General features: G+C 31.4%; 44 protein-coding genes and 1 tRNA gene (1 of these 45 running past the window's edge). 29 read left to right on the plus strand and 16 right to left on the minus strand.

The window, feature by feature from the left end; translation table 11 throughout:
- Positions 1 to 190 precede the first annotated feature (190 nt).
- Positions 191 to 826 carry a leucyl/phenylalanyl-tRNA--protein transferase gene (aat, locus tag O9267_RS08725; protein ID WP_298178234.1) on the plus strand — a complete coding sequence of 212 codons (636 nt, stop codon included), beginning with the start codon at positions 191 to 193 and terminating at the stop codon, positions 824 to 826.
- Here the strand turns inward: aat and O9267_RS08730 are convergent.
- The 4 genes from O9267_RS08730 to O9267_RS08745 all read right to left on the minus strand — a co-directional run bounded on the left by O9267_RS08730 (position 823) and on the right by O9267_RS08745 (position 2,988).
- The gene (locus O9267_RS08730) at positions 823 to 1,557 is read right to left on the minus strand and encodes a YoaK family protein (RefSeq protein WP_298178235.1); all 735 of its coding nucleotides are present in this window, start codon (positions 1,555 to 1,557) and stop codon (positions 823 to 825) included. The genes aat and O9267_RS08730 overlap by 4 nt on opposite strands.
- 63 nt (positions 1,558 to 1,620) lie before the next feature.
- Positions 1,621 to 2,181 carry a DNA-3-methyladenine glycosylase I gene (locus O9267_RS08735; RefSeq protein ID WP_298178236.1) on the minus strand — a complete coding sequence of 187 codons (561 nt, stop codon included), beginning with the start codon at positions 2,179 to 2,181 and terminating at the stop codon, positions 1,621 to 1,623.
- The gene (locus tag O9267_RS08740; protein ID WP_298178237.1) at positions 2,171 to 2,821 is read right to left on the minus strand and encodes a queuosine precursor transporter; all 651 of its coding nucleotides are present in this window, start codon (positions 2,819 to 2,821) and stop codon (positions 2,171 to 2,173) included. Before O9267_RS08740 ends, O9267_RS08735 begins: the two co-directional genes overlap by 11 nt.
- A 93-nt stretch (positions 2,822 to 2,914) precedes the next feature.
- Positions 2,915 to 2,988 (minus strand) — tRNA-Ala (locus tag O9267_RS08745).
- Between the two features lie 189 nt (positions 2,989 to 3,177).
- On the opposite strand from O9267_RS08745, the gene O9267_RS08750 reads away from it, so the two are divergent.
- Entirely contained in the window at positions 3,178 to 4,611 is a 1,434-nt protein-coding gene (locus O9267_RS08750) for a T9SS type A sorting domain-containing protein (protein WP_298178238.1), read from the plus strand.
- Positions 4,612 to 4,682: 71 nt separating this feature from the next.
- Complete coding sequence (locus O9267_RS08755; protein WP_298178240.1) at positions 4,683 to 5,408, plus strand: T9SS type A sorting domain-containing protein; 726 nt, start codon at positions 4,683 to 4,685, stop codon at positions 5,406 to 5,408.
- A 91-nt stretch (positions 5,409 to 5,499) separates the two neighbouring features.
- Here the strand turns inward: O9267_RS08755 and O9267_RS08760 are convergent, their stop codons facing one another.
- Both O9267_RS08760 and O9267_RS08765 read right to left on the minus strand, forming a co-directional pair.
- Entirely contained in the window at positions 5,500 to 7,179 is a 1,680-nt protein-coding gene (locus tag O9267_RS08760) for a DUF6029 family protein (RefSeq protein ID WP_298178242.1), read from the minus strand.
- Between the two features lies 1 nt (position 7,180).
- Positions 7,181 to 7,657: a TlpA disulfide reductase family protein gene (locus O9267_RS08765; protein WP_298178245.1), complete on the minus strand. Its 477-nt coding sequence runs from the start codon at positions 7,655 to 7,657 to the stop codon at positions 7,181 to 7,183.
- A gap of 106 nt (positions 7,658 to 7,763) precedes the next feature.
- Between O9267_RS08765 and O9267_RS08770 the strand changes: the two genes are divergently transcribed.
- From O9267_RS08770 to O9267_RS08785, 4 genes are all read left to right on the plus strand, one after another.
- Entirely contained in the window at positions 7,764 to 8,870 is a 1,107-nt protein-coding gene (locus O9267_RS08770; RefSeq protein WP_298178246.1) for an Omp28-related outer membrane protein, read from the plus strand.
- A gap of 81 nt (positions 8,871 to 8,951) precedes the next feature.
- Complete coding sequence (locus O9267_RS08775) at positions 8,952 to 9,128, plus strand: hypothetical protein (RefSeq protein ID WP_298178248.1); 177 nt, start codon at positions 8,952 to 8,954, stop codon at positions 9,126 to 9,128.
- A 35-nt stretch (positions 9,129 to 9,163) separates the two neighbouring features.
- Positions 9,164 to 9,616 (plus strand): 6-carboxytetrahydropterin synthase, encoded by a 453-nt coding sequence (locus O9267_RS08780; RefSeq protein ID WP_298178249.1) that lies wholly within the window; start codon positions 9,164 to 9,166, stop codon positions 9,614 to 9,616.
- Positions 9,617 to 9,627: 11 nt separating this feature from the next.
- Positions 9,628 to 10,377 carry a UDP-2,3-diacylglucosamine diphosphatase gene (locus tag O9267_RS08785; RefSeq protein ID WP_298178251.1) on the plus strand — a complete coding sequence of 250 codons (750 nt, stop codon included), beginning with the start codon at positions 9,628 to 9,630 and terminating at the stop codon, positions 10,375 to 10,377.
- Here the strand turns inward: O9267_RS08785 and O9267_RS08790 are convergent.
- The 5 genes from O9267_RS08790 to O9267_RS08810 form a co-directional block, all read right to left on the minus strand.
- Positions 10,374 to 11,642, minus strand: coding sequence for an MFS transporter (locus tag O9267_RS08790; RefSeq protein ID WP_298178252.1), 1,269 nt, complete (start codon positions 11,640 to 11,642; stop codon positions 10,374 to 10,376). The genes O9267_RS08785 and O9267_RS08790 overlap by 4 nt on opposite strands.
- 5 nt (positions 11,643 to 11,647) lie before the next feature.
- On the minus strand, positions 11,648 to 13,339 hold the full coding sequence (gene recJ, locus O9267_RS08795; protein ID WP_298178254.1) for a single-stranded-DNA-specific exonuclease RecJ: 1,692 nt from the start codon (positions 13,337 to 13,339) through the stop codon (positions 11,648 to 11,650).
- Positions 13,340 to 13,444: 105 nt separating this feature from the next.
- Positions 13,445 to 15,355 (minus strand): AAA family ATPase, encoded by a 1,911-nt coding sequence (locus O9267_RS08800; RefSeq protein WP_298178255.1) that lies wholly within the window; start codon positions 15,353 to 15,355, stop codon positions 13,445 to 13,447.
- Positions 15,356 to 15,363: 8 nt separating this feature from the next.
- Entirely contained in the window at positions 15,364 to 16,041 is a 678-nt protein-coding gene (gene rsmI, locus O9267_RS08805; RefSeq protein WP_298178256.1) for a 16S rRNA (cytidine(1402)-2'-O)-methyltransferase, read from the minus strand.
- Positions 16,042 to 17,142 (minus strand): hypothetical protein, encoded by a 1,101-nt coding sequence (locus O9267_RS08810; RefSeq protein ID WP_298178258.1) that lies wholly within the window; start codon positions 17,140 to 17,142, stop codon positions 16,042 to 16,044.
- Between the two features lie 150 nt (positions 17,143 to 17,292).
- Between O9267_RS08810 and O9267_RS08815 the strand changes: the two genes are divergently transcribed.
- From O9267_RS08815 to O9267_RS08880, 14 genes are all read left to right on the plus strand, one after another.
- Complete coding sequence (locus tag O9267_RS08815) at positions 17,293 to 17,922, plus strand: thymidine kinase (protein WP_298178260.1); 630 nt, start codon at positions 17,293 to 17,295, stop codon at positions 17,920 to 17,922.
- A gap of 63 nt (positions 17,923 to 17,985) precedes the next feature.
- The gene (locus tag O9267_RS08820) at positions 17,986 to 18,249 is read left to right on the plus strand and encodes a DUF6364 family protein (RefSeq protein WP_298178262.1); all 264 of its coding nucleotides are present in this window, start codon (positions 17,986 to 17,988) and stop codon (positions 18,247 to 18,249) included.
- Positions 18,249 to 18,671 (plus strand): PIN domain-containing protein, encoded by a 423-nt coding sequence (locus tag O9267_RS08825; protein WP_298178264.1) that lies wholly within the window; start codon positions 18,249 to 18,251, stop codon positions 18,669 to 18,671. The genes O9267_RS08820 and O9267_RS08825 overlap by 1 nt, the downstream gene beginning before the upstream one ends.
- Positions 18,668 to 21,112: a bifunctional UDP-N-acetylmuramoyl-tripeptide:D-alanyl-D-alanine ligase/alanine racemase gene (locus O9267_RS08830; RefSeq protein WP_298178266.1), complete on the plus strand. Its 2,445-nt coding sequence runs from the start codon at positions 18,668 to 18,670 to the stop codon at positions 21,110 to 21,112. Before O9267_RS08825 ends, O9267_RS08830 begins: the two co-directional genes overlap by 4 nt.
- Positions 21,113 to 21,255: 143 nt before the next feature.
- Positions 21,256 to 24,030, plus strand: coding sequence for a leucine-rich repeat domain-containing protein (locus O9267_RS08835; protein WP_298178268.1), 2,775 nt, complete (start codon positions 21,256 to 21,258; stop codon positions 24,028 to 24,030).
- Positions 24,031 to 24,077: 47 nt separating this feature from the next.
- A complete protein-coding gene (locus O9267_RS08840) occupies positions 24,078 to 25,535 on the plus strand; it encodes a T9SS type A sorting domain-containing protein (protein WP_298178270.1) in 1,458 nt (485 codons plus the stop codon).
- A gap of 45 nt (positions 25,536 to 25,580) precedes the next feature.
- Positions 25,581 to 27,812 (plus strand): T9SS type A sorting domain-containing protein, encoded by a 2,232-nt coding sequence (locus O9267_RS08845; RefSeq protein ID WP_298178272.1) that lies wholly within the window; start codon positions 25,581 to 25,583, stop codon positions 27,810 to 27,812.
- Positions 27,813 to 27,857: 45 nt separating this feature from the next.
- Positions 27,858 to 29,189, plus strand: coding sequence for a T9SS type A sorting domain-containing protein (locus O9267_RS08850; protein ID WP_298178274.1), 1,332 nt, complete (start codon positions 27,858 to 27,860; stop codon positions 29,187 to 29,189).
- A 45-nt stretch (positions 29,190 to 29,234) separates the two neighbouring features.
- Complete coding sequence (locus tag O9267_RS08855) at positions 29,235 to 31,853, plus strand: leucine-rich repeat domain-containing protein (RefSeq protein WP_298178276.1); 2,619 nt, start codon at positions 29,235 to 29,237, stop codon at positions 31,851 to 31,853.
- 91 nt (positions 31,854 to 31,944) lie between these two features.
- The gene (gene mscL, locus O9267_RS08860; RefSeq protein ID WP_298178278.1) at positions 31,945 to 32,346 is read left to right on the plus strand and encodes a large conductance mechanosensitive channel protein MscL; all 402 of its coding nucleotides are present in this window, start codon (positions 31,945 to 31,947) and stop codon (positions 32,344 to 32,346) included.
- 138 nt (positions 32,347 to 32,484) lie between these two features.
- Positions 32,485 to 33,474 carry an aspartate-semialdehyde dehydrogenase gene (locus O9267_RS08865; RefSeq protein ID WP_298178280.1) on the plus strand — a complete coding sequence of 330 codons (990 nt, stop codon included), beginning with the start codon at positions 32,485 to 32,487 and terminating at the stop codon, positions 33,472 to 33,474.
- Positions 33,475 to 33,525: 51 nt separating this feature from the next.
- Complete coding sequence (locus O9267_RS08870) at positions 33,526 to 35,628, plus strand: prolyl oligopeptidase family serine peptidase (RefSeq protein WP_298178561.1); 2,103 nt, start codon at positions 33,526 to 33,528, stop codon at positions 35,626 to 35,628.
- 83 nt (positions 35,629 to 35,711) lie between these two features.
- On the plus strand, positions 35,712 to 36,065 hold the full coding sequence (locus tag O9267_RS08875; RefSeq protein WP_298178282.1) for a hypothetical protein: 354 nt from the start codon (positions 35,712 to 35,714) through the stop codon (positions 36,063 to 36,065).
- Between the two features lie 68 nt (positions 36,066 to 36,133).
- Positions 36,134 to 38,341, plus strand: a complete 2,208-nt coding sequence (locus tag O9267_RS08880; RefSeq protein ID WP_298178284.1) for a TonB-dependent receptor — start codon at positions 36,134 to 36,136, stop codon at positions 38,339 to 38,341.
- 49 nt (positions 38,342 to 38,390) lie between these two features.
- Here the strand turns inward: O9267_RS08880 and mtgA are convergent, their stop codons facing one another.
- From mtgA to O9267_RS08895, 3 genes are read right to left on the minus strand one after another with little or no spacing between them, the layout of a single operon-like run.
- Positions 38,391 to 39,068, minus strand: coding sequence for a monofunctional biosynthetic peptidoglycan transglycosylase (gene mtgA, locus O9267_RS08885; protein WP_298178286.1), 678 nt, complete (start codon positions 39,066 to 39,068; stop codon positions 38,391 to 38,393).
- A gap of 15 nt (positions 39,069 to 39,083) precedes the next feature.
- A complete protein-coding gene (locus O9267_RS08890; protein WP_298178287.1) occupies positions 39,084 to 43,772 on the minus strand; it encodes a choice-of-anchor J domain-containing protein in 4,689 nt (1,562 codons plus the stop codon).
- 10 nt (positions 43,773 to 43,782) lie between these two features.
- The gene (locus tag O9267_RS08895; protein ID WP_298178289.1) at positions 43,783 to 44,895 is read right to left on the minus strand and encodes an FAD-dependent oxidoreductase; all 1,113 of its coding nucleotides are present in this window, start codon (positions 44,893 to 44,895) and stop codon (positions 43,783 to 43,785) included.
- Between the two features lie 219 nt (positions 44,896 to 45,114).
- Here O9267_RS08895 and O9267_RS08900 point away from each other — a divergent pair, with 219 nt between their 5' ends.
- The 3 genes from O9267_RS08900 (at position 45,115) to O9267_RS08910 (ending at position 51,215) form a co-directional block, all read left to right on the plus strand.
- Positions 45,115 to 48,321, plus strand: coding sequence for a reprolysin-like metallopeptidase (locus O9267_RS08900; protein WP_298178291.1), 3,207 nt, complete (start codon positions 45,115 to 45,117; stop codon positions 48,319 to 48,321).
- Between the two features lie 87 nt (positions 48,322 to 48,408).
- Positions 48,409 to 50,310 (plus strand): S9 family peptidase, encoded by a 1,902-nt coding sequence (locus O9267_RS08905; RefSeq protein WP_298178293.1) that lies wholly within the window; start codon positions 48,409 to 48,411, stop codon positions 50,308 to 50,310.
- Positions 50,311 to 50,330: 20 nt separating this feature from the next.
- Positions 50,331 to 51,215 (plus strand): restriction endonuclease, encoded by an 885-nt coding sequence (locus tag O9267_RS08910; protein ID WP_298178296.1) that lies wholly within the window; start codon positions 50,331 to 50,333, stop codon positions 51,213 to 51,215.
- 72 nt (positions 51,216 to 51,287) lie between these two features.
- Here the strand turns inward: O9267_RS08910 and rpmA are convergent, their stop codons facing one another.
- On the minus strand, positions 51,288 to 51,548 hold the full coding sequence (gene rpmA, locus O9267_RS08915) for a 50S ribosomal protein L27 (RefSeq protein ID WP_298178297.1): 261 nt from the start codon (positions 51,546 to 51,548) through the stop codon (positions 51,288 to 51,290).
- A 29-nt stretch (positions 51,549 to 51,577) separates the two neighbouring features.
- On the minus strand, positions 51,578 to 52,291 hold the full coding sequence (gene rplU, locus O9267_RS08920; RefSeq protein WP_298178298.1) for a 50S ribosomal protein L21: 714 nt from the start codon (positions 52,289 to 52,291) through the stop codon (positions 51,578 to 51,580).
- Positions 52,292 to 52,641: 350 nt separating this feature from the next.
- On the opposite strand from rplU, the gene O9267_RS08925 reads away from it, so the two are divergent.
- The 5 genes from O9267_RS08925 to rpsB all read left to right on the plus strand — a co-directional run.
- Entirely contained in the window at positions 52,642 to 53,967 is a 1,326-nt protein-coding gene (locus tag O9267_RS08925) for a pitrilysin family protein (protein WP_298178300.1), read from the plus strand.
- Positions 53,968 to 53,979: 12 nt separating this feature from the next.
- A complete protein-coding gene (locus O9267_RS08930; protein WP_298178301.1) occupies positions 53,980 to 56,028 on the plus strand; it encodes a pitrilysin family protein in 2,049 nt (682 codons plus the stop codon).
- Between the two features lie 214 nt (positions 56,029 to 56,242).
- Positions 56,243 to 56,698, plus strand: a complete 456-nt coding sequence (rplM, locus tag O9267_RS08935; RefSeq protein WP_298178302.1) for a 50S ribosomal protein L13 — start codon at positions 56,243 to 56,245, stop codon at positions 56,696 to 56,698.
- Positions 56,698 to 57,084 (plus strand): 30S ribosomal protein S9, encoded by a 387-nt coding sequence (gene rpsI / locus O9267_RS08940; RefSeq protein WP_298178303.1) that lies wholly within the window; start codon positions 56,698 to 56,700, stop codon positions 57,082 to 57,084. Before rplM ends, rpsI begins: the two co-directional genes overlap by 1 nt.
- A gap of 197 nt (positions 57,085 to 57,281) precedes the next feature.
- Positions 57,282 to 57,671, plus strand: partial view of a 30S ribosomal protein S2 gene (gene rpsB, locus O9267_RS08945; protein ID WP_298178304.1) — the 5' end (the start) only. It continues 405 nt past the right edge of the window; the window shows 390 of its 795 coding nt (coding positions 1–390); its start codon is at positions 57,282 to 57,284; its stop codon lies beyond the right edge, outside the window.

A 57,671-nucleotide genomic window follows, 5' to 3' on the forward strand; every position in this document is an offset into this window, starting at 1 on the left:
TCAACAAATGCCTCCTATGCCAGCAGCAGAAGCATTTGCACCAGCAACAGACTTTAAAGAAGAAGAACACGACGATTTACCTTTTTAATAAGTTAGAAGTCAGAAGATGGAAGTCAGAAGTTTAAGTAATACTTGAATTTCTGACTTTTTCATTGAAATTGAAATTGATTTTTGAAATTGTTATTGTAAAATGTATTTTGTAACAAAAGAACTTTATTTTCCTCCAGTTGAAGAAGCTTCTTACGAAGGAATTTTGGCTATTGGCGGTGATTTATCTGTAAAAAGATTATTGCTAGCTTACGAAAATGGAATTTTTCCTTGGTATAATGAAAATGAACCTATTTTGTGGTGGTCGCCAAGCGAAAGAATGGTCGTTAATCCTCACGATTATAAGGTTTCAAAAAGTTTACGCAATATCATTAACAGAAATATTTTTGAAGTAACCATCAATAAAGATTTTGAAGCAGTAATCAAGAATTGCCAAAAAATTGACAGAAAAGAACAAGATGGCACTTGGATTTCTCAGGATATTATAAAATCATACACTAAGTTACATCAACTTGGAAAAGCAATATCGTTTGAAGTTTGGCAAAATGGCGAGCTAGTCGGCGGTTTATATGGTGTTGATTTAGGACATGTTTTCTGTGGCGAAAGTATGTTTTCTAAAGTTTCAAATGCCAGTAAAGTAGCTTTTGCAAAATTAATTGATTATTTAAAACAAAATAATTACAAACTACTCGACTGTCAAGTTCATAATGATCATTTAGAAAAGTTAGGTGCATTTGAAATCTCCAGAGCAACTTTTATGAAAATATTGAAATCTTAATTAGATTCTTCTTCATGAAAACTTGATTTTATCATTCTTTTTGTCAAATGATAATAGATAATAATGTTATCAAATAGAAGTGCAATAGTCAAGGATAAAGCGGCAAAAAGCAATATTTTCAATTTATATTCTTCGTAAAAAAAGCCACCGAGAACGCATCCTAGAAAGAAAAAGAAAATAATGGAAAGTCGTAGAAAAATACTTCTTTTCAATCGAGATTTTTCAGTAGGTTTACGGTAGAAAAATAGTTGTGAAATTTCAATTCCCAAGTCTGTAAACAATCCTGTAAGATGCGTAGTTCTTACAACAGATTGCGAAATTTGGGTAACTAATGCATTTTGAATTCCCATAGCAAACAGCAATAGATAAGCGATGTATTCTTGCTGATTTACATATCCCAATCCAATAATTATCAAGACAATAATTTCTATAAGCATTGGGAAAGCGTGCGCTATTCTTGGTTTTACTAACGATGTGATTTCTATTAAAGTATTACATACAAAAGCACCGATTAGAAAAAAGAGAATAAAAAGAAGAAAAGTAATGGCTTTTGAATAATTTTTCAACGAAACTTCTTCAGCAAAATAGGCAAAATGTCCCGTTACATTTGTTGTTAATGTCGCGACAGAAAGAACACCCGCAATATTTACAATTCCTGCAATAAATGAAAGATTAGAGGCAAGTCGTAGATTGTGTAAAAAAGTTCTTCTGCTTCCTTTGTGACGAAACATGATAAGTTATTTTAAACAAAGGTATCATTTAAAAAAGGCATTAAGTGAAAACAGTACGTTATTTTAACTTCTTGTCCAGCAATCTTCAACGTGATCGTTTACCATTCCAGTAGCTTGCATGTGAGCATACACAACAGTTGAACCCACAAATTTGAATCCGCGTTTTTTCAAATCTCTACTAATTTTGTCTGAAAGTGGCGTTGTAGCTTGTGCTTGTGACAAATCTCGAAGTTTATTGTCAATAGGTTTTCCATCAACAAAATCCCAAATATATTTTGAGAAACTTCCAAATTCGTTTTGAATTTTCATGAAATTTTGTGCATTTGTTATCGCTGAATACACTTTGAGTTTGTTACGAATAATTCCAGCATCAAGCAATAATTCTTGAATTTTTGAATCCTCATATTGAGCAATTTTTTTATAATCAAAGTTATCAAAAGCCTTTCTAAAATTTTCTCGTTTGTTCAAAATGGTAATCCAACTCAAACCTGTCTGAAATGTTTCTAACAACAAAAATTCGAATAACGTTGGGTCATCATATACTGGTTTTCCCCATTCTTCGTCATGGTATTTCTTGTACAAATCAGAAGACAAACACCATTTACATCTTATTTTATTTTCCATCTTTTTCTAAATATTTTTCTATTGCATAATGACCTAAATAAATCATTGGCGTCATAATAATTGCTATAATTAGTTTTACAAAATAACCTGTTAAACCAGATTTTATATATTGTTCGGTTGTCATAATTCCGGTTGCCCAAAAAGCAATTCCCAAAACGATAAAACTATCAAATAATTGTGAAATCACGGTTGATCCTGTGCTTCTTAACCAAATTAACTTGTTTCCAGTTCTGTTTTTTACAAAATGGAAAATGGTAACATCAATCAATTGAGAAACCAAAAAAGCAATAATACTTCCCGCAATAATCCATAAACTTTGACCAAATACAGCCTGAAATTGTTCGCTAGAAACCGAACTTATACCAGCAGCAGGGATTTGAATAGCAAAATACAATACAAAAAAAGCATACGTTATCAAACTCGCTGTAATCATTGACAATCTTTTTACGCCTTTTTCGCCAAAATATTCATTGATTAAATCGGTTGTTACAAAAACAATTGGCCAAGGCAAAATACCAATACTCATCGGAATTCCGAAAACATCAATAAGTTTTCCGCCAATCATTTCGGCCACAACTGCATTGGTTATAAAAATTCCTGCTAAGACTACATAAACGGTATCTTTTTTTGATTGAAACATACTATATTAATTAGTGTTTGTTCAAAAGTAAATCTAAATATATTTTAAACAAAAAAAGTCACCAACAATAACACTTGTTGAATGACTTGATTGTGGAGAATACCGGAATCGAACCGGTTACCTCTACGCTGCCAGCGTAGCGCTCTAGCCAAGTGAGCTAATCCCCCATTATTTTGTAAAAATAATATTTTTATTTAAAAAATCAACGAACAAATAAAAAAAGGATGGAAAAGAACTTGAAAACTTGCACAATTGTTAATTATCAACATTTTACAACTAAAATTATTAATAGTTTAATAATTATTTCTTATTATTGCATTCACAAAGAAAAAATTAACTATTTAACAACCGAAAACATGAAAAAAATTACTTTATTTTTCGCATTAGTGTTTGCTAGTTTGGCTAGTAATGCACAAATAGCACCAGGAAGTGTTGCTCCCAACTTTACAGTAACAGATATATATGGTGTTACTCACACTTTATATGATTATACAGCAGCAGGTAAAACTGTCATTATGGATATTTCAGCTACATGGTGTGGTCCATGTTGGAATTATCACAACGGTCATGCTCTAGAAGACATGTATAGTGCATATGGTCCAGATGGTTCAGATGAAATTGTCGTTCTGTTTGTAGAAGGAGATGGCTCTACGCCTGTCTCAGCTCTTTCTGGAACAGGAAATACGCAAGGCAACTGGGTAGCTGGAACTCCCTACCCAATTATTGATAGTGCAACTATTGCAAACCAATATCAAATCACTTATTTCCCAACAGTATTTAGAATTTGCCCTAATAATATTGTGACTGAAGTAGGTTCTTTAAGCGCTGTAAACTTGAGAAATAATCTTAACACAAATTGTGTTCCTTTGGCAGGTGTAGTTGGTTCAGTTGCAGTTAACGACAATGTTACAAACCTTACATGTGCTTCAAGTACTGCATCACCAACTGTTAAAGTTAAAAATTATGGTAAAAATGTTACTGGTGTTACAACTATAGCTACAGTTGATTTAAAAGAAAATGGAACTGTTATTTCAACAAAATCAACAACTGGTACTTTTGCACAATTTGCAACTAAAACGTTAACTTTTGATCCTGTAACTTTTGATCCTTCTGCTGTTTACACTTATGAAGTTAACAATGTAAATAGTCAACCTAATTTTAATCCTGATTTATCTACTGCAAGTTTAGATGTAAATTTTCCTGCTAGTTCTGAATTGGATATAATTGTAAACGTCTTCACTGATAATTACCCTACAGAAATGTCATGGAGAATTAAAAATAGTACAGGAACAGTTGTTGCAACTGGCGGTCCTTATGTAGGCAATGCAAATGGTGGAGGTGCTGACGCAAATACAACTAAAGTTCACAATGTAACTTTACCAAGTTTGAACGAATGCTACAGTGTTGAACTAGTTGATTCTTACGGAGATGGTTGGACAACTGGAGGTATGGAAATTTTTAATGGTAATACTTCAATATGGAGTATTTCTCCAAGTTTCACAACTTTATTAGTTAACACCGATGTTTTAAGAACTGGTACACTTGCTACAGACGGTTTCTCTAAATCATCTGTAAGTGTATATCCAAATCCTTCAACAGGAAGATTACAAATTAAAGCAGATAGCGCAGTTTCTGTAGAATTAGTTGACGTTTTAGGAAAAGTAGTTTTTACTTCTAAAAATGTAAACAATGATACAGTTCTTGATTTGTCTTCTTTAAACAAAGGAATATATTTAGCTAAAATAACTGGTGAAAATATTAACTATACTGAAAAAGTAATTTTAAATTAATACAAAATTAAATGAAACGCCCTAACAACTATTTTTAGGGTGTTTATTTAAAATTAAAAAATAATAAACAAATGAAATTTATATTAGCTACAGTATTTAGTCTTTTCTCTTTAGTGGCATTTTCTCAATTAACACTAAAAAAACTTGATGGTACGGTTATAAATGATGGCGATGTTTTAGTCTATAATCAGATTACAGATCCTGCAAATTATTTAGGATTAAAAATTTATAACAGCTTAAGCGAAGATGTAACTGTAAAGATTAAAGTTGTTTCTTTCCCTGCAGGACAAGGTTCAAATCTTCAATTATGTATTGACCCAATTTGTGTTAATAATTTAATTGCTGGTAACTCATATCCAAGTTTTGGTTCTACAATTCCTGCTAACGGAGAAAATGGAAATGCTGATCATTTTTTAAATTCAAATGCTGGTGACGGTATTAACAGTTTAGACTATGTATTAAAACTTTTTAGAGTTGACGAAAATAATGTTGAAGTTGGTAATAGTGTTACATTTACATATCGCTATACACCAAACTTGAGTAATGCAGATTTTAATCAATTGGCTAGTTTAGGAATTCAACTTAAATCTACAGTAATTAAAAATAGTATTGATTTACAAGTTACTAATCAATCTCAAGCCGCCATTTATGACTTAAACGGTAAACTACTTGTTGCACAAAGTCTTGTTGCTGGAGATAATTCAATAGAAGCATCAAAACTAGCTTCTGGTGTTTATTTAGTTAATTTAACAACTATTGAAGGTAAAAAAGCAACTGTAAAGATTATTAAAGAATAATTTTAGAAGTTAATACAATAAAAAATTCCCAAGTAAATCATTTTTTACTTGGGAATTTTTATTTCAAAACAATTCAGTTATAATAAATTTCTTAAAAAGAAGTATTAAGCGATAAAGATACTCCTGTACTTTCTGGTACAATTCTACATACACCGCCGACACAAACTAAGCCGCCTCTTTGTCTTCCATAATTTAGTGCAATTCTTGAAGAACCTCTTCGGTAAGAACCGCCAACATTATAGTAATGCGTTCTACTTTTCTTTTCATCATTACCATAATTGTATAAATCAGAAACATAAAAAGACATTTTTGAATTTACATTATACTCTAATGTAGCACTTGCCCAATTTTTTCTGTCTGCATCAGCCCACATATGTTCTATAACACCCCGAATTGATCGAGCTTTTGTAAAATTATAAGTAGTTTCAGCGCCTAATATATTTGTATTGACGATATACTTATAACCAGCAATAAATCTCCCATCATAATACTGATTGACATATGTAAAACCAGAAATTACCTTTGGAGAAAATCTTTTGGTAATTTCTAAATTGTAATCAACATAATACTTATCACTACCTGACAATAATTTTGTTTCATAGTTAGAAGGTGATAAAATATAATTCCCATCTAAATTGAACCATCTTGCAGAATTAAAAGAAAATTTTGTTCCATATTTTCCGCCAAGAATTGTTCCTTTTTTTGCATCATAAAAAACATCTATCTGCCCACCAATTTCACCAGCCTTCATTATTTCATCACTTGTAAAATCAACTCTGTTTTGTGCTTGGTAAACATAGATATTAGCAGTATTTAAATGCTGTTGTTTGGTCAGGGCAGGTGTAAAATTCATTAATCTATCGTTAAAATCTAAACTTGTACCATTTGCAAAACGTTCTGGAACTCTTTCAGAAAAGAAAGACATGTTTTGAATTCTTCTAAAAGTACCATCTACACCTAATCCTTTTTTTGTATATCCCATATTTAACAAAAATGCATTACCCGTTTTAACAAGTCTTGAACTCAAATCAATATTACTATTAGATAAAATACCATCTCTTGATTTTGTATCTAATTCAGACGAAATATAAAACGAATTGTGAGAAAAATTGAGACGGTATGAAATAGCATTTGTCATATTATCGAAATCAGGATTCTCAATATTAATTCTTTCATCTCTTCCAACAAAGCTTAACCCACCAGATAGCTGAGAAGTTTCAAATTTGAATAAATTAGCAAAATCAACTTCAGTATTAAAACCATGAATTTTCGAATCAGTAACATCAAATCCTGTTCTTTGCTGACCAAATAAGGTAGTAAAAGTTAGATAATCTGTTGGTTTAATAATTGCTCTTACACCTCTAAGCGCATTATTAATACCTAAAGCTCTATCTTCCCATGATCGTAAAATCAATCCACTACCAAATTGCTCATAAAAATATCCTGCTGTCAAATCAAATGTTTTATCCTTATAATTTACAAAATAGGTTGCAACATCTGTTCCTTTATATTTTGGATTATAATTAAGTAAGGCATTCTTTTCATACGATTCAATCTGAAGACCTGCCGACCATTTGTTTAAATTATAATTTAAAAATAAATAATTGTTAGAACGTAGTGGATCTTCAGGATGTTCTGTACCTTGCCCTTTATCGTTCAAATACCATTGAGAATTAGATTCAAATCCTCCAAATATTTTTCCAAATTTATTTTCTTGTGCGAATACAGAAATGCTAGTAGATAATAAAAATAAATATAAACTTTTCTTCATTTTACAAAGATTTTAGCACTTCGTGTAATTCTTCTTCCGATCCTTGTGTATAACCATTGAGAATCTTTACAATTTTCTGATTTTTCACAACAATTGAATACGGAACATTAACTATTGACAAAGCTCTTTTCAAATCTTGGTTTGAATCTAAAAGAATGGTATAAGTCCAATCTTTTCCATTAAGCAGTGGTTTTACTCTTTTTTGAGTTCTTGCATCATCAATAGAAACGGCAATTAACTCAATATTTAGTTCTTTTTTCCAATCTTCATAATGCTCACTTATTGCTTCAAGTTCAGCAATACATGGCGTACACCAGGTTGCCCAAAAAGAATAAATATAAATTTTATCTTGCTCGTTAAAATCTGTTTTAACATTTACAGATTTATTATCAAGCGTAGTAATAGAAACACTTGGAAGCTCCTTCTGAGAAAAAACAGAAAAAGAAATAAACAGTAAAAATAAGGTTAGTTTTTTCATAATAATTTTATAGTTTGTTGCACAAATGAAATAAAAATTAACCAATAATTATGCCTTTTTTGAAAAATAATTTATAATATTGCTTAACAAACTATTTTTACAACAAATGAAAGCAACCAAACTACTTCTTTTTTGCATTATTATCATAAATTCATTCAGTTCGTGCTACCAAGATACTGGCGATTTTTTTAGAAATGATAGCATATCAATATTTGCAGACATTGCAAAAAGAAAACCTAATGAAATTATTATATTAACAATTACAACTGATGCAGGAACAGATGTTACAAAAGATGCAGATATTTATATTAGAGAAAAAAACACAACTAATGAACAAAAATTAGCAGATGATGTAACCACAATTACATCTGCAACCGAAATAACATATATAGTTTATGCCAAATATAAATTATATAAAAATAGTGAAAGCTTTAGAGAATATAAAAGTGAAGAAATAGAGATAAAATTTGATGAAAATGCTCAAAGTTTTGCAAAACGAGTGCTAATAGAAGATTACACTGGTGCTTGGTGTGTAAACTGTCCAACAGTTAGTTACGCAATTGATTTATTAAAAAATAGTGGTGTACGAGCTGTTCCTGTAGCGATACATCGTGGAGCAAATTCAGCAAGTTATGATCCCTATCATTTTGCAGGTGCAGATCCTTTAGAAGAATTAGTTGGTGTTGCGAATCAATATCCAACGGCAAAACTTAACAGATTAACAAACTGGAATTACCCACAACACACTGCTACAAATCAAAACAAAGCAAAACAATTAACAGAAGGCGAATTAGCAGAAATTGGTCTTGCTATGAACTCAACAATAGTTGGAAACAATATAAATTTAGATGTTAAAGTAAAGTTTTTTAATGATTATAGCAATCTTAAATTAGTTGTGTACGCATTAGAAAACAATTTGATTTATCCGCAAAAAAACAGCACATCTTTTTATGGAGGTTTATCAGTTATTACAGATTTTAAACATGACCACGTAGTAAGAGCAACATTTACAGATATATTAGGTGATGCAATTCCTTCAAGTGAAACATCCTATGGAAAAACATATTCAAGAAACTTCTCAGTAGCTGTTCCTTCTAACATTTCAAATACAGCAAACATGGAGTTTGTAGCTTTTGTAATAGGTAGCGATAATAAATCCATCAATGTAAGAAGTGCTGCTATTGGTGTTAATCAAGAGTTTGAAGAAAATTAATTTGATTTAAAAGTAATATTATTTAAGGTCGCTTTTTGGCGGCCTTTTTTGTAAATTTGTTTGTTCTTAAAAAGAAATAATATGTCACTTAATTTGCTTATAAAACTTCAAGTAAGCGTTGAAGAAAAAATAAAAACTGCTCCTGATAATGCTTATATAATAGGTGTTTGGATAGGGAATATCTTGCCATTTGTCATTTTAGTTGGTTTAGCCTATTGGATGTTTTCTAAAGCAAAAAATAGAAAACTCGATGAGTAATTTATTTACTAAATTTGTAACCTAAAATTAATACAATGAGTAAAATCAGAATTACCAAACAATTTTCTTTTGAAACCGGTCATGCTTTATATGGCTATGATGGAAAATGTAAAAATGTTCATGGACATAGTTATAAGCTTTCTGTAACAGTTATAGGAACTCCTATAACAGATAATACAAACGTGAAATACGGAATGGTAATTGACTTTACAGATTTAAAAAAAATAGTTCGAGAAGAAATAGTTGATTTGTTTGACCATGCAACAGTTTTTAACAAAAACACACCTCATATTGAATTGGCAAATGAATTAAAAAATCGTGGACATCATGTCATTTTAGTTGAATATCAGCCTACAAGTGAAAATATGGTAGTTGATTTTGCTAAAAAAATAAAAGACAGATTGCCTAACGATATCGAACTACATTCACTTAAACTGCAAGAAACTGAAAGCTCATTTGCCGAATGGTACGCTTCCGATAATTTGTAAATTGCTTCTAAATGCTAAACAAAAAAATCTATTTTGCATCCGACCAACATTTTGGCGCTCCAACTCCTGAAGCAAGTTTTCCGCGTGAGCAAAAGTTTGTAGCTTGGTTAGATGAAGTAAAGCAAGATGCAGAAGCCATTTTTTTATTAGGAGATTTATTCGATTTTTGGTTCGAATACAAAACTGTTGTTCCAAAAGGATTTGTTCGTGTTTTAGGCAAATTAGCTGAAATAAGAGATAGTGGCATTCCAATCTATTTTTTTGTTGGAAATCACGATTTGTGGATGAATGATTATTTCGAAAAGGAATTAAATATTCCAGTTTATCACGATAATAAAGAATTTACATTCAATAACAAATCATTTCTAATCGGTCATGGTGATGGAAAAGGCCCAGGAGACAAAGGATACAAACGAATGAAAAAAGTATTTGTACACCCGTTTTCAAAATGGCTTTACAGATGGCTACATCCTGATATTGGAATGAAATTAGCACAATATCTTTCAGTCAAAAACAAGTTGATTTCTGGTGTCGAAGATGTAAAATTTCTAGGTCAAAACAACGAGTGGTTAATTTTATATTCCAAAAAGAAACTAGAAACAAAACACTATAATTACCTAGTTTTTGGCCATCGCCACTTGCCAATGATTTTGAATGTTGGTGAAAACTCTGAGTATGTGAATCTAGGTGATTGGATAGGCTATTTTACTTACGGCGTTTTTGATGGTGAAAATTTTGAATTGAAAAAATTTGAAAATTAGTCACCATTTTCAAGTGCATCAACATCCTTTTTTAAATCTAATTTTCTAAAAGAAGGCAATAAAAGTGCTGTTGTTATAACAGTGACTAATGTTAAAGTACCTCCAAAAACTACAGCGGTTACAGTTCCCATTAATTTTGCGGTTATACCACTTTCAAATGCTCCTAACTCGTTTGAAGATCCAACAAAAATTGAATTTACTGATGCTACTCTGCCTCGCATATGATCTGGTGTATGCAATTGTAAAATAGTATTTCTTATTACAACAGAAACGCCATCAGCAATACCACTTAAAAATAGAGCAAAAACAGAAACCCAGAATAGTTTAGACAACCCAAAAACGATAATGCATAATCCAAAAATAAAAATGGCGGTTAGTAATTTTATACCAGCCTTTTTGTTCAGAGAAATGTAGGCTGAAAAAACCATTGTAATTACAGCGCCAACTGCTGGAGCAGCTCTTAAAACACCAAACCCTTCTGAACCAACCTTTAAGATGTCTTGAGCAAAAATAGGTAACAATGCCATCGCGCCACCAAATAAGACAGCAAACATATCCAGAGAAATAGCACCTAAAATTGTTTTGTTTTTAAAAACAAATTTCACGCCTTCTTTTAAACTATCAAAAACAGGTTCGCCAATTTTTGGATTTAGTATTGGTTTTTCACTGATCTGTGAAAGTGAAATTATAGCAATTATCGAAAACAAAAAAACCAAACACATCGACCAATGTACTCCAATTATTCCTATCGAAAAACCAGCTATTGCAGGTCCAAACATAGAACCCATTTGCCAAACTGAACTACTCCAAGTTGAGGCGTTTGGATAAATCTTTTTAGGAACAATTAATGATAACAACGAAAAAATGGTTGGACCAATAAAGGAACGTACAATGCCACCAAGAAATACTAAAACATAAACTGTGTATAAGATTGTTGAAAGACCAATTTTCGATTTTATGAATGGTAAAGTCACTAAAAAAAGTCCTAAACTGACTATGCTAAATCCGATTATGCATTTCAATAACAAGCCTTTTTTCTCTTTTTGATCCACTATATGACCAGCAAATAATGCCATAGAAATGGCGGGAATAATCTCCATTAAACCAATAATCCCTAGTGATAATGGGTTTTTGGTTAAGCTGTAAACTTCCCATTCTATAATTACAAATTGCATTGACCAAGCAAAAACCATTGCAAATCGCATGAATAAAAAAATATTGAATTCTCTGAAGCGCAACGCTGCATATGGATCGTTCTTTTTCATAATCTTTATTCTTTCAAATCTTTCATTCGTAATTGGACTGTTACGGTGCCATTATATTCATTTTCATCAATGCAATAAACGGCTTCAAATGGTTTTTGATTTTTAGTTAGTTCAATTTTGTTTCCTAATCCAAAACCGATTGCACCAAAACCTTCTGAATTATTTTGTTTTACAAAAAGTTTCAAATGTTCATCATTTTGCCCTAGTGGTTTGGCGTAGCCAGTATCTTTTATGTTTTTGGTCATAAAAACTGGCGTCATATTTTGTGGACCAAAAGGTTCAAATTGACTCAATAATCGAATTAACTTCGGATTTATATCTGAAAAATTAATTTCGGCATCCACTGAAATTTCTGGAATTAGCAAATCGGGATGAATGGTTTCTTGTACCGTTTTTTCAAATGCTTCTTTGAAAGCTAAATAGTTTTCTTCTTTCAAAGTCATTCCTGCTGCATACATGTGTCCGCCAAATTGTTCCAAATGTTCTGCACAAGCTTCTAAAGCATTGTAAACATCAAAATCTTTTACCGAACGAGCGGAAGCTGCCAATTTATCGCCACTTTTGGTAAAAACAATTGTCGGACGATAATGAGTTTCTATCAATCTTGATGCTACAATTCCGATTACGCCTTTGTGCCAATCTTCTTGGTAAACAACGGTTGTAAATTTTTCTTTTTCGCCGTTAGTTTCAATTTGTGAAAGCGCTTCAACTGTTATTTTTTTATCTAAATCCTTTCTATCGGAATTATGTTGTTCAATTTCGGAAGCAAAAATTTCGGCTTGTTCTAAATCATATTCGGTCAAAAGTGCAACAGCTTCATTTCCGTGTTTTATTCTTCCGGCTGCATTGATTCTTGGTGCGATTATAAAAACAACATCAGTTATTGTCAAGATTTTTTTCTTCACATTTTGAACCAAAGCTTTTATGCCTGGTCGCGGATCGGAATTTATCACTTCCAAACCAAATTTTGCCAAAACTCGATTTTCACCTGTAATTGGAACAATATCAGCTGCAATGGCTGTGGCAACCAAATCTAAATAGGGAATTAAATCTTCAATAGTTTGGTTTCTGTTTTGTGCTAATGCTTGAATGAGTTTAAAGCCAACACCACAACCGCAAAGTTCATCATAAGGATAAGAACAATCTTCACGTTTTGGGTCTAAAACCGCAACAGCATTAGGCAATTCGTCGCCTGGTCGGTGATGGTCGCAAATAATGAAATCAATATTTTTTGCATTGGCATAAGCAATATGATCAATAGATTTTATGCCGCAATCTAGCGCAATTATTAACGAAATTCCGTTGTCATCGGCGTAATCAATTCCTTTGTACGATATGCCGTAACCTTCGTCGTAACGGTCTGGAATATAAGTCGCAATATTAGGATAATAACTTTTTAGATAAGAAGAAACTAGCGAAACGGCTGTTGTTCCATCTACATCATAATCGCCAAAAATCAGAATATTTTCTTCATTTTCAATAGCTTTTTCAATACGAGAAACCGCTTTGTCCATATCTTTCATAAGATACGGATTGTGCAAATCGTCTAAAGTCGGTCTGAAAAATGTTTTGGCTTGGTCGTAGGTTTCAACACCACGTTGAATTAGTAATGTAGCAATGATTTCGTCTACTTGAAGTTCATTTTGTAGTTTTTGAACTTTCTCTTTTTCTGGCTTCGATTTTAATGTCCAACGCATAAGAATATTAGATATTAATTTTTAAAAAATTTGATTTTGGCGTGTAATTGTTTGACAAATGTATAAAAATTCATTTGAAAGTCAAGTTGTTGAATTAAAAAACTATTATTTTGGTTTTATGAAGTTATATAGATTAACAACAATATCATCAAGTTGTTTATTCTCAAAAATTAAGTCTTCATATGTGTAATTTCCATTAACAACTAAGTCACATAGTTGATGTTTGTATTGAGTTGATAATGTTTCACCTGTTGATGATTTTATTTTTTTTGTACAATTTATATTGTTGTCTTTAAGTAATTGTAAAATGAATTCACCTAAACCAATTTTTACATATTCAGCTCTTTTAAATGTTAAATGTTCAATTTTTTCAATTTCAGACGCATTGACCAAAGTTTTTATAAAATCAATTAATATTTTAAATGGTAAAAGGTTCTCAATTTCTTTGTAAATTGTGTTTTGATATTTGAATGTATTGTTATTACTTAATTCTTCTAACTCTTTTCTTCTTTTTCCTTTTTTTGATCTATTATCTACGTTATCATTATCTGCTAATAAGTAAATTTTGTTTGAAATTGAGAATGAATATATTTTATCTTTTACTAATTCAAGAGAATTACTATCAAAATCTTCTTCAAAAAGATAATGTGCAATTAAGTTACCACCATATTCTAGAAAAGCAAAATCAATGTTCTCTCTTAAATGTTTTGATTTATTTTTACAATATAATTTTAAAAACGTAGAAATATATTTTCTATCAGTTGGTCCTTCAACCCAAATAGAGGAGTTTGCTAGGAAAACGGATGAATTATTAACTCCTAATAAGTCTAAGGTTTCTTTGCTGTGACGAGTTTCTTTAATAGAAAAAATTTCATTATTAATTTTTTCAAATTGTAAAATTGAAATTTCTTTAGAATCTATTGATAAATCAAGAAAATGATTTGAATGAGTTGTAAAAAAGTATTTTAAATTTTTTGCTCTTAAATATTCATCGTTAATAAGAGTTTCAATAAATAGTTTTTGTAAACCAGGATGCAAATGAGTTTCTGGTTCTTCAATTAAAATCCATGTATTTTCATCAGAAGTATAAATTGGAAATAATAATAATATAATCTGTTGAATTCCATCTCCAATATCTTGTATTTTTCTTTCGTCACCATTAACAAAAAACACAAGTTGCTTTTGTTCTAAATCCGCTATAATTTCAACTGTTTGATTATTGAAGAAATTTCTTTCTAAAAATTTTTCAAATTTTTCAAAACCTTTCCTTTTGTCCTTTAATGAATTTCTAACTTTTAATACTTCCGTATATAAATTTTGACCGGTATAGATTTTTTCTTTATCAAGGTCATATAACTTTTTTATTGTTCTTTCAAATACTGTTTCATCATAAATTTCACTTTTAATACTACTTCTCAAAGTTGAAATGTAGAAACAATCTTTAACGGAGTTAACTTTAAAATAGTCAACTTTCTTTTTTGCTTCTAATATTTTTTCAACGATAGTTAAAGTGTTTTTGATTTCAGTTCTATTAATATGTCTAGAATTTCTTAATTCCTCATGAAGTTTACTAAAACCATTTAAAGAATCATTAAAAAGGGATTCATTTAAAAATAAATTTTCAACAGTTAATTCATTTCTAGATACTCGATTCCGAAAAGTTTCAATTTGATTATGAAATAAACTTATATCAGAAATTAATCTATTATTAATACAGAAGCCATAATCTCTATACCAATCAAGGGTTTTAATCTCATCGAAATACTTGTCAATTTTTGAATTGTTTTCAAGTAATTGTATATTATTTGGACCTTTGTTGATTTTCAAAAGACTTCTCAAAAATCTACTTTTTCCAGAATTATTTGAACCAACTAAAAAATTAATAAGTTCAATTTTTAAAAAGAAGTTTCCATTTTTAGTTTCAATATTAACATCATTTTCAGATAAATTTAAATGATATTTAGATTCTATTAACTCTTTGGGTAAATTTCCATTATTTGAAAAATGTAAATACATAAATATATTTATTTTAAAGATTTCCCGCCAACAACAGCGACAATTTCACCTTTTGGTGCTTTGGCTTCAAAGTGTTTTAATACTTCTTCGGCTGTTCCGCGAATGGTTTCTTCATGTAGTTTTGATAATTCTCTTGAAATTGAAACTGGGCGTTCGGCTCCAAAATAGTGCACAAATTCGGCTAAAGTTTTTACCAATTTATGCGGAGAAACATAGAAAATCATGGTTCTTGTTTCTTCTGCTAAAGCTAAATATCTTGTTTGTCTTCCTTTTTTTTCTGGTAAAAAGCCTTCAAATATAAATCTATCGTTGGGTAAACCACTATTTACTAATGCTGGTACAAAAGCGGTTGCGCCTGGCAAACAATCAACTTCAATATTATTTTCAACGCAAGCGCGTGTCAATAAAAATCCTGGATCGGAAATGGCTGGTGTTCCGGCATCGGAAATCAAGGCAATGGTTTCGCCACTTTTAAGACGAGCAATCAAATTTTCAACGGTTTTGTGTTCGTTGTGCATGTGATGGCTGTGCATGTGTGTAGAAATCTCGAAATGTTTTAGCAATTTTCCGCTTGTTCGCGTGTCTTCTGCCAAAATCAAATCGGCTTCTTTGAGCACTTTTATAGCTCTAAAAGTCATATCTTCAAGATTGCCAATTGGCGTGGGAACGATGTATAATTTTCCCATTTAGGAGAATTTTTTCTCAATAATTTCCATAAAACGCTCGGCATATTCTTCTTTGCCTTTCCAATCGTTATAGTCGGGTTTGACAAAATTATCTAAGAAATCTCGAGCTTCTTGCAACGAATCAAAAGTGATTAATTGTGACAAAACACGGTTGTAATCTTCGCTGTTGTCATCAAAAAGATGTTTCATAAAAGCTACACGATCGTTCAAACCAATGGTAAGTCCGCGCGAAATTTTATCGTTAAGATTTGGTTTATTTATATATTCAGAAAGTTTGGAAGTTGCTTCTTTTTCTTTTCTTTCAGCTTCTAATTCTTCTGGTTTAACAAAAACTGGTTCGGCGTAGTTGGTTCCAAGAAAATCATCAAAAAGAACTTGCGCAGGTTTTTCAGTTTTTTCAACTTTAATATCTGCAGGTTCTTCGTTAATTTTAGAATCAAATGTTAATTCAAATTCGGGTTTAGTATCAGCTACTTTTTCTTCTTTAGTAGTTGAAAGCATTTCTAGTAATTCGTTTAATGGCTCAATTTTAGTATCAACTTCTGATTTTGCAGTTTCAATAATTTCTTCATTTGTAACTTCTTCTTCTGGACTAGCTTCTTCAATAGTTTCTGCTACAACTTCTTCTTTTTCTTCTGCAATTGGTTCTTCAATAATAGTTTCTTCTTCAATTGGCTCTTCTTCTGCAACGATTTCTTCAACTGTAGTTTCTTCGGCAAGAACTTCTTCTTCAGCGACAATTTCTTCTTCAACAAGAACTTCTTCAGGAATTTCTATTTCAACTTCAATTTTTTCTTCGGCAATTGGTTCTTCTATCGGTTCTTCAACCACTTTTTTAGATTTCTTTTCTGCTTTAACTTCTGTTGGAATTTCGGCTGCAACCTCTTTTTCTTCTAATGCAATGGCCAATTTTTCGGTGATATCTTCTTCTGAAATTTCGGCTTTTACTTGCTCGTAATTGTCGCCGTAAAATTTCAAAACAGTCAATGCTTCATATAATTTTCGAGTTTCAAGATACAATTGATCTACTTCTGATTTGTTTTTCAGTTTCAAAACTCTATGTGCAATACTGATTAAATCGGCTTCCAATCTTTTTTTCATAACTTTCTTAAATTATAGTAACTTGCTTATCTTAGTTGTACTAAATATTTTCTACATTTGAATCGATGTAAATGTAAAAAATATTTACGTCGTTTTGTTTCGATAACAAAGAAAAAAAACGAATCCTAATTAAAGGTATAAAAGTACAAAATGTTTCTTGAAAATACAGTAAATCACGAAGAGCAATTTGGTTGGATAGAAGTTATCTGTGGTTCGATGTTTTCGGGCAAAACAGAAGAACTTATCAGACGACTAAAAAGAGCACAGTTTGCCAAACAAAAAGTTGAAATTTTCAAACCAGCCATAGATACTCGCTATGACGAGGAAATGGTAGTTTCTCATAATAAAAATGAAATTCGCTCGACACCAGTTCCAGCAGCAGCTAATATTTCTATTTTAGCTCAAGGTTGCGATGTTGTTGGTATTGACGAAGCGCAGTTTTTTGATGATGAAATTGTGAAAATTTGTAACGATTTGGCCAATTCTGGAATTCGAGTAATCGTAGCTGGTTTAGATATGGATTTTAAAGGAAATCCTTTTGGGCCAATGCCAGCGCTCATGGCAACTGCCGAATATGTTACCAAAGTGCATGCTGTTTGTACCCGAACAGGAAATTTAGCACATTACAGTTTTAGAAAAGCCGACAATGATAACTTGGTGCTTCTAGGTGAAACCGAAGAATATGAGCCGTTAAGTCGTGCCGCTTATTACAAGGCAATGCGTGAAAATATTGAAGTAAAAAACGTTGAAATTCTAAGCAAACAGAAAGAAAATAAGTAAAAAATGTTGTTGTACGGCAACTTTTTGTAATTTTGTACGTATAACAATAAATTTAAAGTTATTATGGACACTAAACTCACTTTAAAATTAGATAAAGATGTAATTGAAAAAGCTAAGGAATATGCTGCCAAGCAAAAAATTAGCTTGTCTTGGATGTTTGAAAATTATTTAAGAGCAATAGTATCTAGAGAAAACAAAAAAGAAAATTTTGAGGAAATTGAAATTTCAGATTTTGTAAAAAGTATTTCGCTTAAAAACGGCGGTATTCCTGCAGATTTTGATTATAAAAAAGAATATCAAGAGCATTTACTTGAAAAGTATAAATAATGAAAGTTTTTTTAGATACAAATGTAATGCTAGATTTTCTCGGAGAACGTGAACCTTTTTTTGAAATAGCTGAATCTATTATAAATAAAGCGGACAAAGGAAAATTAACGATTTTTGTTTCTGCTTTATCTTTTGCAACTTGTAATTATTTTTTATCTAAAAAATTTGGTGATTCAATATCAAAAGGGAAAATCATAAAATTTAAAATTTTATCAGAAATTGTCGCGCTTGATGAAATGATTATTGATAAAAGTATTCTATCTACTTTTTCAGATTTTGAAGACGGACTACAGTATTTTAGTGCGTTAAAAGCTAATTGTCAATATATTGTAACAAGAAATGAAAAAGATTTCAAAAACGCCGAAATTCCCGTTTTTAGTCCAAGTGATTTTTTAGAATTTTATTTGAATAATAAGCCTTGACCATTTCACTCCAAAATATAATTTCTCTATTAAACTCTCAAGTAATTGGAGAGATTACTAATGAAGTTATTGAAACCATTTCTATCGATAGTCGTTCTTTACAAAATGATGGCGAAACACTTTTTTTTGCATTAGTTGGTCCTAATCACGACGGACATATTTATATTGAAGAATTGATAAACAAAGGCGTAAAAGCTTTTGTGGTACATTATATTCCTGAAAATGTAAAAGGCAAAGCTGTTTTTTTAAAAGTTGAAAATACACTCGAGTCACTTCAAAAAATTGCGGCCTATTATCGCAGTTTATTTAATTTTCCAATTATAGGAATTACAGGTAGCAACGGAAAAACCATCATCAAAGAATGGTTAAACTTCTTGTTAAGTCCTGATTATAATATTATTAGAAGTCCTAAAAGTTACAATTCGCAAGTTGGTGTGCCGCTTTCGGTTTTGGGAATAAACGAAAAGCATAATTTTGGCATTTTTGAAGCCGGAATTTCGACCAAAAACGAAATGCAAAAACTGCAAGCAATTATCCAACCAACTATAGGGATTTTGTCTAATATTGGTTCGGCGCACGATGAAGGTTTTGCAAATATTGGTGAAAAAATTAAAGAAAAACTAAAGCTTTTTTCAGATGTTTCCGTTCTAATTTATAACAAAAATAAAACGATTGACGCTTTTATAAAACCCGAAATAAAAACTTTTTCTTGGAGTTTTAAAGAAGCAAATGCCGATGTTTTTATCTCAAAAAAATCGATTCTGGACAAAACAATTCTGGAAGTTAAAACAGCAACGACAAAGTTTGAAATCAAAATTCCGTTTCAGGATGATGCTTCTATCGAAAATACGATTCAGTGTTTGATGGTTTTACTTTATTTTGGCTATGATTACAAAATAATTGAAGACCGAATGCAACTGCTTTATCCAGTAGAAATGCGTTTGAAACTAAAGAATGGCATCAACAATTCAACCTTGATAGATGATAGTTATAGCTCTGATTTTCAGTCGTTAAAAATAGCATTAGATTTTTTGGAGAATCAGAAACAGTTCAAAAAGAAAACACTTATTTTATCAGATATTTTTCAGAGTGGCTTGTCTAACGAAGAATTGTATTCGAATGTTTCTCAGTTGATTATTTCTAACAAAATCAACCGAATTATTGGCATTGGCGAAACGATTTCTAGTTTTAAAAACAAATTTCTGAATGCCATAACATATAAAAACACAGACGAATTTATAAAAGATTTTGATAGTCTAACTTTTGGCAACGAAACCATTTTGATAAAAGGCGCGCGAACATTTGAATTTGAAAAAATCGTGTCGCTTCTCGAAGAAAAAACACATGAAACCGTTCTCGAAATCAATCTGAACGCCATAAGTCATAACCTGAATTTCTTCAAATCCAAATTGAAACCCGAAACCAAAATGATGGTAATGGTTAAAGCGTTTGGTTATGGAAATGGTGGTTTTGAAATTGCCAAATTGCTCGAACATCACAAAGTAGATTATTTGGGCGTGGCTTTTGCCGACGAAGGAATTTCGCTAAAAAATGCTGGAATTAAATTGCCGATTATGGTTTTAAACCCAGAAACGACGAGTTTTTCGGCTATTATTCAGCATCAATTAGAACCCGAAATTTATTCGATAAAAGGATTGAATGCTTTTTTACAAATTGCCAAACAACGCGGTTTGAAAAATTTTCCAATTCATATAAAATTAGATACCGGAATGCATCGATTGGGTTTTCAAGAAGCCGATTTACCCGAATTGATCGCTAAACTCAAAGAAACGAAAGTAGTAGAAGTTAAATCGGTTTTGTCGCATTTGGCAACTAGCGATGATTTGACGCACAACGAGTTTGCGCTTTCGCAAATTAGTTTATTTGAAAAATTGTCTTCAACCTTACTGAAAGAATTGAAAATCAATCCAATTCGACATATTTTGAATACTTCGGGAATTTCCAACTATCCGCAAGCGCAATACGATATGGTGCGATTAGGAATAGGACTTTACGGAATTTCTAACGATGAAGAAGAGCAAAAATACCTTGAAAATGTAGGAACTTTAAAATCGGTTATTTCCCAAATACGAACCATCCAAAAAGGCGAAAGTGTTGGCTACGGAAGACGCTTTATGGCAGACAAAACCACCAAAATTGCGACAATCCCAATAGGTTACGCCGACGGAATTTCGCGACATTTGGGTAATGGCGTTGGTTATGTGATGATTAACAACCAAAAAGCACCTATTGTAGGAAGCGTTTGTATGGATATGCTAATGGTTGATATAACCAAAATTGATTGCAAAGAAGGAAACGAAGTCATCATTTTTGGTGAAAACCCAACAGTAATAGTGATTGCAAAACTTTTAGAAACAATTCCTTACGAAGTCTTGACCAGTATTTCGCAACGTGTGAAAAGGGTTTTTTATAGAGAATAGTTTTCAAGCGTCAGTTCGAGTTTTTTTGTGCAGTGTAACGAAGAAAAAAATATCGAGAACCATACAATTTATAATAAATTTAAAAAAGTAATATTTTTCATAAGAAAAAATAATTACCTTTGATTTTTAAACACTTACATTTTATGAAAAAATTCTACTTTACTTTAGTAACATTTCTTTTTTTAGCAGTTGTCAATGCGCAGATTGTGAATATTCCTGATCCAGTATTTAAGGCGAAGTTGTTGGCAGCGAGTCCATTTTCTTTTGGTAATCAGATTGCTTCTTCCCAAACACCCGTTTATAATTCTTCTACTGACTCTTGGACAGTTTCTTCATATATTAAAATAGACACAAATAATGATGGGGAAATTCAGGTTAGTGAAGCACAAACAATAAAATTTTTGAGAGTAGGTGGCAATGGTTTAGGCAATTTAGGTAATATAACCAATTTAGAAGGAATAGCTAGTTTTACTAATGTTATTTATTTATATTGTAGTAGTAATGCACTTACTTCGTTAAATGTTCAAGGATTAACAAATCTTCAAACATTAAATTGTACGGATAATCAACTTACATCCTTAAATGTTCAAGGATTAACAAATCTTAAAGATTTACGTTGTGGAGGTAATCAACTTACTTCGTTAAATGTGCAAGGATTAACAAATCTTCAAAGGTTATATTGTAGTGATAATCAACTTACTTCGTTAAATATTCAAGGATTAACAAATCTTCGAACATTAGATTGTAACTATAATCAACTTACATCCTTAAATGTTCAAGGATTAACAAATTTTCAAACATTAAATTGTATGTATAATCAACTTACATCCTTAAATGTTCAAGGATTATCAAATCTCCAATCATTAGATTGTAAACATAATCAACTTACATCCTTAAATGTTCAAGGATTAACTAATCTTCAAACTTTGAACTGTATATATAATGGCCTTACATCCTTAAATGTTCAAGGATTATCAAATCTTCAAACATTAGATTGTTATTTTAATCAACTTACTTCGTTAAATGTGCAAGGATTAACAAATCTTTATTATTTAGATTGTTATTATAATCAACTACCTTCCTTAGATGTGCAAGGATTAACAAATCTTCAAACATTAAATTGTATATATAATGACCTTACATCCTTAAATGTGCAAGGATTAACAAATCTTCAATCTTTGAACTGTAAAAGTAACCAATTATCATCCTTAAATGTTCAAGGATTAACAAATCTTCAATCTTTGAACTGTAACAGTAACCAATTAACTTCGTTAAATGTTCAAGGATTAACAAATCTTCAAACTTTAGATTGTAGTTTTAATCAACTTCCATCCTTAAATGTTCAAGGATTAACAAATCTTAATTATTTAGTTTGTAATGATAATCAACTAACTTCCCTTTTTATTAAGAATGGTAATCCTCAAGGTTGGGTTCAGCTATGGTTTCATAATAATAATAATTTAGCTTATATCTGTGCTGACGAGGAAGATTTAACGTATGTTCAAAATTTAATTCCAAACTTTTTAGCATCCTGTCAAGTAAACAGCTATTGCAGTTTTAATCCAGGTGGTACTTTTTACACCATTCAAGGCAACAACAATTTTGACGGCAACAACAACGGATGTGATACTAATGATTCAGTTTATCCAAATTTAAAATTTAATATAACCGATGGTACAAATACAGGAAGTTTGATTTCAAATTCAACTGGAAATTATTCTATTCCAGTTTCATCAGGAACTCACACCATCACACCGCAAATTGAAAACCCAACTTATTTTACATTATCACCAAATAATGCGATTGTAACGTTTCCAACAGTAACTAGTCCAGCGATTCGAAATTTTTGTATTGTTCCCAATGGTACTCATCATGATTTAGAAGTGGTTGTTATTCCCTTAGGCGTCGCTCGTCCAGGATTTGATGCTAAATATAAAATAAAATATAAAAACAAAGGGACTACTTCAGAAAATGCAACTGTAATATTCAATTATAACGACGCTATTTTGGATTTTGTTTCTTCGATTGTTGCTCCAACTTCGCAAGCAACAGGAACTTTAACTTGGAATATTGGTGCAATTTCACCATTTCAATCAGGTGAAATTTTGGTTACTTTAAATTTGAATTCTCCAACAGAAGCACCGCCAGTTAATGCTGGAACTATTTTAAATTACACAGCAACAGTTAATGGAATAAATACTGATGAAACAACAATCGACAATACTTTTGCATTAAATCAAACAGTAGTAAATTCGTTCGATCCAAATGATAAAAAATGTTTAGAAGGAGTAACTATTAGTTCAAGCAAGATAGGAGAATATGTGCATTATCAAATCCGTTTTGAAAACTCGGGAACTTATCCTGCTCAAAATATTGTAGTTAAAGATATAATTAACACAACAAAATTTGATGTTTCAACATTACAAATGACCGATGCTTCACATAGTTGCGTAACCAGAATTACCAATCCAAATAAAGTAGAATTCATTTTTGAAAACATCAATCTTCCTTTTGATGATGCCAATAATGATGGTTATGTGGTTTTTAAAATCAAAACAAAACCAACGTTGGTTGTTGGAAATACAATTAGTAATTCGGCCAATATTTATTTTGATTATAATTTTCCAATAGTTACCAATACGGCAACTTCTACGTTTTCAGTTTTACAAAATGATACTTTTGAGTTTGATAATTACTTCACCATCTATCCAAATCCAGTAGATGAAGTGCTAAATCTAACTACAAAACAAGCAACAGAAATTTATAGTTTAACAATATATAATCTTCTAGGGCAACAAGTGCAAACAACCACCAACCCAACCAATACAATTGATGTTTCAAGTCTAAAAACCGGAAATTATATTGTAAAAGTGGTTACAGACAAAGGTGTTTCGAGCAGTAAGTTTGTGAAAGAGTAGCCAAATAGACAAACACACTTTTTTGATTTTTAAAACAATAAGAGTACATGAAAAAATTCTATATTACTTTAGTAACATTTCTTTTTTTAGCAGTTGCCAATGCGCAGATTGTAAATATTCCTGACTCAGCTTTTAAAGCGAAGTTGTTGGCGGCTAGTCCTAGTAATCAGATTGCTTCTTCCCAAACACCAATTTATGATTCTTCTAATGACACTTGGACAATTTTTTCATACAATAAAATAGACACAAATAATGATGGAGAAATACAAGTTAGTGAAGCGCAAACAATAAAATGTTTGAACGTAAATAGTAGCGGTATCACAAATTTAGAAGGAATAGCAAGTTTTACTAATATTATCTATTTAAATTGTAGTGTTAATCAACTTTTTTTATTAAATATTCAAGGATTAACTAATCTTCAATTTTTAAATTGTGGTTCTAATCATCTTCTTTCCTTAAATGTACAAGGATTAACAAATCTTAAAAATTTAAATTGTTATTATAATCAACTATCTTCCTTAAATGTGCAAGGATCAGCAAATCTTCAAACTTTATATTGTTATAATAATCTACTCCAATCGTTAAATGTTCAAGGATTAACAAATCTTCAAATTTTACATTGTTCTAGTAATTCGCTTCCTTCTTTAAATCTTCAAGGATTAACAAATCTTCAAGCTTTACATTGTTCGGTTAATTCCCTTCCTTCCATAAATGTTCAAGGATTGACAAATCTTCAAAGTTTATATTGTTATCAAAATCAACTTGCATCCTTAAATGTTCAAGGATTAACAAATCTTCAAAATTTGTATTGTAATAATAATCAACTTGCATCCTTAAATGTTCAAGGATTGACAAATCTTCAAATTTTAAATTGTTATAATAATCAACTTACGTCATTAAATGTTGAAGGATTAACAAATCTTATATCTTTATCTTGTTATTATAATGGAATTTCTTCCATAAATGTCCAAGGATTGACAAATCTTCAAGCTTTATATTGTTATCTTAATCTACTTACTTCCATAAATATTCAAGGATTAACAAATCTTCAAGTTTTAGATTGTAGTAATAATCAGTTAACATCACTTTTTATTAAGAATGGTAATCCTCAATTTTGGAGTCTGTTAGATTTTAGCAGTAATTATAATTTAGCTTATATCTGCGCTGATGAGGAAGATGTTGCTTTCGTTCAAACTAAAATTACTGAGTACGTATACACAAATTGCACAGTCGACAGCAACTGCAACTTATCAGTTGATACAAACTTATATGATGATAACTACTTCACCATTTATCCAAATCCAGTAGATGAAGTACTAAATTTAAACACAAAACAAACCACAAAGGTTTACAGTTTAACAATTTACAATCTTTTGGGGCAACAAGTGCAAACAACCACCAATCCAACCAATACAGTTGATGTTTCAAGTCTAAAAACAGGAAATTATATTGTAAAAGTGGTTACAGACAAAGGTGTTTCGAGCAGTAAGTTTGTAAAAGAGTAACAAAATAGATAAACACCCATTTTTGATTTTTAAAGACATACATTTATGAAAAAATTCTACTTTACTTTAGTAACTTTTCTTTTTTTAGCAGTTGCCAATGCACAGATTGTGAATATTCCTGATGCAAATTTTAAGGCGAAGTTGTTGGCACTTGGAGTAGATACAAATGGAGATACAAATATTGATACTTTTGAGGCAATTGAAGTAACAAATCTAGAACTTAGCAACTCTTCTATTTCATCATTGTCCGGTATTGAAAGCTTTACAAGCTTAATCAGTTTAGGTTGTTCAAACAATCAAATAGCTAGCTTGTATTTAACTGGGTTGAACAATTTACAAGTTCTTGCTTGTAATGATAATCAAATGTTAAGTTTAGAATTGAGTAATTTAAACAATCTTGCTACATTATATTGTCATAACAATCAATTAGGTACTTTAAATGTCAGTGGATTAAATAATTTAGTTACGTTTCTTTGTTACAATAATCAGTTAACGAGTATAAATGTTAGTGGTTTGTTAAATTTAAAATATTTATTATGTAGTAATAATTTATTAAGTTCAATTGATTTAAATGGTTTAGTTAGCTTATCAAGTTTGTATTGTGAAAATAATCAATTTTTAAATCTTAATTTAAATGGACTATTTAATTTAAATATTTTGAAATGTGAGAATAATCAATTAACTATATTAGATATTAGTGAGTTGTATAATTTAGAACACTTAGAATGTTTTGGAAATCAATTAATTTCACTTAATATTAAAAATGGTAATATTGAAAATTGGTATTTGTTAAGTTTTTTTTATAATCCTAATTTATTACATATTTGCGCCGATGAATCTGATATAAATTTGGTTCAAAGTAAAATAAATCAATATGGTTATTCCGCAACCTGCCAAGTAAATAGTTATTGTAGTTTTACACCTGGCGGAACGTTTTATACTATTCAAGGAAATCAAAGAATTGATAGCAATAATAATGGTTGTAATACCTCAGACCCTATTTTTCCTAATCTAAAATTCAATATTACGAACGGAACAATTACGGGAAGTTTGATTTCTAACACTTCAGGTAATTTTTCTATTCCTGTTCAAGCAGGCACACACACTATAACCCCACAATTTGAAAACCCAACGTATTTCACCGCAAATCCAACTAGTGCAACTGTAACATTTCCAACGACAACAAGTCCGTTTATTCAAGATTTTTGTATTGCACCAAATGGTATACATCACGATTTAGAAGTTGTTGTTATTCCTATGGATGATGCTCGACCTGGTTTTGATGCCAATTATAAAATCAAATATAAAAACAAAGGAAATCAAACAGAAAACACAATTATCAATTTCAATTATAACGATGCGATTTTAGATTTTGTTTCTTCAAGTGTTGCCCCAACTACACAAGCAACTGGAACACTTTCTTGGAATGTTGGTACAATTTCACCTTTTCAATCAGGTGAGATATTAGTAACTTTAAATGTAAATTCTCCAATGGAAACTCCTGCTGTAAATGGTGGCGATGTTTTAAGTTATACCGCAACTGCTAATGGTTTAAATACTGATGAAACGCCAGATGATAACACTTTTACATTAAATCAAGTGGTTGTAAATTCTTTTGATCCAAATGATAAAACGTGTTTAGAAGGTGCAATAATTAACCCAAGTAATATTGGTAAATATGTGCATTATAAAATACGTTTTGAAAACACAGGTACATTTGCCGCTCAAAATATTGTGGTAAAAGATATGATTGATACCACAAAATTTGATATTACAACACTACAAATTACAGATGCTTCACATAGTTGCATAACTAGAATTACCAATCCAAACAAAGTAGAATTCATCTTTGAAAACATCAATCTTCCTTTTGATGATGCCAATAATGATGGTTATGTGGTTTTCAAAATCAAAACAAAACCAACTTTAGTTGTTGGAAACACAATTAGTAACTCTGCCAATATTTATTTTGATTATAATTTTCCAATAGTTACCAATACGGCAACTTCTACGTTTTCTGTTTTACAAAACGATACTTTTGAGTTCGATAACTACTTCACCATCTACCCAAATCCAATTGATGAAGTGCTAAATCTAAACACAAAACAATACACAGAAGTTTACAGTTTAACAATTTACAATCTTTTAGGACAACAAGTGCAAACAACCACCAACCCAACCAATACAGTTGATGTTTCAAGCCTAAAAACCGGAAACTATATTGTAAAAGTGGTCACAGGCGAAGGTGTTTCGAGCAGTAAGTTTGTGAAAGAGTAACCAAATAGACAAACACCCATTTTTGATTTTTAATGACATACATTTATGAAAAAATTCTACTTTACCTTAGTAACATTTCTTTTTTTAGCAGTTGCCAATGCGCAGATTGTAAATATTCCTGATGCTAATTTTAAGGCGAAGTTGTTGGCTGCTAGTCCGAGTAACACAATTGCTTCGACAGCAACACCTGTTTATAATTTTCCTAATGACACTTGGACAGTTTCTTCCTATCATAAAATAGACACCAATAATGATGGAGAGATTCAAGTTAGTGAAGCGCAAACAATAAAATTTTTAAACGTAAATTTTAGCAGTATTACAAATATAGCAGGAATAGCAAGTTTTACTAATCTTATCTATTTAGATTGTGGCGATAATCAAATTACTATATTAAATGAGCAAGGTTTAACAAGTCTTAAAGCTTTAAATTGTAGATTTAATCAACTTTCTTCTTTAAATGTTCAAGGTTTAACCAATCTTCAATCTTTAAATTGTAGTGATAATCAACTTTCTTCTTTAAATGTTCAAGCATTAACAAATCTTCATACTTTGAGTTGTATATTTAACCAACTTCCATCGTTAAATGTTCAAGGATTAACAAACCTTAAACGTTTAAATTCTATAGGTAATCAACTTCCATCGTTAAATGTTCAAGGATTGACAAATCTTCAATCTTTAGATTGTAGTTATAATCAACTTCCATCATTAAATGTTCAAGGATTAACAAATCTTCAATCTTTAAATTGTGGTTATAATCAACTACCATCATTAAATGTTCAAGGATTAACAAGTCTTAAATATTTGCATTGTAATTCTAATCAACTACCATCATTAAATGTTCAAGGATTAACAAATCTTAACAATTTGGTTTGTACTTCTAATCAACTTACTTCGTTAAATGTTCAAGGATTAACAAATCTTATCTATTTAGATTGTTCTAATAATCAATTAACTTCACTTTTTATTAAAAATGGTAATCTTCAAGTTTGGAGTCCGCTAAGATTTTATAGTAATCCTAATCTAGCCTATATCTGTGCTGATGAGGAAGATGTTGCTTTGGTTCAAACTAAAATTACTGAGTACGGCTACACAAATTGCACAGTCGATAGCAACTGCAACTTATCAGTTGATACAAACTTATATGATGATAATTACTTCACCATCTACCCAAATCCAGTTAATGAAGTGCTAAATCTAAATACAAAACAAGACACAGAAATTTACAGTTTAACAATTTACAATCTTTTAGGACAACAAGTACAAACAACCACCAATCCAACCGATACAGTTGATGTTTCAAGCCTAAAAGCTGGAAATTATATTGTAAAAGTGGTGACAGACAAAGGTGTTTCGAGCAGTAAGTTTGTGAAAGAGTAGCAAAATAGATAAACAAACATTTTTGATTTTTAAAGACATACATTTATGAAAAAATTCTACTTTACTTTAGTAACTTTTCTTTTTTTAGCAGTTGGTAATGCACAAATTGTGAATATTCCGGATGCAAATTTTAAAGCAAGATTATTGAGTGCTAGTTCTAGTAATACTGTAGCTTCAACACAACTTCCTGATAGTAATGGTTACGCAACCTCATATAGTTCAATAGATACTAATAATGATGGGCAAATTCAAGTTAGTGAAGCAAATGAAATAAAGTGTTTAAATATTACTAATGGAGTAAATAGTATATTAAATATTGTTGGGGTTGAAAATTTTACAAATCTAATTTCTTTAAAAATATATGATATATATGAATTAACTAATATAAATATTAATTCTTTATCAAATTTAAATTTTTTGGTTTGCTCTGAAACTTCAATATCTAATATTGATATAAGTGGTTTAACAAATTTGCAAATATTGGATTGTTCTTCAAATCAATATTTGACAAGTTTATTTGTTAATAATTTAATAAATTTGAGAGTTCTAGATTTTAGTGGCAATCAAATATCAAGTATTAATTTAAGTAATTTAATAAATCTGACAACTTTAGATTGTAGTTACAATCAATTGACAAATTTGGATGTCAGTGGTTTGGTAAATTTGACAACTTTCAATTGTAGAAATAATCAATTAGCAAGTTTAGATATTAGTGATTTAATAAATTTGCCAGAAATTATTTGTAGTTACAATCAATTAACAAGTTTAAATGTGAGTGGTCTAACAAATTTAAAAGCTATTTTCTGTTCAAATAGTCAGTTAACTAATTTGGATGTAAGTGGTTTAACAAGTATAGAATTTATAGATGTTTCAAACAATCAATTAATAAATCTTAACATAAACAATTTGGATAATTTAGATTATTTGTCTTGTGAGGATAATCAATTAGATGAATTAGTACTTACTAATCTACCTAATTTGGAATATGTTCATAGTCAAAACAATCTATTAACAAGTATTGATTTAATTGGACTACCTAAATTATATTTTTTGAATTGCAGTTATAATCAATTAGCAAGTATTGATGTTACTGAATTACCTAATTTAAATACATTAAATTGTCAATATAACCAATTAACTACATTGTTTGCTAAAAATGGAAAACTTGGGAATTATATAAGCTTCAATCATAATCCAAATTTAACTTATATATGTATTGATGAAGAGAATTTGATACAAGTTCAAAATAAAGTGAATCAATATGGCTACTCTGCGACATGTCAAGTAAACAGTTATTGTAGCTTTAATCCAGGAGGGATCTATTATACCATGCAAGGAAATCAAAAATTTGATGGTGATAATAACGGATGTGATGCTAATGATTTAGCTTATCCAAATTTAAAATTCAATATTACTAACGGAACTGTTTCTGGAAGTTTGATTTCAAGTTCTTCCGGAAATTATTCCATTCCAGTTCAAGCTGGCACGCACACTATAACCCCACAACTTGAAAATCTAACCTATTTTACAACTTCTCCAACTAGTGCAACCGTAACATTTCCTACAACAACAAGTCCATTTACTCAAGATTTTTGCATTGTCCCAAATGGTATCCATCATGATTTAGAAATTGCAGTTATTCCTATTGATGTTGCTCGTCCAGGATTTGATGCCAATTATAAAATTAGATACAAAAACAAAGGAAACTTAAATGAAAACGCAATCATCAATTTCAATTACAACGATGCTATTTTAGACTTGGTTTCTTTAAGTGTTGCACCAACTTCACAAACAACTGGAACACTTTCTTGGAATGTTGGTACAATTGCTCCATTTCAATCGGGTGAAATTTTGGTTACTTTAAATGTAAATTCTCCAATGGAAACGCCAGCTGTAAATGGTGGTGATGTTTTAAGTTATACTGCAATAGCCAATGGTTTAAATACCGATGAAACGCCAGATGATAATACTTTTACATTAAGTCAAGTAGTGGTAAACTCTTTTGATCCAAATGATAAAACATGTTTAGAAGGAACAATAATTAACCCAAGTAATATTGGTAAGTATGTGCATTATAAAATTCGTTTTGAAAATACTGGAACATTTGCGGCACAAAATATTGTGGTTAAAGATATGATTAACACTGCAAAATTTGATATTGCATCATTACAAATGACAGATGCATCGCATAGTTGCGTAACCAGAATTACCAATCCAAACAAAGTAGAATTCATCTTTGAAAACATCAATCTTCCTTTTGATGATGCCAATAATGATGGTTATGTGGTTTTCAAAATCAAAACAAAACCAACGTTGGTTGTTGGAAATACAATTAGTAACTCAGCCAATATTTATTTTGATTATAATTTTCCAATAGTTACCAATACAGCAACTTCTACGTTTTCAGTTTTGCAAAACGATACTTTTGAGTTCGATAATTACTTCACCATCTACCCAAATCCAGTAAATGAAGTGCTAAATCTAACCACAAAACAAACAACAGAAGTTTACAGTTTAACAATTTACAATCTTTTAGGACAACAAGTGCAAACAACCACCAACCCAACCAATACAGTTGATGTTTCAAGTCTAAAAACTGGGAATTATATTGTAAAAATAGTTACAGACAAAGGAGTTTCGAGCAGTAAGTTTGTGAAAGAGTAGCATATTTTTTTATAAAAAATAAATGATATGTTAAAATTTTCTATATATTTGGCCCCAATAAACTAAATACTAACTAAAAATCTAATTTATTATGTTAAAAGAATTCAAAAATTTTATTATGACAGGAAACGTTATTGAGTTTGCTGTTGGTGTAATCATGGCCGGAGCCGTTGGTGCTGTTGTTAATGGTTTTGTTGCTGATATTGCAATGCCTTTAGTAGGTATGTTAACTGGTGGAGTTGATTTTGCAGCTCTTAAATATGTGCTTTCTCCAGAAGTTAAAGATGCTGCTGGTGTTGTAACAAGTCCTGAAAACGCTGTAAGATACGGTGCATGGATTAACACTTTGGTAAGCTTAGTTGTTATTGGTTTTGTAATGTTTATGATTATCAAAGCATACAACAAAATGAAAAAACCAGTTGAAGCTCCAGCTCCAGCAGGACCATCTCAAGAAGAATTGCTTACACAAATTAGAGATTTATTGAAAAAATAATTCCGCTACATTATATATTCTAACTAAACCGCTTCTTTATTGAGGCGGTTTTTCTTTTTTTATATTGTTGTTGATTGAATTGAAATTCTACCTACTTTTGTGTTTCTAAATTTTATTAAACATCTAAATATAGTTAATATGAGAGTTGCTGTAGTTGGCGCAACCGGTATGGTTGGTGAAGTAATGCTTCAAGTTTTAGCAGAAAGAAATTTTCCTGTAACCGAATTAATTCCTGTGGCTTCCGAAAAGTCTGTTGGAAAAGAAATTGAGTTTAAAGGAACAAAATATAAAGTAGTTGGTTTGCAAACAGCTGTCGACATGCGACCAGATATTGCATTGTTTTCTGCTGGTGGCGAAACTTCATTAGCTTGGGCTCCAAAGTTTGCAGAAGTGGGTACAACCGTAATTGACAATTCTTCTGCATGGAGAATGGATCAAACCAAAAAATTAATCGTTCCAGAAATCAATGCTTCTGAATTGACAAAAGAAGATAAAATTATAGCCAATCCAAATTGTTCAACAATCCAGATGGTCATGGTTTTAGCACCATTGCATAAAAAATATAAAATCAAAAGAGTAATTGTTTCTACTTACCAGTCGATTACTGGAACTGGTGTTAAAGCAGTACAACAATTAGAAAACGAATACGCTGGAGTTCAAGGCGAAATGGCATATAAATATCCAATTCACCGAAACGCAATTCCTCATTGTGATAGTTTTGAAGAAAACGGATACACTAAAGAAGAAATGAAATTGGTTCGTGAAACTCAAAAAATCATTGGCGACAAAACAATAGCTGTTACAGCAACTGCTGTTCGTGTGCCAATAGTTGGTGGTCATAGCGAAGCAGTAAATGTTGAATTTGTAAACGATTTTAACGTAAGTGAAATTAGAGAAATTCTTCATCACACGGATGGTGTTACTGTTCAAGATAATTTAGATACTTTCTCGTATCCAATGCCTTTGTTTGCTCAAGGGAAAGACGATGTTTTTGTTGGTAGAATCCGTCGTGATGAAAGTCAACCGAACTCTTTAAATATGTGGATTGTTGCTGATAATTTAAGAAAAGGAGCTGCTACCAATACAATTCAAATTGCTGAATATTTGGTTGTAAATAATTTAGTGTAATCTAATTTAAATAAAATGAAAAAAATAGCACTTATAACTTCATTGTTTTTTATGGCAAATAGTAATGCTCAAGTTAGGTTAGTTGAGGTATCTGCAAAATCATCTCAAATAGTTTACCCTAAAACGACACAAGTCAAACATATTGATACTTACTTTGGTACTGAGATTGATGATGTATACCATTGGTTAGAAGATGATAAATCCAAAGAAACAGAAGAATGGGTAAAAGCTCAAAATGTGGTTACAAATGACTATTTGGGTAAAATTCCTTTTAGAAATGAACTAAAAGAGAAAATGACAAAGTTGTGGAACTATGAAAAAATAAGTGCGCCATTTGTAGAGGGAAATTATACATACTATTATAAAAACAATGGATTGCAAAATCAATCTGTGTTATACCGTCAAGACAAAAAAGGTGTCGAACAGGTGTTTTTAGACCCAAATACTTTTTCTAAAGATGGAACAACTTCTTTAGATAATGTTAGTTTTTCTAAAGATGGTTCATTGGTTGCCTATTCAATTTCAGAATCTGGGAGTGATTGGAGAAAAGTGATTTTTTTAGATGTAATCACTATGAAAAAAAAGACAGATATTTTGATAGATGTTAAGTTTAGCGGACTTTCTTGGAAAGGTAATGAAGGGATTTATTATTCAAGTTACGACAAACCAAAAGGAAGTGAGTTAAGTGCTAAAACGGAACAACATAAATTGTATTTCCATAAGTTAGGAACAATTCAGAAAACAGATAAAGTTATTTTTGGGGATAAAGAAAAATACCGATATGTTACTGGTACAGTTTCTGAAGATAATAATTATTTAACTATTTCAGCAGCAAACTCAACTTCGGGAAATGAATTGTTTATCCAAGATTTAAAGAATCCAAAAGGAACTTTAGTCAAAATAAATGAGGGTTTTGATTATGATGTTGATGTTATTGATAATGTTGGTTCAAAAATATTTTTACTAACAAATTATGATGCTCCTAACAAAAAAGTTGTGGCATTTGATATGTCAAATCCTTCTCCAAATAAATGGGAAGATGTGATTAGTGAAACTCAAAATGTTTTGTCAGTATCGACAGGATCAGGATACATTTTTGCAAATTATCTAAGAGATGCAGTTTCTTATGTTTTACAGTATAATTATGACGGAAAATTAGTTAGCCAAATTGAACTTCCTGGAGTTGGAACAGTTTCTGGATTTAGCGGTAAAAAAGAAGATAAAATACTTTACTATTCATTTACAAATTACATAACGCCAGGTAGTATATACTCTTATATACCGGGTAGACAAATATCTGACTTATATAGAAGGCCTAAGATTGAGTTTAATAGTGATGATTATATAACAAAACAAGTATTTTATAATTCAAAAGACGGTACAAGAGTTCCAATGATTATTACCTATAAAAAAGGATTAGATTTAAACGGTAAAAACCCAACAATTCTTTATGGTTATGGAGGATTCAACATAAGTATCACACCAAGTTTTGGAATAGCTAATGCAATTTGGTTGCAAAATAACGGTATTCTAGCGGTTGCAAATATACGTGGTGGTGGCGAATACGGTAAAAAATGGCATGATATGGGAACCAAAATGGAGAAACAAAACGTTTTTGATGATTTCATTGCGGCAGCAGAATATTTGTTTAAAGAAAAATACACATCTTCTGATTATCTGGCGTTAAAAGGCGGTTCAAATGGAGGATTATTGGTTGGTGCAGTTATGACTCAAAGACCAGATTTAGCAAGAGTTGCATTGCCGGCAGTTGGTGTGTTAGACATGTTGCGTTACCATACATTCACAGCAGGAGCTGGTTGGGCTTATGATTATGGAACTGCAGAAGAATCTAAAGAAATGTTTCAGTATTTATTGAAGTATTCTCCAGTTCACAATGTGAAAAAAGGAGTTCAATATCCAGCAACATTAATCACAACTGGTGATCACGATGATAGAGTAGTGCCAGCACATAGTTTTAAATTTGCAGCTCAATTACAAGAAGCTCAAAAAGGTGATTTTCCAACTTTAATCCGAATTGATGTAAAATCAGGTCATGGTGCTGGAAAATCAACAGCTGCTACTATTCAAGAAAATGCAGATATTCAAGCTTTCACTTTGTTTAATATGGGGATTCAAAGATTGCCTCGTTACTAAAATTAAATAATAAAAAACCCAATTGACTTTATATTTTGTTAAAATCAATTGGGTTTCTTTTTAGGTTTCTTAGCTTTGCTTCGATGAATAAAAAGTCTTTCATAACGAGTTTTTCCTTCGGACTAATTGTATTAGTAGCATTACTTTTACAAGCTTTTCACGCTGGGCATCACTTAGAAGAACTTTTTGCCGAAAAACAATGCCACCATAAATACGATAAGTATAAAACTGAAATTTCGCACGCGCATCACGATTTTGATGATTGTTTTGTTTGCGAGTTCACTTTCAGTAATTACATTAATTCTACTTATTCTTTTTTTAAAATAGATAAAGTTGAGACTTCTCATTTTTATTCTTTTTTCTATTCTAAAGAAATTCTTCAATCGTTTCGAGGCAGTCTTTTTGCACTTCGAGCACCACCAACTTTTATTGTTTAAATCAATTTAATTCTATTCTAATTTTTTGGAATTGATACCTATTTATTTTTAACAATAAAAACATTTACATGAAATCATATTTACTCGCCTTCTTTTTAGGGCTATCAATACTTGCGTCAGCGCAAAATAAAGTCATTGGAACAATTTCCAACAATCAAAACCAACCTTTTTCGGGTGTGATTATTTCAATTCCAGAAATTCATAAAGAAACAACTTCTGACCAAAACGGGAAATATTTTTTAAATAATTTACCAAATGGAAATTTCAAAATAATTTTCAAACATATTGGTTTTGAAACCGTGACAAAAGACTTAAAAATCAATCAAAAGGAAACAATTATAAATGTTGTTTTACAAGAAGAAACACATCAGATGGATGAAGTTATTGTATCGACAGCTTTCAACAAATTGCAATCGCAAAATGTAATGAAAGTTGAACATCAATCACTAAAATCGCTTTCGCAAAAAGGAACATCAACACTTATTGAAGGATTAGCAACAATTCCAGGAGTTTCGCAAGTTTCTACTGGAACTTCAATCGGAAAACCAGTTATTCGTGGTTTGAGTGGCAATCGCGTTTTGGTTTACTCGCAAGGCGTTCGTATGGAAAATCAACAGTTTGGCGAAGAACATGGTTTAGGTCTAAATGATGCCGGAATAGAAAGTGTTGAGGTTATCAAAGGACCAGCTTCGTTGCTTTATGGTTCAGATGCGATTGGTGGCGTTTTGTATTTTAATCCAGAAAAATTTGGAAAGCAGAATTCCTCGGAGTTAAATTTTAACCAAAAATATTTTTCAAATACTAATGGATTTAATTCGTCAGTTGGCTATAAATTATCGGGTGAAGATTTGAAATTTTCTACTAGAATAAGTAATAATAAGCATGCCGATTATAAAATTCCTGATGGAAACCGAGTAACAAATACACGTTATAATGAATTGGATTTTAAAACGGGTTTAGGATATTCTAACGCATTTTTTTCTACTGTTTTTAGATATAATTTTAACCGATTAGATTTGGGAATTCCAGAAGAAGGAATTGCTGAACAATCAACTTCTAAAAAAACAGATTTTCCTAAACAAGGAGTTTTTAGCCAAGTTTTTAGTTTAAATAACAGCATTTATTTTAAAAATTCTAAGTTAGATGCTGACTTAGGTTATATCTTGAATGACAGAAGTGAATTTGAAGATAGTGATGTTGCTATTTTGCAAATGAAACTAAAAACATTCAATTATAATGTAAAATATTATTTGCCTAAACTGGGAAATTTTGAATCTATTATTGGAGCACAAGGAATGCACCAAACCAATGAAAATTTCGGAGAAGAATTTCTAATTCCAAATGCAACTACAAATGATTTGGGCGTTTTCGGAACTGTAAATTATGAATGGAATAAAAATGTAGTGCAAGCCGGAATTCGTTTTGATTCTAGAAAAATAACATCTGAAACTAATGGTGTTTTAGGCGAAGAAGGCTATTTTGAAGCAATTGAAAAAAAATATGAAAGTTTCAATTCTTCTTTAGGTTTCAAAACTAATTTGAAAGAAAATATAATTCTTCGTGTGAATTTGGCATCTGGATTTAGAGCTCCAAATTTGGCTGAACTAACTTCAAATGGAGTTCACGAAGGAAGCAATCGTTATGAAATTGGGAATTCTGATTTAGAAAATGAACAAAATTTTCAAACCGATTTGAATTTGGAATACAGAAATTCACATTTTGAATTATTTGCCAACGGATTTTACAATCACATCAACAATTATATTTTTATTTCGCCAAATGGAACTACAATTGACGAAAATGAAGTTTATGATTACCTTCAAGCTAATGCTGCTTTATATGGTGGAGAAGCAGGAATTCATTTTCATCCGCATCCTATTGATTGGCTTCATGTTACAAGTAGTTTTGAAAATGTTACTGGAAAAAAACAAAACGGCGACAATTTGCCATTAATTCCAGCAAACAAATGGAATAATGCAATCAAAACCGAATTCAAACCAACTAAGTATTTCAAAGATAGTTTTGCTGTAGTAAATATTGAATATGTTTTCAATCAAAATAATCCAAGTCTGTTTGAAACAAAATCAAATGATTATACTTTGTTAAATCTTGGTTTTGGAGGAAAAGTAACTTTTGGAAAAATGATTTTTGATGTCAACTTGAACGCCAATAATTTGTTGAATAAAACCTATGTTTCACATCTGTCAAGACTTAAAACGGATGGAATACCCAATATTGGAAGAAATGTAGTTTTAGGTTTAAACTTCAACATTTAAAAGGAGATTATTTAAACTAAAAAGTGCTTCTATATCGGAAGCACTTTTTTTAATAGTCTAATTTCACATAACGCATGTGTTTGACAATACGTGATTTTCTTCTTTCAATATAGGAAGACGAATTAGTAGCCTTATATTTTCTTGGATTTGGGAGAATAGCTGCTATTCCAGCTGCTTCAAATTTTGTTAAATCGTTGGCACTTTTTCTATACCAATGTTGAGAAGCCGCTTCAATACCATAAACACCATCACCCATTTCTATTGAATTGAGATAGACTTCCATAATACGTTCTTTACTCCAAAAAATCTCTATTAATACTGTAAAATAAGCTTCTAATCCTTTGCGCAAATAACTTCTTCCTTGCCATAAAAAAATATTTTTTGCGGTTTGTTGCGAAATCGTGCTTCCGCCTTTTAAACGCTTTCCTTTACTGTTGTTTTTAACTGCTTTTTGAATGGCGCTAAAATCAAATCCGTAATGCGTTAAGAAAGTTCCATCTTCGCTAGCAATAACCGCTTTCTGAATATTAGGTGAGATTTCTTCAATCGGAACCCAATCGTGACTTAAAACCATTTCTTTTCCAGCCGATTTGTTTTCGATGGCTCTAATTGCCATTAAAGGTGTATAAGGAATAGGAATCCATCTAAAAAGGATAACCAACACAATTGAAATGGCAAAGAACCATAACATTGATTTTTTTATAAAATGAAAAATTTTTCTAAACATTTACATGATTAAATTTTAGTTTTTGATAAATTTTATTGTTTTGATTTTATCATCAGAAGTAATTTTAGCAAAATAAATACCCGTAGCGTAATTGGCTATATTTAATTTTACTAAAGTGGAATCAAAATTTGATTCGTTAACAATTTGACCATTATAATTATAAATTGTAACCGATTCAATTTTATTATTATTTTCAATTGTTAACTCATTATTGGCTGGATTTGGATAATATTTTAAACTTTCGAAATCAAAATTAGTTGATGTTAATGAAGCAGTAGGACTAAAAGTTAAATTGTCTAAATAAGCATTGTCTTGTATTGTTTTTCCAACATGTTGAAGTGAAATTCTAATATTACTACCAATATATTGAGATAGATTATACTCAAAAGATTGATTTGAATTGATACTTCTATTTAATAAATTAGATTCAATTTCATCTATGATAGTACCATTTACGATGACTCTAAATTTTGAATAGTCAGCATTATCGGCAAAAGTTTGATTCAGATCGAACTTCATGAATAAACTAGTAGTTGCAGTAGTGTTTACTTTCATGTTTAGTTTAGATATGCTATTTTGATTGTTTTCCCAAACATTTCCAAATGCATTCCATTCATTTCCAGAACTGCCTTTCATTTGTAAAATAGAATTTGAACTGTCTTCTTGATCCACAATAATAGAGGTTGTAGTGTTTTGAGTTCCCTCAAAAATTAAATCATTATTAATAGAATTAAAATTATAAATTAATCCACCATTTGGATTATTTATTATGTTGTTATAACCTTCTTTAAGTTCAAAATCATCAAATGCATTTGGATGACCACCAGAAGCTGAAAAATTAATGTAAAATGTATAGTTGCCAGAAACAATAGGTGTAAATGCTGTGTTTATTTTGAAATAGTTTGTTGTTGAATAGTTTGGATAGGTAGGTGTATGACTTAATTTGTTTTTCATAGATGGAAGTGTATTTCCTAGCCCAGTAAATAAAGAAATACTCTCTCCAGAATACGCATACCCTTTTTTGAACTTGTAACTAAAGGTATAGGTTGTTCCTGCTTCTAAATAAAAAGTAGGAGTAAAAAGGTTGTGCGAGAAATCTCCAATTTTTAAAAAGTAGGTGTCGTCAAATCCTGTTAAAGGATAGCCAGATGTAGTTGAAGAGTTTCTTGATTCCCAGTTATAGCCATTTCCTTTTTTAAAACAATTTGGAAAAATATTCATTCCATATTCAGTCATCGAATTAAACTTTTCCATCCAAGGAAGTGGTTGCGGATTACATGTTGTGCTGAATTTTTTTGGACCTACAGACAAGCTAGAATTAGTGTTGCAAACAGATCGTGTATAATAATCATATTTAGTTGAAGGAACAAGATTAGTGAGTAATTTGGAATTTGCATTTGTAACTTCTACAATTGTGCCTGTTCCAAGTGTAAATCCTTCCACACCATATTCTATCTCATAATTATTAGAATTTGTTTGCACTTGCCATGATATTAAAGCTGATGAATTTGTTTCATTACTCACATTAATATCTATTGGCTCTGTGCAGTTTGATATATTCCCATAATATAAATCATCCATAATAATTAAAAAAGGGCTAAGATTACTGATTACTCCATCTAATTGAAAAGCAATGTGTTTAGCAATACCAGTATAATTTTCAAATGTAATTTCATATTCTTTACCTTGTATATCAAAATCGGTAAAACTTATATTTTGATAGGGAACAAATGTACTTTTATCATAAGGATTTAAAATGGTCCCTATAGTTAACGTTCCATTTAAGTTTTCATAAATTGAATTGAGCCAAAACTTAATCTTTTTAGTAGCATCAAAATCTTCCAAAAAAGGCGAAACTAAAAGTCCTTTTTTTATCAGGTAGGGAGAAGAACTGTCTTGAGTTTTAGATAATGAAACAACATAAGGAAAGCTATTTACGTTTTCAAGAATAGTATAACTTGCGTCACTTGCGTTTTCATGAAATGTCCAACATTTCGACAAAGATTCAAGATAGGTTTGATTTGAATTAGGTGGCGTGAAATCTTCATAAAAAGGAGTGTTTTTAGTGCACGAAATTTTAAATTTATAGCGATTACTCCAAACACTACTACTTGATGATGAACAGTTGGCTCTTACTCTATACTCATAAACACCTTCTGTTAGTCCGTTTAATAGATATGAACTTGATGCTATATTACTTACTAAAGTACCTGTTGTAAATCCAGTAGAACCATATTCAATTTCCCAGTTTATAGTATTTCCTTGATTGTTGTCATTCCATGCTAACGAAGCAGTATCGATACTAGTTTGATGTGCAATTAATTCGGTAGGTTTTGGGCATGGACTTTCTAAATATTCAAAATCATCAATATAAACTACGGCATTGTTACTACTTTCACTTATTTTTATTCCAATAAATTTGTCAGTGCCATAATAATTTGAAAAATCAACCTCATATTGTGTCCAAGGTCCAGATGTGATAGATGATAAAAGAGTTATGTTTTGATAAGGGGTAAAAGTTGTATAATCATTATCAGTAGATAATGTTCCAATAGTAAGTTGACAATCATATTCACTTTTAAGCCAGAATTTTATTCTTTTATAATTGTTAAAATCAATTAACCGTGGACTCACTAGTATTACCTTATTGATAACATCTGCAATACCAGAACTTGTATTTTTTTTAATGAATATTGATTTTGTTCCGCTATGTTTTAAATAAGTTGATGGGTTGATAAATGTTCCTGGAGACCAAAAACTTGAATTTATGATTGGTGTTATTCTTTTCCAACAATTTTTTATGTCTCCAACTGTTTGATCATCAAAGCTAGTTGTATATCCAGCAGTAATTCCTTCGCATTTTGTTGTAAATGTTTGTTTTTTTGTCCAATTGCTATACTCCGTGCCACATTTAGAACGGATGTAAAAATCAAAAGTAGTATCATCTTGAGTGATATTTGTAATTGTATATGGGCTTGATATAGCAGTCAACACAACACCAGTTCCCTGTGTAAATCCCGCAATACCATATTCTATCTCAAATTCTGTTGCGTTTGAGCTTGGCATTTGTTCCCAAGAAAGTGTGACTTCATTAAACTTTTCATTTATTACTTTTTGATTTATTGGCTGTACACAAATTGGCTGCGTTTCGTAATAAAAATCATCAATAATAAAATTATCAGGTGAAAATGAAGTGTTACTATGTTTGAAAGCTATATAATTCCCTGTTCCAGAGTAATTGTCCATATTTATTATATATTCTTTCCATTGTATTGGGAATGATAAGTTACTAAAATCATTCATTTGGCTTGGTAAAATTGTTTCAATCAATGAAAAGGTTGAAGTATCATTCGGGTCTGTCATTGTTCCGACCATAAGGCTTGATAAATTCAAATCACCTCCTATACTATACATGCTGAATCTGATTCTTTTATTTTGAGATAAATCCTGTATTTGTGGTGTTATTAAAAGTGGTGTTCCTTGATTATTTTTTATTTTTATAGCTTGAATACCTGTTTGTGGGGCAATTGAACTTGGATGTCCATTGGTTAAATAGCCTGAAGTTATTCCTATTTGAAATACGTTATTTGTGATGCTTTTCCAGCAAGGATTTATGTATGTTGTTTCTTCAAAAGAAGTATAATATCCTGAAGAAATAGTATTACAGGTTGTTTGGAAATTACTGAGAGGAGTCCAATTAGAATAGAAATCTTCACTACAAATCGCTCTTACTTTAATTTCATAATTTGTATTTCCAATAAGATTTTGTATTGTATAAGGATTTTCACTAATAGTAATAGTTTGAATTTGTCCTGAGAATAAATTTTTCACATACAATTCCCAATTATTTTGAATTTGATCAGAGTCAAAACTTATTAATGCATTGTTTTCATTAATATTTGTAACAGTCAAATTTGTGTTGTCGAAACAATTTATAGATTGTTCGTAGGCAAAATTTTCTAAATAAATTGTTCCAGAGTTACCATATGTTTTAACTGCTATATGATTGTCAATTGCTTGATAGTTATTCATGAAAACTTCAACTTTTTGAAACCCAGAAGACGCATTTATTGTAATCGTTTTTAAAGGATGAAAAGTGGTAGGGTCGTTCGGACTAGCTATTGTACCTAATTGAATAGTGTAATTTCCTTGAGAACTTTTTGCATAGAATGAAAATTTTTTATCAGTAGATAAATCTGCTATTTTTGGTGATACCAACATTAGTCCATAATTATTCGACCATCCTACAAATAATGATTCACCTGTAATTACATTAGAGGTCGTGCTTATTTCTGAAATATCACTATAAGTATTTCCAGATGTATTCTGTAATCTGTATCCTCTCCAGCCTTCGTTTACATCGATAGAATTAAAGTCATAAGAGTAACCAACAGTTTTAGGAGTCATTGTTTCGTAACTACTGTTAATAATTACATCTGTTTCCCATAATGTAGGTTGTCCAAAAGAATTATATATGTTTCTGCTAAACTCATAAGCGATAAACGGATTTAATTTGACTAATTTTGGCGATCCTGAAACTGCAGCACTTGTAAAATATGTTGTAGTGCCCACTGGTCTATAGCGATATGCCCACAGTGAATTTGTTCCACTTACTTGATAATTTCCGTCTATATTAACTTTAGCCATTTGAGCTTGAGTCGTTAAAGAGATAAAGGTAATAATGATAAGTAATTTTTTTTTCATTGCATTTTTTTTATATTAATTCTGCCAATTCTTTTCCGACCAAACTACCAATTGCGACACCCATTCCGCCTAATCTAACACCGCAATATACATTTTCTGATAATTGCGAGACTATTGGGTTTTTGCTATTTCCAATTCCCATTATGCCGCTCCAACGATGTGCAATTTGAAAATCTTGATTGGGTAAAATTACATTTTTTAATAACGCTTCCAATTTATTTTGAATTTTTTCTGTTTGTGATAAATCTGTTGTAGTTTCTCCTTCAAAATCTAGATTTCGTCCGCCACCAAGTAAAATTCTATTATCAATATTCCTAAAATAGTAGTAACCTTTGTCTAAATGAAATGTTCCTTTTATGTCTAAATTAGAAATTGGTTCTGTTATTAATACTTGAGCACGAGCTGGTTTTACAGCGTTGTTGGTTAATTGTGAGGCAAATCCGTTTGTTGCAAAAAGCAGTTTTTTGGTTTCAAACGAATAATCATTTACCACAATTTCAACATTTGAATTTTTATCTGAAAAGGAAGAAACGTTAGCATGATTTAGAATCATAATATTTTCAGAAATCGCTTTTTTCAACAAAGCTTGCATCATATTTCCAGTATCTATTTGCCCTTCAAAAGGATTGAAAATCAAATATTCTTGTATGTTTTTGAAATCAAATCGATCCACTTCTTTAGCAAAAACATCTGTTTTGAATAATGGTTTTATGATTTCGTTTATAAAAGGAAGTTTTTGCAAACATTCGTTATAAGTTGATTCGTCGTCTTTTAAAAATAATTCATATCCACCGTATGGCTTGAAATCAATCGCTGAATCACCAAGGTTTTTCCGTAGTAATTGTAATCCTCTCCAGCGTTTTTCAATTAGTTGAATTACTTCTTCTTCGGTATGGTTTTTTAAATCGTCAATTATTTCTGAAAGACTTCCAAAGCAAGCAAATCCAGCATTTTTTGTGCTAGCACCTTGCGGTAGAATCCCTTTTTCAAGAATTAAAATTTTGCTTTCAGGAAAACGTTCACGTAGATTTAAGGCACAATGTAGACCAACAATTCCGCTTCCGACTATAGTGTAATCAATGTTTGTAAACCAATTTTTAAGTTCCCAATAACTCAGTTGCATAGAAATAAATTTTTATAAAAATACAATTTTTTTGATATTGAAATAATATTCGGTTTAAAATAGTAAAACGTTTATTAATTCTAAAAATAGTTGTGAATGTGATAATTATGAAGAATGCATTTCATCGATTTGTTAATAACTTTTATAAAAACATGAAAATAACACAAAAAACATGATAATTTTGAAAGTCTATTTTTTAACCAAAAAAAACTAAAAATTATGAAGTTAAAGTTACTTCCAGTGGCATTGTTTGCGATAACGAGTTTCGCTTTTGCCCAACAAAAACCTTTGTGGAATGTTTCCGCCAAAAGTGATATAGTTAAACTTGACAGTAAAATGCAAGTCCCAACTAATCATTTATTAGATTTAGATGTTGCTTCTTTAAAAACGTCTATTCAAAACGCATCTGATAGGTTTTCAGTTGCCAAAACTTCTAATGTAGTCATTTCGTTACCAAATGAAAATGGTCAAATGGAGAATTTTAGAGTTTATGAAAATTCTAATATGGATCCTGAATTGGCGGCAAAATATCCAGAAATTAAATCATATATCGGAATAGGAATTGACAATCCAACTTCTACTGGTTACTTCAGTGTTTCACCACTTGGGTTTAAAGGAATGATTTTAAGTGCGGATAAATCGGCGGTTTTTATCGAACCTTACTCTAAAGATTTAAAAACGTATTCAGTTTATAGAAAATCTGATAAAACACAATCACTTGATAAATTTGAATGTAAAGTGATTTCAGATGCAAACAGTCAATTAGATAATGAAGTTCAAGCAAGGCCAAATGCTGATGATGCTACTTTAAGAACATTTCGTTTAGCAATGTCTGTTACAGGTGAATACACTGCTTATTTTGGTGGAACAAAAGCACTTGCATTAGCAGCTATCAATAATACAATGACTCGTGTAAACGGTGTTTTTGAGAAAGATTTTGGAGTAAGAATGGTATTAATAGCTAATACAGATTTGGTAATTTATACCGCAGCTTCCTCCGATCCTTATTCAGCTGCAACAGCTGGTTCTGGTGGTGCATGGAATGGAGAATTACAAAATACTTTAACATCTGTAATTGGCGAAGCTAATTATGATGTAGGTCACTTATTTGGTGCCTCTGGTGGTGGTGGAAATGCAGGATGTATTGGATGCGTTTGTGTAAACGGACAAAAAGGAAGTGGATTTACTTCTCCAAATGATGGAATTCCGTCTGGAGATAATTTTGACATCGATTATGTAGCACACGAATTAGGTCATCAATTTGGTGCAAACCACACATTTACAACTGGAAATGAAGGAACAGGAGTTCATATGGAACCAGGCTCAGGTTCAACAATTATGGGTTATGCTGGTATAACAACTCTTGATGTGCAACCACATTCTGATGCGTATTTTCACGCAATTAGTATTCAACAAGTAACTAATAATGTTAAAACCAAAACGTGTCAGACTAACACGGCAACTGGAAATTCTGTACCAACGGCTAATGCTGGCTTGGATTTTACAATCCCAAAAAGTACTCCATTTATGTTAACCGGCTCTGCAACTGATGCAAATGGTGATGCACTTACTTATAATTGGGAGCAAATGAACTCTCAAACTACAACTGCAGCACCAAGTGCAACTAAAACCTCTGGTGTAAATTTTAGATCATATAATTCTTCTACTTCACCAACAAGATATTTCCCAAATATGTCTAGAGTTTTAGCTGGAGCTACAACTACGGCTGGTTCTGAAATCACGGTTGAAGCATTACCTTCAGTAGCAAGAACTTTAAATTTCAGAATGACAGTTAGAGATAACAGAGCTGGTGGACCAGCAAATAATTCTGATGATGCAATTATTACTGTTAATGCAACAGCTGGACCATTTACTGTAAGTGCTCCAAATACAGCAGTTTCGTATGTCGGTGGAAGTTCTCAAACTGTAACATGGGCTGTTGCTGGAACTACTGCAAATGGCGTAAACTGTGCTAATGTTGATATTTTAATTTCTACAAATGGCGGAACAACATGGTCAACTTTATTAGCTGCAACTCCAAATGATGGAACTCAAGCAGTAACAATTCCAAATACACCAGGAACTACTAATAGAATAATGGTAAAAGGAACCAATCATATTTTCTTTGATGTTTCTAATACAAACTTTACAATTACTTCAGGTGTAACTGATACTATTGCTCCAACCGCTCCAACATTAGCAGCTTCTGGAACAACTCAAACTACAACAAGTTTGTCTTGGTCAGGTGCTACAGACAATGTTGCTGTGACTGGTTATGATGTATATAAAGATGGTGTTTTACTTGGCTCAACAGCTTCTACAACATACGCAGTTTCTGGATTAGTAGCTTCAACTACTTATTCATTTACGGTTAGAGCAAAAGACGCTGCAGGAAATGTTTCTGTTGCTAGTAATGCAGTTTCTGTTACAACTTCTTCTCCAGTAGTTGACACAACGGCTCCAACAGCTCCAACATTGTCAGCTTCAGGAACTGCTTCTACTTCAACTAATTTATCGTGGTCGGGTGCTACTGATAATATTGGTGTAACTGGTTATGATGTATATAGAAATGGTGTATTAGTTGGTTCGACTACTACAGCTACAACTTATGCAGCAACTGGTTTAACAGCAGCAACTGCTTATACTTTTAATGTAAGAGCAAAAGATGCTGCAGGAAATGTATCAGTAAATAGTAATACAGTTTCAGTGACTACTTTAGCTAATACAGTAACTTATTGTACTTCAGCTGCAACAAATACAGCTGATGAAAGAATTGGTAGAGTTCAATTAGGAACAATTAATAATCCTTCAACAGGAACTGCTGGATATGAAAATTTTACAGCAATTTCTACAAATCTTGTTAGAAGTACTGCTAACACAATCACAATTACTCCAACTTGGACAGCAACAGTTTATGCTGAAGGTTATGCAGTGTATATTGATTACAACCAAAATGGAGTCTTTACAGATGCTGGTGAAACAGTTTACACAAGAGCTGCTACAACTGTAACTCCAGTTTCTGGAGCATTTACAGTTCCTGCAACTGCAACATTAGGCGCAACTAGAATGAGAGTTAAAATGTCTTACAATACAACTCCAACATCATCTTGTGGATCATATACTTATGGACAAGTGGAAGATTACACTGTAAATATTACTGCTTCTGTGGCTAAAATGGATGATGCTTCTTCTAGTGATTCTATTTCTTTCAAATTATTCCCAAATCCTGTTCAAGGCGATTTATTGAATATTACAGATGTAGATGCTGATTCTACTTTCAAAGTTTTCAATATGATGGGACAAGAATTAGGAAAAGGTAAAATAGAAAATGAAAGCATTTATGTTGGTTCATTATCAGCTGGAACTTATTTAATTGAAGTTTCAAATGCTAAAGGTTCAACCTCAAAACGTTTTGTCAAACAATAATTCGATTTTAAGTTTTTTAAAAGCCATTCGCAATTGTGAATGGCTTTTTTTATTACTTTTAACCAATTAATAAAATCAGTATTTACAATGAAGAAATTATTTTTTATAATCGTTAGTACAATGAGTATAGCAGCATCAGCGCAACAAGTTTTATCTCCAGAATTACTTTGGAAATTAGGAAGGGTTTCTGTTATAGGAATTTCAAAAGATGGAAAATCGGTGGTTTATAAAGTAGCCATTCCATCAGTAGAAGAAAATAAATCAAACTCCAAATTTTACACTATTCCAGTAAATGGAGGAAATGCAACCGAAGTAAAAGAAACCAAAGATTTAGTTGTCGATAAAAATGTTTCTCCAGATGGAAAATACATTTTGTCTTCTCAAGAAGTAAAAATCAATAAAGTTTTAGGTAAAGATATTTATCCAAATCTTGATAAATCAAATGCACAAGTTTACAACTCGTTAGATTATCGTCATTGGGATACTTACAATGATGGAAGTCATAATCATGTGTTTTATGCTGAAAATAAAGACAAGGCAACACCAATTGATATAATGCCAAACGAACCTTACGATGCGCCTCAAAAACCTTTTGGTGGTGACGAAGATTTTATTTGGTCGCCAGATTCTAAAAGCATTATCTATGTGTCTAAAAAGAAGTTCGGAACAGAATATGCTATTTCTACAAACACCGATTTGTATGAATACAATTTAGAAACTAAAACTACCAAAAACCTAACAGAAACCAATAAAGGATACGATACCAATCCGACGTTTTCTCCAACGGGAAATCCAACTTGGTTGCAAATGAAACGTGACGGATATGAAGCGGATAAAAATGACATTATCGTTCGTTTCAAAGGAATGGATATGAATCTTACAGCCAATTGGGACGGAAGTGTAGATAATTACGCATGGAGCGCTGATGGTAAAAAAGTATATTTTGTTGCCGCAGTTGATGGAACTAAACAATTATTTGAAGTAAACTTTCCTGGAGTAACTAGAATTGCAATTACTGTTACTCAAGTTACTAATGGTGATTTCGATGTGTCGGATATTGTGGCGTTCTCTGGCGACAATGTTATCGTTACAAGAACCGATATGAATCACGCCGCTGAGGTCTATTCATATAATTTGAAGAAAAAAACTTGGTTGCAATTGACTAAAATCAATGATGAAACTTACAGCAAATTAGCTTTGCCAAAATACGAAAGGAGATATGTAACCACAACTGATGGAAAGAAAATGTTGGTTTGGGTAATTTTACCTCCAAATTTTGATAAAACTAAAAAATATCCAACTCTTTTGTATTGCCAAGGCGGACCTCAATCGCCGTTAACTCAAAGTTATTCTTTCCGTTGGAATTTCTCTTTGATGGCTTCACAAGGTTATGTTGTGGTTGCGCCAAACCGTCGCGGAATGTATGGTCACGGACAAGAATGGAACGAACAAATTTCTAAAGATTGGGGCGGACAAGTAATGGACGATTACCTATCAGCAATTGATGATGTAGCTAAAGAAAGTTATGTTGACAAAGCAAGACTTGGTGCTGTTGGAGCAAGTTATGGTGGTTATTCTGTGTTTTATTTAGCAGGAATTCATAACAACAGATTTAAAACATTTATCTCACATTGTGGTGTTTTCAATTTGGAAAGTATGTACGGCACAACAGAAGAAGTATTCTTCAATAATTGGGATCACGGTGGTGCCTATTGGGAAAAAGACAATAAAGTTGCTCAAAAAACATTTACGCAATTCAATCCAATAAAATTAGTTGACAAATGGAATACGCCTATTTTAATAATCCAAGGAGGAAAAGATTACCGTGTGCCAATAGGACAAGGACAAGAAGCTTTTCAAGCAGCACAATTACGAGGAATTAAAAGTAGATTTTTATTATTTCCAGACGAAAACCATTGGGTGCTAAAACCACAAAACGCCCAAGTATGGCAAAGTGAGTTTTATAAATGGTTGAAGGAGACGTTGTAGGATTATATAATTAAATAAAAATGAAGCTAGAAATTCCAAAATATAGCGAAACTTTTAATCCAATTTTAGAAGTTTTAAGTAATGATGAAATTTTACATCGAAGAGAATTAATTAAGAAGGTAATTCAAAAAAGCTATTTTCATCTTCCAAAAGAATTATTGGAAGAGAAAATTAAATCTGGAGATGTATTAATTGAAAATAGAATTGCCTGGGGAATTTCTTATTTGAAACAATCTGAATATGTTAAATATCCAAAAAGAGGTTTTGTTCAAATTACATCTAAAGGATTACATCAAAAAGGTGTTTTGACATTGAAACAAGTTCAGTTAGATATTAGTAAAACTCTTGTATACAAAGATGGTGGTAATATAAAAGAAGATGATATCGATGAAATTAAGACTTCATCACCTGAAGATTTGATTTATGAAGGCTTTAATCAAATTGAAAAGGAAGTTAAAAATGATTTATTAGAAAAACTAAAAACTATAGATCCGTACTATTTTGAAAAAGTAATTTTGATTTTACTCAAAAAAATGGGTTATGGTGAATTTATTGAAACATCAAAATCAGGTGATGGTGGAATAGATGGAATTATAAATGAAGATAAACTTGGTTTGGATAAAATATATATTCAAGCAAAGAGGTTTAGTGAAAATAAAGTTAGAGAAAAAGATATCAGGAATTTTATAGGAGCAATGAGTGGTGATACAAACAAAGGAGTATTTGTTACAACTTCATTGTTTGATAGTGGTGCGATTGAAAAAGCTAAAAATGCTCATCATAAAATAATATTATTGGATGGTAATAAATTAGTTGATTTGATGCATGAATTTAATGTTGGAATTCAAATTAAAGCAACTTACGAAGTTAAACAATTGGATGAAGATTTCTTTGAAGAACAATAAATCTCGACCACAATCAAAAAACCCCGACTTCAATTGAAATCGGGGTTTTTATTTTGAAAAATTATAAGTTTCTTATGCTTCGAATGGAAGAATTGAAACGAATGATTTATTGTCTTTTTTCTTTTGGAACTTAACAATACCATCTACTCTTGCGTGTAGTGTGTGATCTTTACTGATGTAAACATTTTCACCTGGATTGTGTTTTGAACCTCTTTGTCTTACAATGATATTTCCAGCTATTGCAGCTTGACCACCATAAATCTTAACGCCTAGACGTTTTGATTCTGATTCTCTACCATTCTTCGAACTACCGACACCTTTCTTGTGAGCCATGACGTTTTGGTTTTATGAGTTAATATTAATTAAACAGCTTTTCCGCCATTTAATTCATCTTGTAATTTTTTTAATTCATCCATTTTTCCATCAGCAGCTAATTGTGCTTGTTGAGCCCAAGTAGTTGGATCTAAATGTTGTACTTTAGAAGTTGAAGCGTCTAAAATTGCTTTTACTTCTTCAGCAGATGCAGTAGCCAATTTAGCGAATGTGTCAACGCCAGCAGCAACTAACGCTTCTGCAGCTTTAGGACCAATTCCTTCAATGATTACTAAATCATCTCCTTTTTTAGAAGTTTTAGCTTTTGGAGCTTTTTCTTCAACAGCTTCTACTAATTTTTCAGCTTTTGGAGCTGCTTTCTCAGCTTTAGGAGCTACTGTTTTTTCAGCTTTAGGAGCTTCTTCTTTTTTAGGAGCCGCTTTTTTACCTCCAGTTGCAGAAATAGATTCAATTACAATTTGAGTAAGGTACTGTCTGTGACCATTTCTCTTTTTGTAACCTTTTCTTCTTTTCTTTTTGAAGATAATTACTTTGTCTCCTTTTAAGTGTTGTAACACTTTTGCTTCTACTGAAGCACCTTCTATAGCTGGGGCGCCTAAAGTTACGCTTCCATTATCGTCTAATAAAAGAACTTTGTCAAAAGAAACTTTTGAACCTTCTTCATTAGCCAAACGGTGAACATAAACCTTTAAGTCTTTGCTTACTTTAAATTGTTGCCCTGCTATCTCTACGATTGCGTACATAACAAATGTTTTTATTAATTTTTAAGTTTGCAAATATACAACTAATTTGTAATGGTGCAACACATTAGAAAAAAAAATGATAACTTAAAGAAAATCAGGCTTTATTATTGGTTTTAGAAGTTATTTTTTAATAAGAAAATCACATAACTTTGTTAAAAATTGACAATTACTTTTTCTCTAACCAAAAAAAAGTATTTTTGATGTAACAAAAAAATTTATATGAACACCAATGTTGTTATTACTAAACATTAACATAATAGTATGAAATCGCCTTAAATACTCGTTTGCTTGCAAACATATATTAAAAATAGCGATTCCATATGACCGAAAAAAACAAATAATTTCTACATATGAATAAAATAATAATGGCTTTAAGTACAATGCTTATGACAGGAGGAACAATGACAGCTCAAAAAGTAGTTTTTGAAGAATATGATTTAGATAACGGTTTGCATGTTATTTTACACAATGATAGTTCTGCTCCAGTAGTCATAACTTCGGTAATGTATCATGTAGGTTCTAAAGATGAAAACCCTGAAAGAACAGGTTTCGCTCACTTCTTTGAACACCTACTTTTTGAAGGAACCGCCAATATAAAAAGAGGCGAATGGTTCAAAATTGTAACTTCCAATGGCGGAACCAACAATGCTAATACTTCTGACGACAGAACGTATTATTACGAAGTTTTTCCTTCAAATAATCTTGAGCTAGGACTTTGGATGGAATCAGAACGATTAATGCATCCAGTAATTAACCAAATTGGAGTGGATACTCAAAACGAAGTAGTAAAAGAAGAAAAACGTCTTCGTGTTGATAATCAACCTTATGGTAGTTTGATTGCTGAAGTTAAGAAAAACATGTTCGTAAATCATCCGTATCGTTGGACAACTATTGGTGAAATGGCTCATTTAGATGCGGCAACTTTAGAAGAGTTTCAAGCGTTTAATAAAAAATTCTACAGCCCAAATAATGCAGTTTTAGTGGTAGCTGGACAAATTGACATCGCTCAAACAAAAGCTTGGGTTAAAAAATATTTTGGACCAATTCCAAGAGGTGAAAAGTTGACCAAGAAAACGTTTGTTGAGCAACCTATCAATAAAACCATTACTGCTAGTTATGAAGATCCAAATATTCAAAAAGAAATGGTTGTAGCTTCTTACAGAACTCCTTCAATGAAAACTCGTGAAGCAAGAGTTTTGGATATGATTTCAACGTATTTAAGTGACGGGAAAAGTTCAAAATTATACAAAAAAATCGTTGACGATAAGAAAATGGCACTTCAAATTGGTGCATTCAATTATAGTTTAGAAGATTACGGAATGTACATTTTATATGGTTTGCCTCAAGGCGAAAATACTGCAAATGATTTGGTTCGCGAGATAGATGAAGAAATCATAAAACTGCAAACCGATTTGATTTCGGAAACCGATTTTCAAAAATTGCAAAACAAAAACGAAAACAACTACGTTAATAATAATGCTTCAATCGAAGGTGTTGCCGGAAATTTAGCTACCTATTATTTATTGTATGGCGATGTAAATCTTATCAATACCGAAATAGAAATGTATCGTTCCATAACTCGTGAAGAAATTCGTGAAGTTGCCAAAAAGTATCTTAATCCAAATCAGAGATTGATTCTGAATTACATTCCAACCAAAGAAAAAGCTAAAAACTAGAAATATAACATCATGAAAAAAGCAGTAATTATAGTTACAAGCTTGTTTTTTACACTTATTATGCAAGCACAAGATAGAACTCAGCCAAAACCAGGAGCAGCTCCAAAAATCAACATTAACAAACCAGAAACTTTTAAGTTGCAAAACGGCTTAACTGTTATGGTAGTCGAAAATCATAAGTTACCAAGAGTTTCCTTTAGTCTTTCTACCGACAATACGCCGTATGCTGAAGGAACTAAAAAAGGAGTTGATAATCTAACCAGCGCACTTGTTGGTAACGGAACATTGAAAACACCAAAAGACAAATTCAATGAAGAAATTGATTTTTTGGGTGCCGAAATTAATTTTTATTCTTCAGGAGCTTCGGCAAGTGGATTGTCTAAATATGCAAAACGAATTTTAGAGTTGATGGCCGAAGGTTCTTTGAGCCCAAATTTCACGCAAGAAGAACTTGATAAAGAAAAAGAAAAACTTATAGAAGGTCTAAAAACAGAAGAAAAGAGTGTTGCCGCTGTTGCTGGTAGAGTCGAAAATGTTTTAGCATTTGGTATAAATCATCCTAATGGCGAATATATTTCTGAACAAACCATCAAAAATGTAACTTTAGAAGACGTTAAACTTAACTACAATTCGTATTTCGTTCCAGAAAATGCTTATTTGGTTATTATTGGCGATGTGAAATTTAAAGAAATTAAAGCTTTGGTTGAAAGTCTATTCAGTTCATGGCCGAAAGCTACTGCGCCAAAATTAACTTATTCTGATCCTAAGAATGTACAATTCACTCAAATCAATTTTGTGGATATGCCAAATGCGGTGCAATCTGAAATTTCGGTTGTAAATACTACCAATTTGAAATTATCAGACGCCGATTATTTTCCAGTTATTGTAATGAACCAAGTTTTAGGGGGTGATTTTAATAGTTACCTTAATATGAATCTGCGTGAAGCACATGGCTGGACTTATGGTGCGCGTTCTGGTATTGGTGCAAATAAATATAGTGCAGTCAAATTCAAAGCGAATTCTCAAGTAAGAAATGCTGTAACGGATAGTGCAGTAGTTGAATTTTTGAAAGAAATCAAAAGAATCAGAACTGAATTGGTAGATGCCGAAAATTTGAAAAATGTAAAAGCAGGTTATGTTGGAAAATTTGTAATGCAAATAGAAAAACCGCAAACTATCGCACAATATGCATTAAATATTCAAAAAGAAGGTTTACCAGCCGATTTCTATGAAAATTATATCAAAAACATCAATGCTGTAACGGCTGAAGATGTGATGAGAGTAGCAAACAAATATATTCAAGCGGATAATTTACGTGTTGTAATTACTGGTAAAGCATCTGAAACGCTTATTGGTCTTGAAAGTTTGAAAATCCCGATGTTCTTTTTTGACAAATACGGAAATCCAGTCGAAAAACCGGTTGTGTCAAAACCAATTCCAGAAGGTGTAACGCCTAAAATGATTTTTGAAAATTATATTAAAGCAGTTGGTGGCGAAAAAGCAATTTCAAAAGTAAAAACGGTTTTGACATTAGCTAAAGGAAGTATTCAAGGAACAGAACTCGAAATGATTACTAAAGCAACTTCATCTAATAAATTTTCATCTGAATTAAAAGGAATGGGAATGACCTTCATGAAACAAGTTGTAAACGAAAAAGAAGGTTACATGACGGTTCAAGGTCAGAAAAAACCAATTGAAGGACAAGATTTAAAAGAAATGCAAAGTCAAGCGCATCCGTTTTTTGAATTAAATTTAATGAAAAACCTAAATACAAAACTTGTAGCAGTCGAATCTATCAACGGAAATGATGCTTACGCAGTTCAAGTAGAAAGAACTACCTTATATTATGATGTAAAATCAGGTTATAGAGTTTGCGCCAAAATGGAGAGTGAAGCAAACGGTCAAAAAAACACTCAAGTTATTTTTTACGATAATTATATAGATATTAAAGGTTTAAAATTTCCTTACACTTTGAAAATGGATATGCAAGGTCAAGAACTTGAATTTGCCACAACCGATGTAAAAATCAATGAAGGTGTTCAGGATAGTGACTTTCAATAAAACCTAAAAAATTATTCTGCAATAGAAAGGCTGTCATTTTTGATGGTCTTTTTTTTAAATAGTTAGTTCCTTTTCCGATTCAAATTTTACTCAAAAAAATAGATAAAAAAAGACTTGTAAAATAATCTTTTCCAGCTATTTGGATTTATAAATATAATTTGTACTTTTGCAACCCCTATTATGGGATGGAATGTTTAATTAAAAATAATTTATTGTGAACGCATTAAGCTACAAAACAGTATCAGCAAGCAAAGCAACCGTATCCAAAGAATGGATTGTGGTAGACGCTGACGGACACAACTTGGGCCGTTTGGCTTCCAAAGTCGCTATGATTTTGAGAGGTAAGTACAAGCCAAGTTACACACCACACGTTGATTGTGGAGATAACGTAATTGTTATCAATTCAGAAAAAATCAACCTTACAGGTACTAAAATGGATGACAAAATTTACATGCGTCATACAGGGTATCCAGGAGGACAAAGAACTTTAACTGCTAAAGTTTTGCAATCAAAAAACCCAGCAGCTTTAGTAGAAAAAGCAGTAAAAGGAATGTTGCCTAAAAACAAATTAGGAGCTGAACTTTTCAGAAATTTAAATGTTGTTGTAGGTTCTGAGCACAAACAAGGAGCTCAAAAACCTAGAACAGTTAACCTTAATGATCTTAAGTAATGGGAGTTATTCACAAAATAGGTAGAAGAAAAACCGCAGTTGCACGTGTATATGTGTCTGAAGGTACTGGAGTAATCGTTGTAAATAAAAAACCATTCGCAACTTATTTTCCAACAGCAACTTTACAATATAAAGTGTTACAGCCAATGACAATGACTGAAAATGTAACCAACTATGATGTAAAAGTAAATGTTTATGGTGGTGGTTCAACTGGTCAAGCTGAAGCGGTACGTATGGCATTAGCAAGAGTAATGTGTGAAGTAGGCGAAGGAAACAGAGCTATACTTAAACCAGAAGGTTTGTTAACAAGAGACCCAAGAATGGTTGAACGTAAAAAATTCGGTCAGAAAAAAGCTCGTAAGAGATTCCAATTCTCTAAACGTTAATCACTATTTGATTGTTACACTGAGCTTTGGCAAAGGTGTCTTTCAAAAAATTATTCAAAGTATTAATTATAACAATGTTATTGTTGCTCACTAAGGTGAGAATTAGTTTAGCATCTAAATGCGTCTAATGTCTTAAAGTTAACATCTTAAAGTCTAAAAAGCATTGCTAATTCAACAGAACGTAAACTAAGAAAAAAATGTCAAACAAAGTAGAAGTAAAAGAATTACTAGAAGCAGGTGTTCATTTCGGACACATGACTAGAAAATGGGATCCAAACATGGCTCCTTATATTTATATGGAACGTAATGGTATTCACATTATCAATCTATATAAAACTGCAGCAAAAATTGAAGAAGCTAACGAAGCTATGAAAAAAATTGCTGCATCTGGTAGAAAAATATTATTCGTTGCTACCAAAAAACAAGCTAAAGATATCGTTGCTGAAAAAGCAAAAGCAGCTAACATGCCGTACATCACTGAAAGATGGCCTGGTGGAATGTTGACTAACTTTGTTACTATCAGAAAAGCGGTTAAAAAAATGTCTTCTATCGATAAAATGAAGAAAGATGGTACTTTCATGACTTTA

The organism is Flavobacterium sp., assembly GCF_027531705.1.
Taxonomy (GTDB): Bacteria; Bacteroidota; Bacteroidia; order Flavobacteriales; family Flavobacteriaceae; genus Flavobacterium.

Excerpts from the sequence above, each read along its gene's own strand:
- aat (WP_298178234.1), top strand. The coding sequence starts at position 191 with ATGTATTTTGTAACAAAAGAACTTTATTTTCCTCCAGTTGAAGAAGCT.
- O9267_RS08730 (WP_298178235.1), bottom strand. The coding sequence starts at position 1,557 with ATGTTTCGTCACAAAGGAAGCAGAAGAACTTTTTTACACAATCTACGA.
- O9267_RS08735 (WP_298178236.1), bottom strand. The coding sequence starts at position 2,181 with ATGGAAAATAAAATAAGATGTAAATGGTGTTTGTCTTCTGATTTGTAC.
- O9267_RS08740 (WP_298178237.1), bottom strand. The coding sequence starts at position 2,821 with ATGTTTCAATCAAAAAAAGATACCGTTTATGTAGTCTTAGCAGGAATT.
- O9267_RS08750 (WP_298178238.1), top strand. The coding sequence starts at position 3,178 with ATGAAAAAAATTACTTTATTTTTCGCATTAGTGTTTGCTAGTTTGGCT.
- O9267_RS08755 (WP_298178240.1), top strand. The coding sequence starts at position 4,683 with ATGAAATTTATATTAGCTACAGTATTTAGTCTTTTCTCTTTAGTGGCA.
- O9267_RS08760 (WP_298178242.1), bottom strand. The coding sequence starts at position 7,179 with ATGAAGAAAAGTTTATATTTATTTTTATTATCTACTAGCATTTCTGTA.
- O9267_RS08765 (WP_298178245.1), bottom strand. The coding sequence starts at position 7,657 with ATGAAAAAACTAACCTTATTTTTACTGTTTATTTCTTTTTCTGTTTTT.
- O9267_RS08770 (WP_298178246.1), top strand. The coding sequence starts at position 7,764 with ATGAAAGCAACCAAACTACTTCTTTTTTGCATTATTATCATAAATTCA.
- O9267_RS08775 (WP_298178248.1), top strand. The coding sequence starts at position 8,952 with ATGTCACTTAATTTGCTTATAAAACTTCAAGTAAGCGTTGAAGAAAAA.
- O9267_RS08780 (WP_298178249.1), top strand. The coding sequence starts at position 9,164 with ATGAGTAAAATCAGAATTACCAAACAATTTTCTTTTGAAACCGGTCAT.
- O9267_RS08785 (WP_298178251.1), top strand. The coding sequence starts at position 9,628 with ATGCTAAACAAAAAAATCTATTTTGCATCCGACCAACATTTTGGCGCT.
- O9267_RS08790 (WP_298178252.1), bottom strand. The coding sequence starts at position 11,642 with ATGAAAAAGAACGATCCATATGCAGCGTTGCGCTTCAGAGAATTCAAT.
- recJ (WP_298178254.1), bottom strand. The coding sequence starts at position 13,339 with ATGCGTTGGACATTAAAATCGAAGCCAGAAAAAGAGAAAGTTCAAAAA.
- O9267_RS08800 (WP_298178255.1), bottom strand. The coding sequence starts at position 15,355 with ATGTATTTACATTTTTCAAATAATGGAAATTTACCCAAAGAGTTAATA.
- rsmI (WP_298178256.1), bottom strand. The coding sequence starts at position 16,041 with ATGGGAAAATTATACATCGTTCCCACGCCAATTGGCAATCTTGAAGAT.
- O9267_RS08810 (WP_298178258.1), bottom strand. The coding sequence starts at position 17,142 with ATGAAAAAAAGATTGGAAGCCGATTTAATCAGTATTGCACATAGAGTT.
- O9267_RS08815 (WP_298178260.1), top strand. The coding sequence starts at position 17,293 with ATGTTTCTTGAAAATACAGTAAATCACGAAGAGCAATTTGGTTGGATA.
- O9267_RS08820 (WP_298178262.1), top strand. The coding sequence starts at position 17,986 with ATGGACACTAAACTCACTTTAAAATTAGATAAAGATGTAATTGAAAAA.
- O9267_RS08825 (WP_298178264.1), top strand. The coding sequence starts at position 18,249 with ATGAAAGTTTTTTTAGATACAAATGTAATGCTAGATTTTCTCGGAGAA.
- O9267_RS08835 (WP_298178268.1), top strand. The coding sequence starts at position 21,256 with ATGAAAAAATTCTACTTTACTTTAGTAACATTTCTTTTTTTAGCAGTT.
- O9267_RS08840 (WP_298178270.1), top strand. The coding sequence starts at position 24,078 with ATGAAAAAATTCTATATTACTTTAGTAACATTTCTTTTTTTAGCAGTT.
- O9267_RS08845 (WP_298178272.1), top strand. The coding sequence starts at position 25,581 with ATGAAAAAATTCTACTTTACTTTAGTAACTTTTCTTTTTTTAGCAGTT.
- O9267_RS08850 (WP_298178274.1), top strand. The coding sequence starts at position 27,858 with ATGAAAAAATTCTACTTTACCTTAGTAACATTTCTTTTTTTAGCAGTT.
- O9267_RS08855 (WP_298178276.1), top strand. The coding sequence starts at position 29,235 with ATGAAAAAATTCTACTTTACTTTAGTAACTTTTCTTTTTTTAGCAGTT.
- mscL (WP_298178278.1), top strand. The coding sequence starts at position 31,945 with ATGTTAAAAGAATTCAAAAATTTTATTATGACAGGAAACGTTATTGAG.
- O9267_RS08865 (WP_298178280.1), top strand. The coding sequence starts at position 32,485 with ATGAGAGTTGCTGTAGTTGGCGCAACCGGTATGGTTGGTGAAGTAATG.
- O9267_RS08870 (WP_298178561.1), top strand. The coding sequence starts at position 33,526 with ATGGCAAATAGTAATGCTCAAGTTAGGTTAGTTGAGGTATCTGCAAAA.
- O9267_RS08875 (WP_298178282.1), top strand. The coding sequence starts at position 35,712 with ATGAATAAAAAGTCTTTCATAACGAGTTTTTCCTTCGGACTAATTGTA.
- O9267_RS08880 (WP_298178284.1), top strand. The coding sequence starts at position 36,134 with ATGAAATCATATTTACTCGCCTTCTTTTTAGGGCTATCAATACTTGCG.
- mtgA (WP_298178286.1), bottom strand. The coding sequence starts at position 39,068 with ATGTTTAGAAAAATTTTTCATTTTATAAAAAAATCAATGTTATGGTTC.
- O9267_RS08890 (WP_298178287.1), bottom strand. The coding sequence starts at position 43,772 with ATGAAAAAAAAATTACTTATCATTATTACCTTTATCTCTTTAACGACT.
- O9267_RS08895 (WP_298178289.1), bottom strand. The coding sequence starts at position 44,895 with ATGCAACTGAGTTATTGGGAACTTAAAAATTGGTTTACAAACATTGAT.
- O9267_RS08900 (WP_298178291.1), top strand. The coding sequence starts at position 45,115 with ATGAAGTTAAAGTTACTTCCAGTGGCATTGTTTGCGATAACGAGTTTC.
- O9267_RS08905 (WP_298178293.1), top strand. The coding sequence starts at position 48,409 with ATGAAGAAATTATTTTTTATAATCGTTAGTACAATGAGTATAGCAGCA.
- O9267_RS08910 (WP_298178296.1), top strand. The coding sequence starts at position 50,331 with ATGAAGCTAGAAATTCCAAAATATAGCGAAACTTTTAATCCAATTTTA.
- rpmA (WP_298178297.1), bottom strand. The coding sequence starts at position 51,548 with ATGGCTCACAAGAAAGGTGTCGGTAGTTCGAAGAATGGTAGAGAATCA.
- rplU (WP_298178298.1), bottom strand. The coding sequence starts at position 52,291 with ATGTACGCAATCGTAGAGATAGCAGGGCAACAATTTAAAGTAAGCAAA.
- O9267_RS08925 (WP_298178300.1), top strand. The coding sequence starts at position 52,642 with ATGAATAAAATAATAATGGCTTTAAGTACAATGCTTATGACAGGAGGA.
- O9267_RS08930 (WP_298178301.1), top strand. The coding sequence starts at position 53,980 with ATGAAAAAAGCAGTAATTATAGTTACAAGCTTGTTTTTTACACTTATT.
- rpsI (WP_298178303.1), top strand. The coding sequence starts at position 56,698 with ATGGGAGTTATTCACAAAATAGGTAGAAGAAAAACCGCAGTTGCACGT.